This window comes from Salinihabitans flavidus, assembly GCF_900110425.1.
In the GTDB taxonomy this organism is placed as follows: Bacteria; Pseudomonadota; Alphaproteobacteria; order Rhodobacterales; family Rhodobacteraceae; genus Salinihabitans; species Salinihabitans flavidus.
The window spans coordinates 1-55,787 of the sequence record NZ_FODS01000012.1 but is presented as its reverse complement, the minus strand read 5'-3'; the positions used below and the strand labels follow the sequence as shown (position 1 = coordinate 55,787).

Genomic DNA, 55,787 nt, shown 5'->3' with positions numbered 1-55,787 from the left:
CTGGGCATTCTCATTCCGCCCTCGATCATGCTCATCGTCTATGCCGCTGCCTCGAACGTGTCGATCGTGCGCCTGTACGCGGCGGCCCTTTTTCCCGGGCTGACACTGGTGGGCCTTTACCTCGTCTATGTGATCGGCCGGTCGGTCCTGCAACCCTCGGTCGCCCCGCGCCCCACGAAGGAAGAGGTGCCGGACGTTCCCTTCATCAAGCTTCTGGTGATGATCCTGACCTCATTCCTGCCGCTGGCCTTCCTGATTTTTGCGGTGCTCGGCTCGATCCTGTTCGGTCTTGCGACGCCGACGGAGGCGGCCTCCATCGGGGCGCTTGGCGGGATATTCCTGGCCTTCATCTACCGCGCGATGACATGGCAGAGGCTGCGCGAAAGCGTCTATCTCACGGTGCGCACAACGGCGATGGTCTGCTGGCTGTTTGTCGGCTCCTACGTGTTCTCGGCGGTGTTCTCCTATCTCGGCGGGGAGCACCTGATTTCCGAGTTCGTGCAAGGCCTGAACCTGACGCCGCTTATGTTCCTGATCCTTGCGCAGCTTATCATCTTCGGGCTTGGCTGGCCGCTGGAATGGTCGGAAATCATCATCATCTTCGTGCCGATTTTCCTGCCTCTCTTGCAGTTCTTCAATGTCGATCCGCTGTTCTTCGGAATTCTGGTGGCACTGAACCTGCAAACCAGCTTTCTGACCCCGCCAATGGCCATGTCGGCCTATTATCTCAAGGGGATCGCGCCGCCCGAGATCAAGCTGACGCAGATCTTCGCGGGGGTGATGCCGTTCCTGTTCTGCGTTCTCGTGTCGATGGTCCTGATGTACTCCTTTCCGCAGATCGTGTTCTACCTGCCGGAGTTGATGTATGGGAACTAAGTCCGACCTTATCGCGCTGGATGCGCTGACACTTCGCGACGGGCTGGCGACGGGGGCGATCTCTGCCATCGATCTGACCGACGCCTGCCTTGATCGTATTGCCGAACGGGACGAGGCCGTGCGCGCGTGGGCATGGATCGACCCGGAGTTCGCGCGCGATCAGGCGCGGCGCCTTGATACATACCGCAAGTCCGGACGGCCGATCGGCCCGCTTCACGGAATGCCGGTCGGTCTCAAGGACATCATAGACACCGCCGGAATCCCGACAGAGAACGGGTGCCCGATCGACAAGGGGCGGGTGCCGGTTGAGGACGCCTTTGTTGTCGGGCGGCTCAAGCAGGCCGGTGCCGTCATCCTGGGCAAGACCGTCACGACAGAGCTTGCGTTCATGCAGGCCGGTGAGACACGCAACCCGCATGATCCGGCGCATACGCCGGGCGGGTCGTCCTCGGGCTCCGCCGCCGCAGTGGCGGACGGTCAGGTGCCGCTGGCGATAGGAACGCAGACCGGGGGGTCTGTGATCCGTCCGGCGTCGTTCTGCGGGGTGACGGGGTTCAAGGCGAGCTTCGGAGCCATTCCGCGACGCGGTGTCCTGATGCAATCGCCCACGCTCGACACGCTCGGCGTCTTCGCGCGCACGCCGCTGGACGCGGCGCTGATCGCCGATACGCTGTTCGGGTTCGATCCGGCGGACAAGGCCACGGCGCCAAGGCCCGCCCCCCATCTTCTTGAGGTTGCGCGCAATGAGCCTCCGATTACGCCGACCTTCGCATTGATCAAACCGCCGGGCTGGAAAGACGCGGACCCGCAGCTTCATGCCGCCTTTGCCGAGTTGGCCGGGGCGCTTGGAGATCAGGTGTTCGAGGCTGAATTGCCCTCCGCCTTCGATCAGGCGGCGGAGGTGCGGGCGCGAATCAATTTCGCGGAGATGGCGCGCTACTATTATCGCTATGCCCGCGATGGCATGGACCGGCTGGGCCCGCGCACGCGAGAGGCGCTTGAGACGGGGGCGGGGATTGTCGCGCGGGATTATCTTGCCGCGCTGGACTGGCCGGATGTGCTTTATGCCGGGCTGGAAGAGGTGCTTGAGCGATGCGATGCCATCTTGTGCCCCGCCGCGCCCGGCCCCGCGACCGAGGGGCTTGAGTTCACCGGGGATTCCATTTTCAACGGGGTGTGGACGCTATTGGGTACGCCGGCGGTCACGATCCCGGCCTTCACCGCCGAAAACGGCCTGCCGATGGGCCTGCAACTCGTCGGCGCGCGCGGGCAGGATGCGCGGCTCTTGCGCAATGCCCATTGGTTCACCCGCTGGCTCGACGAGGCCGGCGCCTGACGAAAGGTCAGTCAAATGAACAGGTTACTTGCCCTCTTCGCCTTCGTGATTCTGGGCGTCTTTCTTTATATCCTCGCCTCGGAGATCGGGGCGGTCGATCTTTGGGTGGTGGTGATCTTCACGGCCCTTCTGGCCGGATATGACTTTGTGACCTCTTCGGGAAAAAGGGACTGACCCATGACGGATCGTCCGGTGATCTGGATTCCGCGCCGCCTGTCGGACGCCACGCTGGAGCGGGCGCAACGCGATTACGAGGTGATCGTCAAGGACGACGACACCCCCGGCACGGCTGAGGAAATCGTCGAGATGAGCGCGCGGGCCGATGCGATCATACCGTGCCATTCGGAGCATCTGACCGCCGATGTGGTGGCCCGGCTGGACCCGCGTCTGAAGATCGTGGCGAACCATTCCGTGGGGGTAGATCACTGTGATCTCAAGGCCTTGGCGGACAAGGGGATCGTCGTGACGAACACGCCCGACGTTCTGTCGGATGCCACCGCGGAGATTGCCATGCTGCTGATGCTGGGCGCGGCGCGTCATGCGGTGCGCGGCGACCGGCTGGTGCGGACGGGGGCATGGGACAGCTGGTCGCCGTCCTTCATGGTGGGCAAGCAGGTCACCGGCGCGCGGCTTGGCATCATAGGCATGGGCCGCGTGGGGCGGGCCTTCGCGGAAAAGGCGCGGGGCTTCGGGATGGAGATTCACTATCACAACCGCAGCCGTCTTGCGCCCGGTGACGAGAAGGGCGCGACCTTTCATGAGAGCCTTGAGACGCTTCTTCCCGTCTCGGACTTCTTGTCGCTGCATTGCCCGGCAACGCCGGAAACCACTGATTTATTGAACGAATCCACGCTTTCGCGTTTGCCGGAAGGGGCGGTGGTGGTGAACACGGCCCGCGGGGCGCTGGTGGATGAGGATGCGCTGATCGCCGCCATAGAAAGCGGGCATATCATGGCCGCCGGGCTGGATTGCTTCAAGGTGGAGCCGGGCGGGAATCCGGCCTTTGCCGCGCATGAAAACGTCTTCATGCTGCCCCATATCGGCAGCGCGACGCGGGCGACGCGCGATGCGATGGGCTTTCGCGCGCTGGACAATCTCGATGCGTTCTTCGCCGGGCAGGAGCCGGGAGACCGCGTTGCCTGAGGACGCGCAGCAGCGAACGGTGGCAGGTCTTGCCCCGGCCTGTGCGAATCAGTCCAACCCATTGTTAACGCTCAAAAACCCATGTCGGTAAAACGTCGGTATTACGTCGGTATCGCGTCGGTCTCGATTTCCGAAATCGCACCGTTAACAGCGCGTTCTTTACGGATCGGCAAGATGTCTGAAGATCGGGTTAGCGTGCGATGCATCTGACCGGAGATGTCGACCGGGCGCGGTGGATCAGGCGGCGGGCGGCGTTGTCTCGCCGTCCTCGCCTTCGGCTTCGGTCTCCTTGTCGCCCTGCGGGTCTTCGGGCGTGGTCGGGTGAACCTCCTCCTCGGCCTGCCGGGCCGCCTCACGCTCGGAATCGCGCAGGAGCAGGCGTTCGACGCGCAGGTCGAGAAGGCGCGATTTCTCGGTCTGCATGGCGATTTCCTGCGACAGATCGCGGTAGAGCGACACCGCGATGAGCACCATCAGAAGCATGAACGGAAAGGCCGCGATGATCGACACGGTGCGCAGGCTTTCAAGACCGCCGGTCAGCAGCAGCACCACCACCATCAGAAGCTGAAGGCACCCCCACAGCAAACGCACGGCGCGGGTGGGGTTGAGCACCCCCTTGGAGGTGAACATGCCAAGCACGAAAGTCGCGGAATCGGCGGAGGTGATCAGGAACATGCAGACAAGCACGATCGCCACGACCGTCAGAAGCGTGCCGAACGGAAGCTGGTCGAGCATCACGTAGAGCCCGGCGGGCACCTCTTCGGCCACGGCGTCGGCGATTCCGGCGTTGCCGAAAATCTCGAAGTGGATCGCGGCGCCGCCGAAGGTGGCAAACCACAGCATGCTGAGCGCGACGGGCACCACCATCACGCCGGTGACGAATTCGCGGATCGTGCGTCCGCGCGAAATACGGGCGATGAAACTGCCGACGAAGGGCGCCCAGCTCAGCCCCCAGGCCCAGTAGAACATCGTCCATTGTTCGACCCACTGGCCGCTGGAATAGGGGGTGGTCACAAGGCTCATTTGCAACAGGTTGCCGAGATATTCGCCAAGCGTCTGCGTCATCACCCCGAAGATGAAGGAGGTGGGGCCGAACACCAGCACCACGAGCAGCAGAAAGCCCGCCAGCAACATGTTGGCATTGCTCAGCAGGCGCACCCCCTTGTCGAGCGGGGTCATGGCGGAGAGCATGAACAGCCCGCCGATCACCGCGATGATCACGAACTGCGCTGGAAAGCCGTAGGGCACATCGGTCAGGCGGGCCAGACCGCTGTTGATCTGAAGCGCGCCGAGCCCGAGCGTGGTGGCCACGCCGAACACGGTCGAGACCACGGTCAGGATGTCTATGGCCTTGCCCCAGCCGGTATCGACGCGATCACCGAGCAGGGGGCGAAACGTCTCGCTGATCAGGCCGAAACTCTGATGGCGGAAACGCACATAGGCGATGGCAAGGCCGACCAGCGCGAAGTTTGCCCATTGGTGCAGACCCCAGTGAAAGAAGGCATAGCGCATCCCGGTTTGCGCGGCCTGCGCTGTGCGCGGCAGCCCCGAGTCGAGGGGCGGCTCATTGAAATGCATGATCGGTTCGGCCACGCCCCAGAACACCAGACCGACCCCCATGCCGCCGGAAAAGATCATCGCCAGCCAGCTTGCGTAGGAGAACTCCGGCGGCTCATCCGGGGGGCCGAGCCGGATGTCGCCGGTTCTGGAAAACCCCAGAAAGAAGATGAACCCGACAAAGCCCGTGGTGACGAGCAGATACATCCAGCCGACATTTTCCGCGGTCGCGTGCAGGACGATTTGCGCCAGTTCCTCGACCCTTGCGGGGGCAATGGCGGCGGTGATCACGAAAACCGCGACGATGGCGACCGAAACGCGGAACACCGCGCCCACGTCGCCCAGAAGCGATGCTTTCCGATCGGTCGGTCGGTTTGACATGATCTCCTCGACAATCGGGGGCGGGTTGCGTTGACAGATCGCGCGATCCTTACGCCTGTTGGCGCGGAAGGTCAAAAGCGGCGTCGGGTGTTTTCACTGGATCACATTCGAATATGAGGATATCAGGTTCGGAACCGGCGGACTTGCCGGAAAATCCATGAGGAGGAGGGGGCATGATGACCCGAATGATCGCAATGCTCTGGTTGGTGCTGGCGCTGCCGGTGGCCGCCGTCGCGGAGGTGCTGGAGATCCAGCCGGTGACGGAGGATGTCTGGGCGCTTGTCGGTCCGGCTGTGCAGCGGGACGCCGAAAACCTTGGCAACAATGCCACCTTCGGCGTGGTGGTCACGTCCGAGGGGGTCGTGCTGATGGACCCCGGCGGGTCGTGGAATGGCGCGGCGATGATCGATGCGGCAATTCGGGAGATCACGGAGCGTCCCGTGACCCATGTCATCAATACCGGCGGTCAGGATCACCGCTGGCTTGGAAACGGATACTGGAAGGCGCAGGGCGCCACGGTGATCGCGTCGGAGGCGGCGGTGGCCGATCACAAGGCGCGCGCGTCGATGCAGATGGCGGCGCTGGCCAATTTCCTGGGCGAGGAGGGGCTTGACGGGACGGAGCCCGCCTTTGCCGATGTCACCTTTGAAGAGCGCCATACCCTTGACGTTGGCGGGATGCGGTTCGAGATCGTGCATCCGGGCCCGGCGCACACACCGGGCGACAGTTTTGTCTGGCTGGCGGCGCGCGACACGGTGTTCACGGGCGATATCGTCTATGTGGAGCGGATCCTCGGCGTGGGCGGGCAAAGCTCCATCTCCGGCTGGCCGGAGGCGTTCGAGGCGATGGCCGCGCTTGATCCCGCGCATGTCGTGCCGGGCCACGGTCCCGCCACGACGCTGGAGCGGGCCACGGCCGACACCTATGATTACCTCATGAACCTGCGCGAGAAGATCGGCGCGCTGATCGACGAGGGCGGCGGCATCATGGAGGCGCCGGAGGTGGACCAGTCGGCGTTCGACTATCTGGCGCAGTTCGAGAGTCTGGCCGGGCGCAATGCGCAGACGGCGTTCGAACAGATGGAATGGGAATAGGAAGCCGGCCGGTGCGACGGCCTGCGTCCTGCGGCGGCAGGTTTGGCTTTTCTGCAACAGGTGGGCGGGCCGTGACCACGCCGCGCCGGTTTCTATGAAAGCGCTATAAAACAAGGCGATTGGACGAGGTTTCCACCCCGCGCCGTGGTGCGTCGCGAGGCAAAAGGCCTGCCGTGAGGGGATCAATCTTCGGTTGCAAGGCGAATTTGCCGCGGCGGGGCTGGCGGCGGAGTCGGCGGTATTGTAGATAAATCCGGGGGGCAATTGACGAGGTGAGGCATGCGGCGTCTTTGGGGAGCCCTTCTTTCAGTATTCACGGGATGTGCGGTTGCCGTATCGGCCACGGCCGAGACGGGCAAGTGGTCGCAGATCGGCTATGGCCGGCTTGTCGTGAACGATGTCATCGGCGACGGGCAGGACCGCTGGCGCACCGGATCGGTGGCGTCGAGCCGGATCTTCGGCCGGGGCTGGGATGGGAGTCTGCCCACGACGGCGGGCGAGGTGCTGGAGTTCCGCTTTCTCGGCGAGATCATGGCGCCGTCGAACCTGTCCACGCCGTCCGCGACGGACCGCCCCTATGCTGGCAGCCTGTCGTTCGGCATGCATACCCATTTCCGCTCTCGCGGTCTTCAAGTCAGCCTTGGCGGCGATCTGAGCGTGGTCGGCCCGCAGACCCGCCTTGATGAATTGCAGAGCGGGTTGCACGATTTTTTCGGCTTCGTGGAGCCATCGGCGGCGGTGAAGGCGGGGCAGGTTGGCAATCAGGTGGTGCCGACGCTCAACTTCGAGATCGGGCGGGACGTGGCGCTGACGGGGGCGATGACCCTGCGGCCCTTCGTGGCCGGGCAGGCCGGGACGGAGACGCTGCTTCGGATCGGCGCCGATCTGACCATCGGCGCGGTGGGGCAGGGCGAGCTTCTGGTGCGCGATCCGGTGACCGGCCATCGCTATCGCACGATCAAGAACCCGGTGCCGGGGTTTTCATGGGTTGTGGGCGGTGATGTCGCCAAGGTGCACGACAGCATCTACCTTCCCGGCAGCGGGGGCTACACGCTCACCGATGCGCGCTCCCGGCTGCGCGCGGGGGTGCATTGGCAGGGCCGCGAGAACACCGTGTTCTATGGCCTGACGTGGTTGGGCGAGGAATTCAGCGCCCAGAGCGAGGGGCAACTCGTCGGTGCCGTGCGGGTGGATGTGAAATTCTGACACACTGCCGATGAAACCTGATCAATCGGGGTTCCCACATTCCTCTGCCTCTGTTACACATTTTTTCATAAAAAGAAGATCGAGGCAGGTATCGGGTAATGAGGACGGGCTTTTGTGGCACGTTTGTCATCTCCTGGTCGCAAACAGAAATAGACGGGCTGACCGCCGCACCCTTGCGGGCGCTTGAGGTTGGTGTGGTGTGGTCCTGGCACGGCGAAGCGGTGCGGGTTGATGGGCCGGCGGAACTTTTGCGGCTGGATTGTGCGGTTGGAGAGGCAAACCTAAGAAAAAGGGCGGCGCGCGTGGTGCGCCGGCTGGTCGGGGCGGCGCTGGATGACAGCCGCCGGATCGACGACAAGATTGGCGATGACCGGGCCGATGACGACTCCCCGCTGATGGACAGTTCCTTTGTCGTCACGGACGGGACACAGAGCTATACCGTGACGCTGATAGAGGTGCCGAACGCCAATCCGCTACTGATGTTTCTGGACGAAATGCCGCCGCAGACGCGCGATTTGTGGGTGGTGCATCACACGCTGGAGGCGCCGGATACCGCCGCCGCCGGCCCGGCGCAGGGCGGCGTGATCTGTTTCACCCCCGGCACGATGATCGCCACCCCGGCAGGGCCGTGCCCAGTGGAGAGCCTGCGCGAAGGCGACCGGGTGCAGACCAAGGACAACGGCGCCGAAGAGGTGATCTGGACCGGCAGCCGGCACATGACCGGCGCGCGGCTTTTCGCGATGCCGCACCTGCGCCCGATCCGCATCCGCGCCGCGGCGCTTGGAATTTCGCGCCCCGATCAGGAGCTGATCGTCTCTCCGGAGCATCGAATGGTGATCAAGGGACGCGCGGCGCGGGCGCTTTTCAACGCGCCGGAGGTGCTTGTGTCGGCGCGCGAGATGATCAACGGCGGCAGCATCGCGGTCGATCATGCGCTGCGCGAAGTGACTTATATACACCTGCTTCTGCCACGGCATGAAATTCTCTGGGCCAATGGCGTGGAGACCGAGAGCTTTCACCCGGCCAGCACGGCGCTCAGCACGCTGCGTGACGAGGACCGGGGCCGCCTTCTGACGCTGCTGCCGGATCTTGTGGAAGATCCGGGCCGGTATGGCGGATTTGCCCGGCGCAATCTGAGCACCTCGGAGGCGGCGATCCTTCAGCATGAGGCGGCGTGACCCGGCGGAGTGCGCGGTCCGCGCACGCGGTATGCGCTTTGACCTGCCGCGTGGCCGGTCAAAGCCGTTGGCGCCCGATGGCCGATGGGGCGCCCCGCAATAGGGCGTTGACTCTGCCACGTACCCCGGTATAAGCGCGGCTTCATTGGTGTTGGCGGCCCCCGCGAGGGGATGCCTGTCGCCCTTCGGGGAAAGGACAACGCCCTTCATAGTGGCCTTCGGGCCCCGCATAAGGAAGGAGACCAGCCGTGACCAAACGCACGTCTGCCAAGCACAAACTCGACCGCCGCATGGGCGAGAATATCTGGGGCCGCCCGAAGTCCCCGGTCAACCGCCGCGAATACGGCCCCGGCCAGCACGGCCAGCGCCGCAAGGGCAAGCTTTCCGATTTCGGTATTCAGCTTCGTGCGAAGCAGAAACTGAAGGGCTACTACGGCGATCTCACCGAAAAGCAGTTCCGCCGTATTTATGCCGAGGCGGAGCGGGTGAAGGGCGACACGGGTGAACATCTGATCGGCCTGCTGGAGCGTCGTCTGGACGCCGTGGTCTATCGCGCGAAGTTCGTGCCGACTGTCTTTGCCGCACGCCAGTTCGTGAACCACGGCCATGTGATGGTGAACGGCAAGCGCGTCAACATCCCCTCCTATCGTGTGAAGGAAGGCGATGTGATCGAAGTGCGCGAGAAGTCCAAGCAGCTTGCCGTCGTGATTGAGGCCGCACAGCTTCCCGAGCGTGACGTGCCCGATTACATCGACGCCGATCATTCCAAGATGTCCGCCACCTTCGTGCGCACGCCGTCGCTCGGCGATGTGCCCTATCCGGTGATGATGGAACCGAACCTCGTCGTGGAATTCTACGCGAAGAACTAAGTCTTCGCTGCAACAGTTCGAAGGCCGCGACGGGAGACCGCCGCGGCCTTTTTCGTTTGCACTGGCCTTTGACAGGGCGGAAGGCTAGGGCAGGGGCGGATCGGCCGGCCACCGAATGGGAGATATGACGTGAGCAAGATAACCCCGCAGCCCGGAATCATGGACATTGACCTTTACGAGGGCGGCCAGACCCATGTGGAGGGTGTGTCCGATGTCGTGAAGCTGTCGTCCAACGAGAACCCCTATGGCCCGAGCGAGGCCGCGCTGGAGGCGTATCGCCGCGCCGGGTATGATCTGCATCGCTATCCGTCGTCCGATCATGCCGGGTTGCGCAAGGCGATCGCCGACGTACACGGCCTGGATGCGGAGCGGATCGTGGTCGGGGCCGGATCGGACGAGATCATCGCCTTTCTCTGTCAGGCCTATGCCGGGCCGGGCGACGAGGTGATCCACACCGAGCACGGGTTCGCCATGTATCGCCTCAGCGCGCTCGCCGCCGGGGCGACGCCGGTGGAGGCGCCCGAGCAGCAGCGCGTGACGGATGTGGACGCCATTCTGGCCGCCTGCACCAAGCGCACGAAACTTGTCTTCGTGGCCAACCCGAACAATCCCACGGGCACGATGATCGGCGGCAACGAAGTGGCCCGGCTGGCCGCCGGGATATCCGAGCAGGCGATCCTCGTGCTGGACGGGGCCTATGCCGAATATGTCGAGGAGTATGACGGTGGCGCCGCGCTGGTCGAGGCCCGCGACAATGTGGTGATGACTCGCACGTTTTCGAAGCTCTACGGGCTTGGCGGGCTGCGCGTCGGCTGGGGGTATGGCCCCAAGGAGATCATGGATGTGCTCAACCGCGTGCGCGGCCCGTTCAATGTCGCCGGGCCGTCGCTTGCCGCCGCGGAGGCCGCGGTGCGCGATGTGGCCTATGCCGAGAAATGCCGCATCGACAACGCGCGGCACCGGATCTGGCTGTCCGAGGCGCTGGCCGGTCACGGGGTGCCCTGCGATATTTCGATGGCGAATTTCGTGCTGGCGCGCTTCGCCGACCGGGACGAGGCGGACGCCTGCGACCGCTATCTCAAGTCGCAGGGGCTGATCGCGCGGAAGGTGGCGGGCTACAATCTTCCCAATTGTTTGCGGATCACCGTGGGCGACGAGTCGGGCTGTCGGCGCGTGGCGCATGCGGTGGGCCAGTTCAAGGGAGGCGCGCGATGAGCCAGGTCTATGACCGCGTGGCGCTTATCGGGCTGGGGCTGATCGCGTCATCGATGTTCTGGGCGATCAAGCGCGCGGGGCTTGCCGGTGAGGTCACGGGATATGCCCGAAGCCGCGCCACACGCGACACCGCGCGTCGGATTGGCCTGTGCGACCGGGTATGCGAAAGCGCGGCAGAGGCCGCCGAGGGGGCCGATCTGGTGGTGCTTTGCGTGCCGGTGGGCGTGATGGGCGGTGTCGCCGAGGAGATCGCGCCGATGCTCAGGCCCGGCGCCACGCTGACCGACGTGGGATCGGTCAAGCGCAACGTGATCGAGCAGGTCGCGCCGCATGTGCCCGAAGGGGTGCATTTCATCCCCGCGCATCCGCTTGCCGGGACGGAACATTCGGGGCCGGAAAGCGGGTTCGCGGAACTGTTCGAAAACCGCTGGTGTCTTCTGGTGCCGGTTCATGGCAGCGATCCGGAAGCGGTGGCGCGGTTGCGCGCGTTCTGGGAGGGGATGGGCGCGCATGCCGAGGAAATGGACCCCGACCACCACGATCTGGTGCTGGCGGTGACATCCCACGCGCCGCATCTGATCGCCTACACGATGGTCGGGGTGGCCGACGATCTGCGCCGCGTCACCGACAGCGAAGTGATCAAGTATTCCGCCGCGGGGTTTCGCGATTTCACCCGGATCGCCGCCAGCGATCCAACCATGTGGCGCGATGTGTTCCTGACCAACAAGGACGCGACGCTGGAAATCCTCGGCCGGTTCACCGAGGAGCTTTTCGCCTTGCAGCGCGCGATACGGACCGGGGACGGAGAGCAACTTTTCGACTATTTCACCCGGACACGCGCGATCAGGCGTGGTATCATTGAGGCAGGACAGGATACGGACGCGCCCGATTTTGGACGGGGAGTGAAGAAATCTTGAGATTTGCGGCAGGTTTGGTCCTGATAGGTCTGGCGGGCGCGGCTCTCGCGCAGCCGCCCGACAGGTCATTGCGCCCACTTGCGAGGGAGGATGTGTTTCCCGTTGCCATGCCCGGTTTCGCGCCCGAGGCGTCGTTGCGCCCGGTGGCGCGTCCCTTTGCACAGCGCACGGCGTCCGTGACTGCGGTGGTGCCGTCACGGGGGGCCGGCGCATCAATGGCGGGCGGTGGCGGCGAGATGATCCGGCAGGTCTCGACCCGCGGGCAGGCCACGGCGCCACGGCCCACGCCGAGCACCCCGCGCAGCGCCGCGCTTTGCGGGGATGGTGACATCCGGGGCGCCAAGGTGGGCCCGGTCACGGCGAAGGTGCGCGGCTGCGGTATTGACGACGGCGTGAAGGTTCATTCCGTCTCCGGCGTGCTGCTGAGCCGGCCCGCGCTGATGGACTGCCGCACAGCCAAAACGCTCAAGCATTGGATCGAGGCCGGGCTCGATCCCGCCGTGGGACGGCGGGGCGGCGGTGTTGCCGGTCTTCGGGTGGCGGCGGATTATTCCTGCCGCACGCGCAATCACAAGAAGGGCGCGCGGATTTCCGAGCATGGCAAGGGACGTGCCATCGACATCTCCGGCATCCAGTTGCGTGACGGGACGGAGATTTCGGTCCTTGACGACTGGGGGCGGGGGCGCAAGGGCAGGATATTGCAAAAGGTGCATCGCGCCGCCTGCGGGCCGTTCGGCACGGTGCTTGGCCCCAATTCCGATCGCCATCATCGCGATCATTTCCATTTCGATACCGCGCGGTATCGCAGCGGGGCCTATTGCCGCTAGGCGCGGGCCCCGGGGCTCTGCCCCGGACCCCGGAGTATTTTTCACAAAGATGAAGGGGCGGGGGCGTCAGCGCAGCCTGAGCGTCGGGGCCTTTGCGATCGGCACCGGGCCGATGCGGATCTGCCCGCCCCGGAACGTCAGCGGAATGTCGAGCATCCGGCCATTGCCCGAGAGGCCGGACAACAGGTCAAGTCCCTGTTCCACCGTGTCCAGCACAGTTTCGGGCAGCCTGCCCGAGGTCCGCGCCAGCGCCACAATCTCGCGCCAGTTGCGCGCCCTGACCGTAATCCTGCCCGATGGCGTGCCCGCGCTGTCGATCTCAAGTTCCCCGGCGGCGTGGAGTTCCAGATCGCCCCATTTCACCTCGGCCAGCCGCAGGTTGATCCGGGTAGGCTGCGGCCGGGCAACGGTCAGGGCGCGGGCATCCCATGGGCGGTCGAAGGTGGCGGTGAGATCGGCGCGCAGCGTCGTGAACCGGTTCGGCAGCCCGGTGGCGGGCAGCGCGGCGGGGGCGAACCCTTCGGTGGTGACGGCGAGGCGATAGCTTTGGCCGGTCTCGTGCCGGATAGCGAGATTCACATTGTCCGCGCGCATGGTGCGGCCCGCATCGTCACTCAGGGCGGCCTCGGTGATCACAAGATTGGTGCGTTCGAGCGGGTCGTGCGCCCCGTCCCCCAGAACGAGGGAGGCACGCATGTCTTCGCTGCGCAACATGTGCTTGTCGCCGGGGCTGGCGATCACCTGCTCGTCCGGCCAGACCGCAATCAGGTGATCGGGCCGGTAGCTCAGCCGCAGAAGTTGAAAGAAGGGCATCTCCCACGCCAGCCCGGAGCCGGTATCGGCCAGCGACAGGTCGGAGAAAGACAGATCGAGCCGGTTGGGAAAGCCGCGCAGGGTGAGATCGTCATATTCGGCATGCCAGCCCTCGGCGCGCCGATCCTCGAACCAGGCGACGGTGTCGCGGCGCAGATCATGGGCCTGCACCGCCCAGAAGACCGACCACGCCAGCCCCAGGGCGATGATCGCGATGGCGAGTTTCTTCATCATGCTCCGGCCCCTTTCACGTCGCCGCACTTTGGTGTTTAACGGCGCCGTTCGACAAGCACCAGAGAGGCGTGCGACTATGACCATGTGGGTTTTCGGCTATGGCTCTTTGCTGTGGTATCCCGGTTTCGAATACGAAGAACGTGTGATCGCGCAGCTGGACGGCTGGCATCGCAGCTTCTGCATGAGCTCAATCCACCATCGCGGCACGGTGGAGACACCGGGGCTCGTGCTGGCGCTGGACGCGTCGGAGGGGGCGCATTGCCAGGGGCTCGCGCTGTCCGTGCGCGAGGGCTATGAGGCAGAGACGCTGGAGTATCTGCGCGCGCGCGAGCTGGTCTCCTCGGCCTACCTTGAAACCGCGCTGCCGGTCGATCTTGCCGACGGGCGCCGGGTGGAGGCCGTGACCTTCGTGATCGACCCGCACCATGTGCAATATTGCGGCGCGCTCGATCTCGAACGGCAGGCGCATATCATCGCCGGCGCCGTGGGCGGACGGGGTCCGAATACCGAGTATCTGCACAATACCGCCAGCCATCTGCGCGAATGGGGGATCGAGGATGCCGATCTTGACTGGCTGTCGGAGCGGGTGCGCGCATTGACGGCGGCCCCGGCGCCGGACATGGGTGTTTCCCGATAAAACCTTGGCACAGATGGAGCTTGTCAGTAGTGTGTGCGCAGAAAAACAAAGAGTCAGGAGCTGTCCAGATGGATCAGCCAGACCGCGAGGCCGAGCCGCATTTCTCGCATCCCATCCGACAGATCGTCATGATGCTGATCGTGCTGGGGCTGACGGGGGTGCTTGTCTATTTCGCGCTGCCTCGCGTCTTTCCGGTGTTCGAGGCCAACCCGTATCTTAACGGGTTCATCCTGTTTGTGTTCTTCGTCGGTGTGCTGGCCTGTTTCTGGCAGGTGTTCTCGCTCATCTCCTCGGTGCGCTGGCTCGAGGGGTTCGCGGCGCAGCGGCCGGGCATGGACATGGTCAAGCCGCCGCAGCTTCTGGCGCCGCTGGCCTCTCAGTTGCGCTCGCGCCGGGCGCGCGGGCAGATCAGTTCCACCGCGGCGCGGTCGCTGCTTGATTCCGTGGCCACACGCATCGACGAGGCGCGCGAGATCACGCGCTATATTGTCAATCTGCTCATCTTTCTTGGCCTGCTTGGCACCTTCTACGGTCTGGCGACCACGGTGCCGGCGGTGGTGGACACGATCCGCAACCTTGTCCCGGCCGAAGGCGAGGGCGCGGTGGATGTGTTTAACCGCCTGATGGGTGGGCTTGAAACGCAGCTTGGCGGTATGGGCGTGGCCTTTGCCTCATCGCTTCTGGGTCTTGCCGGTTCGCTTGTCGTGGGGCTGCTGGAGCTTTTCGCGGGCCACGGTCAGAACCGGTTCTACCGTGAGCTTGAGGAATGGCTCAGCACGATCACGCGGGTGAGTTTCGCCTCTGGCGACGGGGAAATGGGCGGAGAAGCCCAGGCCATGGCCGGGGTGCTCGACCATATGGGCGCGCAGATGGAGGCGCTTCAGACGATGTTCGCGCAGTCCGAGTCCGGCCGCGCGCAGGTGGACGAAAAACTCGGCAGCCTTGCGGACTCGCTGGAACGGCTGACCGACCGGATGGATATGGCGGCGCCGACCACCCATGCGCTCTTGCGGGTGGCCGATGGTCAGGAACGGCTTATTCAGGCGCTGGAGGAACAACCCCGCGAGGACGGGATGGATGCCGAAAGCCGGATGCGCCTGCGGTCCATCGACGTGCAGATGCTTCGGATCGTCGAAGAGATTTCCGCCGGACGGCAGGAAAGCATGGCCGAGTTGCGCACCGAGATTTCCTCGCTGATCCGCGCGATCCGCGCGGGCGCAAAGGAGGAGCCGCAGGTCAAGCCGGTGCGCCCTCTGGGGCGGGTGCGGCGCAAGGAAACGGGCGGCCCCGAAGGCACGGGGGGCTAGGTCATGGCCCTGTCGCGGCGCACTGGCCAACGGTTTCAGGCCTCGATCTGGCCGGGATTCGTGGATGCGATGACCGGGCTTTTGCTTGTGCTGATGTTCGTGCTGACCATCTTCATGCTGGTGCAGTTCGTGCTGAGCGAAACCGTTTCGGGGCAGGAAAGCGAACTTGATGCGCTGTCCGCCGAAGTGTTGGCTCTGTCCTCGGCGCTTGGCCTTGAACGCCAGAGAACCTCTGATTTGCGCGAGGAACTGGGCAGCTTGCGCAGCACGCTGTCGGAGACCGAGCAGGAGGTGGAGGAGCAAGCCGCGCTGATCTCTGCGCTCAGCGCGGAGCGCGAGCAACAGGATGCTGCCCTCGCCGATGCACAGTCCCGGATCGCCAGCTTCGAAGAGCAGGTCGCCTCGCTCATGGCGCAGCGCGATGAGGCGCGCGGCACCGTGGCCGAGCTTGAGAGCGAGCGGGAGGAGTTGGTGTCCGAGCAGGAGGCGCTCAACCTCGCGCTGGCGCAGGCCCGCGACGAGATCGACGCGCAATCGGAGGCCGCGCGGCTGGCCGCCGCCCGCCGCGAGGCGCTGGAGGCGCTGATCGCCGACCTGCGCGCCCGCAATGTCGAGGCGCGGGAGGAGATCGCGACGGGCCGGGAGGCGCGCGAGACCCTGAGCGCGCGGGTGGAGGATCTTCAAGAGCAGCTCAGCGAGGAGGAGGCCCTCAAGCTGGCCGAAGCCGCTGCCGCGGAGGCGTTGCGGGAGCGGTTGCAGAACGCCGATGCGGAGCTGACGGCGATGACCCTCGCGCTTGAAGAGCAGCGCCGCAAGGCCGAGGAAACGCTGACCATGCTGGCCGCCGCGCAGGAGGCGCGCGACGATCTGAGCCGCCGTCTTGCCGCCGCGCTCACCGACAGCGAAGAGCTTGAAACCGATCTGAACGCGGCGCTTGCCGCGCTGGAGGACAGCCGCGAGGCCCGCGAGCGCACCGAGGAGGAGCTTGCCGCGGTGCTTCTCGATCTGGAGCAGAGCGAGGCCGAACGGCAACGCACCGCCACCGAGCTTGCCGAAACGCTTCTGGCGCTTGAAACGGAGCGCACGCAGTCGCAGGAGACGCAATCCGCGCTTGAGCAGACGCAGGAGAGTGAGGCCGAGCTTCGCGCCCGGCTGGATGCGGCCTTGGCCGAGAAACTACAGGCCGAGAACGAGAGCGCGGCGCTTGAGAGCGAGCGCGCCGACCTTGAGGAAGAGTTGCGTCAGGCGCTGGCCGAGCGTCTGGCCGCGCGGCGCCGGGCCGAGGCGGCGGAGAGCGAAAGCGCCGAACTGTCGAGCGAACGCGCCGATCTGAATGAAGAATTGCAGCAGGCGCTGGCGGCCCGACTTGCCGCAGAGCGCCGGGCGGAGGCGGCCGAATCCGAAGCGGAAACCCTTGCGCAGGACAAGGCCGCGCTGGAGGATGAACTGGCCGCCGCGCTGGCCGCACGCCTTGCCGCGCAGGAGCAGTTGAGCGACCGCGAGGAAATCGAGCGCCAGCTGGCCGAGGCGTTGGCCGAAAAACGCGCCGCCGAGCGCCAGGCCGAGGAGGCGATGACCGAGGCGGAGCAGCGCGAGGCGCTTCTGTCCACGGCCAATGCGGCGCTTGAGAGCCAGAAGGCGCAATCGGCGGATGCGCAGCGCCGGGTCGCCGCACTCAATCAGCAGGTGGCCGCGTTGCGCCGCCAGCTTTCGCAGTTGCAGGCCATTCTGGATGACAGCCGCGCGCGGGACGAAGCGGCGCAGGTCCGGCTGGAAAGCATGGGGGCCGACCTCAACGCGGCGCTGGCCCGTGCCGCCGCGGAGGAACGCAAGCGCCGCGAGCTTGAGGAAGCCGAGCGTCGCAGGCTTGAGGAAGAGGCGCGGCGCCTGGCTTCGGAGGCCGAACGGTTGGAACGCTATCGCTCTGAATTCTTTGGAAGAATGCGCGAGATTCTGGGCGATCAGGAAGGCGTGCGCATCGTCGGCGACCGCTTTGTCTTCTCGTCCGAAGTGCTTTTCCCGCCGGGGCAGGCGGAATTGTCCGATGCGGGACGTGCCGAGATCGCGAAGGTGGCGCGCATCCTGCGGGCCGTCATCGATGAAATTCCCTCGGAGATCGACTGGATCATCCGGGTGGACGGGCATACCGACGATGTGCCGCTGCTGGAAAGCGCCCGGTTCGAGGATAACTGGGAATTGAGTCAGGCGCGGGCGCTGTCGGTCGTGCGTCTGATGGTGGATGAACTGGGTATTCCGCCCGGCCGGCTGTCGGCCAACGGGTTCGGGGAATATCAGCCGGTCGATCCCGCCGACACACCCGAGGCGCGGGCCCGCAACCGGCGGATCGAGTTGAAGCTGACCGAACGCTAGGCGCGCGGCGCGGGCCGGGTTACCCAAGGCTTGACGCGGCGCGCGCAGAGCGGTGGAGGATCGTGCGAATCAAAGGTTAACCCTCTGATTTCGATGCGAAAACCTGTTTCGGTATTATGTCGGTATCACGTCGGTATCGCGTCGGTGACGTTTCCGATAAATGTGACTACGCCCGCCGTGTGAACACAGCGGGCGTTGCATTTGAGGTATTCGGTCGGTCATGACCGTTCGGGGCCGGGATCAGGCCCGCTTGATCAGCCGTATCAGGAACAGCAGTATCACCGCGCCGATCGTGGCATGGATGATCGCCCCTATGATGCCGGAGCCGATGCTCAGGCCCAGTTGCGGCAGAATGAACCCGGCAAGGAACGCGCCCACGATCCCGACCACGATGTTGCCAAGAAGGCCAAAGCCGAAGCCTTTCACGATCAGACCAGCGAGCCAGCCGGCCACTGCCCCGACAACCAATATTACAATCAGACTTTCAAGTGCCATTTTGGGTCTTTCCCCTCCTGAATAGAATTTACTGTCAACTCGGCCACTGGCTGGCCCAAACCGCGCATCGCATGCGACTCCTGTCCTGTGAAGCGAGAGGTCATTGCCAAGGACCCTCGGCGTTTGCTCCCCCTCGTGGTCGCACCGATACCCGTTTACCCTAACATCTTATTTTATCGCATATCTTCGGCAGTATTGATAGCGTCATCACTCGCTGTGCCGAGCATGCAGCACGTGAGGCCAATTCTGTGATATCGCCGCATCGGGATGACAGAACGCCGTTCTATGGGAGTGTGAACTTCGCCTCTGCCCGGTCCAGCACCGTGCCCTCGCGTTTGAGGGTGACGGTTCCGGTATACGTGCCCGAAGGCAGGGTTTGATGCAGACGGGTGCCGGCGGCGCGGAAATACTGCGCCTGCGTCTTGTCGAGTGTCAGGCCGTGATCGAAGATCCGCTCGCGCGGCCCGTCGATGACGAGCGTCATCTCATCGCCCGCGCGGCTGCCGAAGCCGAAGCCGAAGAGAACCAGCGCGGGGGCATCGGCGCGGATCTTTTCCGTTCCCGCAGCGCCGGATTTGACATCCTCATACTCCGGGACCGCCGTGGCGAAGCCTGCGCGGATCAGTCCGCCGGGGACATACTCAATCGGCTCCTGCCATAGGCTGCTGTCCGTGGTCGTGCCGCATTGGGTGGGCGTCGCGGCGGTGAACGGGTCAACAACCTCTCCGTCGCGGCGCAGGCTCAGGTGCAAGTGGGGAAATTCCGTTCGGCCCGAAAGCCCGACCTCCCCCAGTGTATCACCGGCCTCCACCTGCGCGCCGCGGCGCACGGTCAGGCTCTCGCGTTTCATGTGACAGTACTGGGTTTCCCATCCGTCCTCATGCGCGATCACCACGCCATTGCCGCAATCGCGCCCTTCGATCTGCGGCGCGGTTTCGGGGGAATAGCCAGTGTCGGCCATACCGTCGCGCAGCGCTGTGACCGTGCCCGGCGCGGCAGCCAGAACGCGCACGCCGGCTTCCATCGCGCGGAGCGAGGGCAGGGCGAAGTCGGTGCCATTGTGCCCGTCATAGCTGAGCGGGCCGCAGGTGTAATCGGCGTAGCCGGGGCCCGCGTCGTGATCGACAAGGTTCTGGATATGGCAATCGGCGCCCGGATCGCAGTCGATCGGCAGGGCGAGCACGGGAGTGTCGGCCGCCGCTGGGGCGGCGACCGACAGGAGGCACAGCAGCGCCAGCGCGGCGCGCATCACTCTGCCGTCAGCAGCGGCGGCTTGTTGCCCGACAGGCGCAGCTTGTCGGGGCCTTCCAGCTTGAGCTGAAGCTCGCCATCCTTGACGGTGACCTTGACGATGCCACCCTTGGTCAGCTTGCCGAACAGAAGTTCCTCGGCCAGCGGCTTCTTGATGTTCTCCTGGATGACCCGCCCGAGCGGGCGTGCCCCCATGGTTTCATCGTAGCCCCGTTCAGCCAGCCATTCCGCGGCGGGTTTGGTCAGCTCGATGGTGACATTGCGATCCATGAGCTGCGCCTCAAGCTGAAGCACGAACTTCTCCACCACCTGCATGATGACCTCTTTCGGCAGCGGCGCGAAGGAGATCACAGCATCGAGCCGGTTGCGGAATTCCGGCGTGAAGGTGCGTTCGATGGCGGCGGTATCCTCGCCCTCGCGGCGGTCGCGCCCAAAGCCGATGGCGGCCTTGGCCAGTTCCGTCGCCCCGGCGTTGGAGGTCATGATCAGGATGACATTCCGGAAATCCACCTGCCGGCCGTTGTGGTCGGTCAGCATGCCGTGATCCATCACCTGCAACAGGATGTTGAAGACATCGGGGTGCGCCTTTTCGATCTCGTCGAGCAGAAGCACGCAATGCGGGTGCTGATCGACGCCGTCGGTCAGCAGGCCACCCTGATCGAATCCGACATAGCCCGGCGGCGCGCCGATCAGGCGGGAGACGGCGTGTTTCTCCATGTATTCGGACATGTCGAAGCGCAGAAGCTCCACCCCGAGCGAATCGGCGAGCTGCTTGGCCACCTCCGTCTTGCCGACGCCGGTCGGCCCGGCGAAGAGGTAGTTGCCGATGGGTTTCTCCGGCTCGCGCAGTCCGGCGCGTGACAGCTTGATCGCGCTCGACAGCGCCTCGATCGCCGTGTCCTGACCGAAGACGACGCGCTTGAGCGTCTTTTCCAGATCCTTGAGCACCTCGGCGTCGTCCTTGCTGACGTTCTTGGGCGGAATCCGCGCCATCTTGGCGACCACGGCCTCGATCTCCTTGGTGCCGATGGACTTGCGCCGCTTGGAGGCGGCGACAAGATGCTGCGCGGCCCCGGCCTCGTCGATAACATCGATTGCCTTGTCGGGCAGCTTGCGGTCATTGATGTAGCGCGAGGACAGCTCCACCGCCGTCTTGATCGCGTCGGCGGTGTATTTCACGCTGTGGTGCTGTTCGAAATACTCCTTGAGACCCTTCAGGATCTTGATGGTGTCGGCCACCGTGGGTTCGGTCACGTCGATTTTCTGGAACCGGCGGGACAGCGCGCGATCCTTCTCGAAGTGCTGGCGGAATTCCTTGTAGGTGGTCGAGCCCATGCAGCGCAGTTTGCCGCCCTGAAGCGCGGGTTTGAGCAGGTTGGAGGCGTCCATCGCCCCGCCCGATGTCGCGCCGGCGCCGATCACGGTGTGGATCTCGTCGATGAAGAGCACCGCGTCGGGATGGTCCTCAAGCTCCGTCATCACGGCCTTGAGCCGTTCCTCGAAATCGCCGCGATAACGGGTGCCGGCCAGAAGCGCGCCCATGTCGAGCGAGAAAATCGTGGTCTTGGACAGAACCTCGGGCGTCTGGCCCTTGACGATCTTGCGGGCCAGCCCCTCGGCGATGGCGGTCTTGCCCACGCCGGGATCGCCCACCAGAAGCGGGTTGTTCTTGCGGCGGCGGCACAGCACCTGAATGCAGCGTTCCACCTCGGACTCGCGGCCGATAAGCGGGTCGACATCGCCGGCCCGCGACTTGGCGTTCAGATCCACGCAGTACTTGGCCAGCGCGCTTTCCTTTTTCTCGCCCTCGACGGTGGCGCCCGCGTCCTGTTCGGCCTCGGTCGCGCCGGAAATGGGGCGGCTTTCGCCAAAGGCGGGATCTTTGGCCACGCCATGGGCGATGTAATTCACCGCGTCATAACGCGTCATGTCCTGTTCCTGAAGGAAATAGGCGGCGTTGGATTCACGCTCGGCGAAGATCGCCACAAGGACATTGGCGCCGGTGACTTCGGTGCGGCCCGACGATTGCACATGGATCGCGGCGCGCTGAATCACGCGCTGGAAGGCGGCGGTGGGCACCGCCTCGGAGCCCTCGATGTCGGTGACCAGATTGCTCAGGTCGTCATTGATGAATTCCATCAGCGTGCCGCGCAGGTCGTCCACGTCCACGCTGCACGCCTGCATCACGCGCAGCGCGTCGGGCTCGTCCAGCAGGGCGAGCAGAAGATGTTCCAAGGTGGCGAATTCGTGGCGGTGCGCATTGGCCTGCGCAAGGGCCGCGTGAATTGCCTGTTCTAGCGTTGTCGAGAATGAAGGCACTGCTCGTGCTCCTTCTGATCTGGGTTGCGGGGGAGGCGAGACCCCGACACAACCATGGCCTCTGTGTGTTAAAGTTTGGTCGATCTGCGCCCATCTTCAAGGACTTTCTTGAAAAATAGGCTCAGATTTGACCGCAACCGGGATCAACAGGCCGTGTGCCGGGCGCCGCGATCAATCAGAAGTTGTCTTTACGGCGCCGCACCTCCGCGAAGACCTGTGCCGGGTCGGCGCCCTCCATCCCTATGGTTCGCTGAATCGCCGAGTCGTGACCCCGCAGGAAGGGGTTGGTGGCCAGTTCCTCGGACAGGGTGGAGGGCACGGTCGGCCGGTTCGCATCCCGCGCGGCCTGCACCTTCTCGACACGCTCTTTCAGGGCCGGGTTCTCGGGGTCCACGGTCAGCGCGAACCGCCCGTTGTTGAGCGTGTACTCATGGCCCGAACAGATCACCGTCTCGGGCGGCAGCGCGGCCAGTTTGGACAGGCTGTCCCACATCATCTCGGGTGTGCCCTCGAACACCCGTCCGCAGCCGAGCGCCATCAGGCTGTCGGCGGTGAAGGCGGCGCCGGTTTGGGGGAAATAGAAGGCGATATGCCCCACCGTGTGCCCCGAGACATCCAACACCTGCGCCGTCTCGCCGCCGATGGTGATGGTGTCGCCCTCCGACAGTTCCACGTCCAGAGGTGGCAGGCGGGCGCGGTCGGCCCGGGCGCCGACCACCTTGGCCGGATGCTCCGCCAGTAGCTCGGAGAGACCCTCGACGTGGTCGCCGTGGTGGTGGGTGAGCAGCACATGCGAGAGCGTCCAGCCCCGCTCTTTCAGGGCGGCGCTGATCGGGGCGGCCTCGGGCACATCGACCACGGCGGTCTCTCCGCTGGCCGCATCGTGAATCAGGAAGGCATAGTTGTCGGTCCGGCAGGGCAGGGTCACGATTTCAAGCGGCATGGCAGGCTCCTTTGCGATGCGGGGTCGGCGGCGCGCGGTTCGCCCCGCGCGCCGGTTCCCCATAGTTTGGCACGCAAGCGATCCATGGTTCAATCGTCGGAAAAATTGGTTATGCTGAAACAGGTTGGGGCGAGCGACTGGGCCGGTGCCATGCATCTTGACGTAAAGGATCTGCGAAACTTCTATTATCGCAGCGCGCTCGGCCGCGCGGCGCAGAAGGCGGTGCGCGATCAGCTTCTTTTGTTGTGGCCCGACACGGCGGGGCAGACGGTCGCGGGTTTCGGCTTCGCGGTGCCGCTCCTGCGGCCCTATCTGGCGGATTCGCGCCGCCTGGTCGGCCTGATGCCCGCGCCGCAGGGGGTGATGGCATGGCCGGCGGGACTGCCGAATGTGTCGGTGCTTTGCGAGGAGACCGCCTGGCCGATCGAGACTGGCCATATCGACCGCCTCGTGGTGATGCACGGGCTGGAGACCAGCGAACGGCCGAGCGACCTGCTGGTGGAGGCGTATCGCGCGCTCGGACCGGGGGGGCGGGCGATCTTCGTGGTGCCGCACCGCTCGGGCCTGTGGTCGCGCAGTGACCGGACACCCTTCGGCTATGGCCGTCCCTATTCCACCGGCCAGCTTGAAACCCAGCTCCGGGCGCATGGCTTCAGCCCCGAACGCCACCGCACGACACTGTATCAGCCGCCGTCGAACAAGCGGTTCTGGCGCAAGACCGGCGCGATGTGGGAAGGGTTGGGAAACATCGTCTCGCCGGTGCTGGCGGGCGGGGTTCTGATGGTCGAGGCGTCCAAGCGCGTCCACGCGCCAAACGGGCCAAGGCTGCGCGAGACGGTGCGCCGGCCGCTTGGCGTTCTGTCCCCCAAACCCGAACAGGCGCCGACCTAAGGCCCCGCTGAAAAGGTCCGCTGCGGACCTTTGCGATGAAGGAATCGCACGAACGCGGCATTCGGGGCGCAGAAAATGTCGCCCCCGGGACAGCCAAAGGGTCGCACCTTGCGCAAACCCTTGAAAACAAGGGGCTTGGGGCAATCACGTATTATTTCGAACAATGTTGCTAGCTCCGCAAGCCTCTGCTACACCCACGCCGGATTTGACTGCTTCGCGGAAGCGTTGACATGAAACGCCCCCGGAAGGTGTGTGCCGCTGCGCATCTGAAACCGGGGCCAGATATCGGAAGGGTGGACGTGTCCGAACCAGCTTCGATTTCCTCTGGTATAGCCGAACGCTATGCCATGGCGATCTTCGAGATTGCCCAAGAGAACAAGAGCCTCGACAAACTGGAAGCCGGCGTCGATGACCTGAGCGCCGCCCTGAGCGAGAGCGAGGATCTGCGCGACCTGCTCCATTCGCCGATCTACCGCCGCGACGATCAGCGCGCCGCGATCCTCGCCGTGGCCAAGAAGATGGGGCTGGATGCTGTTCTGATCAACGCTCTTGGCCTGATGGCCGAGAAACGCCGTCTCTTCGTGCTGCCGCAGCTTGTCACGCGCCTGCGTGCGCTGATTGCCGAGCACAAGGGCGAAGTGACCGCAGACGTGGTATCGGCCAAGGCGCTGACCAAGACGCAGACCGAGAAGCTTGCCAAGACCCTCAAGGAGCGAATCGGCAAGGATATCAAGATCAATGCGACCGTTGATGATGCTCTCATCGGCGGTCTTGTCGTTAAAGTGGGCTCGAAGATGATCGACACCTCGATCCGCTCCAGGCTCGACTCCCTCCAGAATGCAATGAAAGAGGTCGGATAAATGGGTATCCAAGCAGCCGAAATCTCTGCGATCCTTAAGGACCAGATCAAGAACTTCGGGCAGGACGCCGAAGTTGCAGAAGTGGGCCGCGTGCTCTCCGTCGGGGACGGTATTGCGCGTGTGCATGGCCTCGACAGTGTGCAGGCTGGCGAGATGGTCGAATTTCCGGGCGGCATCATGGGGATGGCGCTCAACCTTGAGGCCGACAACGTCGGCGTGGTGATCTTCGGCTCCGACCGGGACATCAAGGAAGGCGATGTCGTCAAGCGCACCAACTCCATCGTGGACGTGCCAGCGGGCGACGCGCTTCTGGGCCGTGTCGTGGACGGTCTGGGCAATCCGATTGATGGCAAGGGCCCCATCGAAACCGATACCCGCCTTGTCGCCGATGTGAAGGCGCCGGGCATCATCCCGCGTAAATCGGTGCATGAACCGATGGCCACCGGCCTGAAATCGGTGGACGCGATGATCCCGATCGGCCGCGGCCAGCGCGAGTTGATCATTGGCGACCGTCAGACCGGCAAGACCGCCGTGGCGATGGACACCATCCTCAACCAGAAGGTCTACAACGACGCCGCAGGCGACGATGAGGGCAAGAAGCTCTATTGCGTCTATGTCGCCATCGGACAGAAGCGGTCCACCGTGGCGCAGCTTGTCAAGAAGCTCGAGGAAACCGGCGCGATCGAATACTCCATCGTCGTGGCCGCCACCGCGTCGGACCCCGCGCCGATGCAGTATCTCGCGCCCTATACCGCCACCGCGATGGCCGAGTTCTTCCGCGACAACGGCCGCCACGCGCTCATCGTTTATGATGACCTGTCCAAACAGGCCGTGGCCTATCGCCAGATGTCGCTTCTGCTGCGCCGCCCGCCGGGCCGCGAAGCCTATCCGGGCGACGTGTTCTATCTCCACTCCCGCCTGCTGGAGCGGTCGGCCAAGCTCAACGAGGACAACGGATCGGGTTCGCTCACCGCGCTGCCGATCATCGAAACGCAGGGCGGCGACGTGTCGGCCTTCATTCCGACCAACGTGATCTCGATCACCGACGGGCAGATCTTCCTTGAAACCGAATTGTTCTATCAGGGTATCCGCCCGGCCGTGAACACCGGCCTGTCGGTGTCTCGTGTGGGCTCTTCGGCGCAGACCAACGCGATGAAGTCGGTCGCCGGTCCGGTGAAACTGGAACTGGCGCAGTATCGTGAAATGGCCGCCTTTGCGCAGTTCGGCTCTGATCTCGACGCCTCCACGCAGCAATTGCTGAACCGGGGCGCGCGCCTGACCGAACTGATGAAGCAGCCGCAGTATTCGCCGCTGACCAACTCGGAAATCGTCTGTGTCATCTTCGCCGGCACCAACGGCTACCTCGACAAGATTTCGGTCGGTGATGTGGGCCGTTTCGAGCAGGGCTTGCTCAAGCACCTGCGCAGCAAGCACAAGGATCTGCTCGACTGGATCACCACCGAGGACCCGAAGATCAAGGGTGATGCCGAGGACAAACTGAAGGCTGCAATCGACGAATATGCCGCCGATTTCGCGTAAGGGGGTCAGACAATGCCGAGTCTGAAGGACCTTAAAACAAGGATCGGGAGTGTCAAAAGCACTCGCAAGATCACCAAGGCCATGCAAATGGTTGCCGCGGCGAAACTTCGCCGCGCGCAGGAGGCCGCCGAGATGGCGCGACCCTATACCGAACGGTTCAACGCCGTTCTGTCGGGGCTGGCGGCATCGGTCGGGGGCTCCGACACAGCGCCGAAGCTGCTTGCCGGAACGGGAAGCGATCAGGTCCACCTTCTGGTGGTGATGACCGCCGAACGCGGGCTGTGCGGCGGGTTCAATGGAAATATCGCCAAGCTGGCCCGCAGCCACGCCAACGACCTGAAGGCCAAGGGCAAGACCGTGAAGATCCTGACCGTGGGCAAGAAGGGCCGCGAACAGCTCAAGCGTGACCTTGGCGAGCATTTCGTGGGCCATGTCGATCTGAGCGATGTCAAGCGCGTCGGATATGAGAACGCGCAGGAGATCGCGGGCAATCTATTGGGGCGTTTCGACGACGAGGAATTCGACGTCGCGACGATTTTCTACAGTCGCTTCGAGTCGGTGATCAGTCAGATTCCAACCGCGCAGCAGATCATCCCGGCGACCTACGACGAAGACGCCGACAGCGCCGACATGCTCTATGATTACGAACCCAGCGAAGAGGAGATCCTCGCCGATCTTCTGCCGCGTGGCGTCGCCACGCAGATCTACGCGGCCCTGCTGGAGAACGCGGCCAGCGAACAGGGCGCACGCATGTCCGCGATGGACAACGCCACCCGCAACGCTGGCGAGATGATCGACAGGCTGACGATCGAATACAACCGCACCCGTCAGGCCGTGATCACCAATGAGCTGATTGAAATCATATCGGGCGCCGAGGCGCTTTAAGAACACCGGAGACGAAACATGGCAAACGCAATAGGCAAAATCACTCAGGTGATCGGCGCTGTCGTTGACGTGCAGTTCGATGATGACCTGCCGGCGATCCTGAACGCCCTGACCACCGACAACAACGGCAGACGGCTTGTCCTTGAGGTGGCGCAGCACCTTGGCGAGAACACCGTGCGCACCATCGCGATGGACGCGACAGAGGGTCTCGTGCGTGGGCAGGACGTGACAGACACCGGAGAGCCGATCATGGTTCCCGTTGGCAATGCCACTCTGGGCCGCATTCTCAATGTGATCGGTGAGCCGGTTGACGAGCAGGGCCCGATCGAGGCCGACGAAAAACGCGCCATCCACCAGCCCGCGCCCGACTTCTCGGAGCAATCCACCGAGTCGGAAATCCTCGTGACCGGCATCAAGGTCGTTGATCTGCTGGCCCCTTACGCGAAGGGCGGCAAGATCGGCCTGTTCGGCGGCGCCGGTGTGGGCAAGACGGTTCTAATCCAGGAGCTGATCAACAACATTGCCAAGGTGCACTCGGGCCTTTCGGTCTTTGCCGGTGTCGGCGAACGGACCCGCGAGGGCAACGATCTTTACCACGAGATGATCGAATCCGGCGTTCTGACCCCCGACAACCTGTCCGATTCCAAGATCGCGCTGGTTTACGGCCAGATGAACGAGCCTCCGGGGGCGCGTGCCCGCGTGGCGCTGACCGGCCTGACACTGGCCGAGCAGTTCCGCGACTCCACCGGCGCCGACGTTCTGTTCTTCGTCGACAACATCTTCCGCTTCACGCAGGCGGGCTCCGAGATGTCGGCGCTTCTGGGCCGCATCCCCTCTGCCGTGGGCTATCAGCCGACGCTGGCCACCGACATGGGCGCCATGCAGGAGAGGATCACCTCGACCAAGAACGGCTCGATCACCTCGATCCAGGCCGTGTATGTGCCTGCGGACGACCTGACCGACCCCGCGCCGGCCACCACCTTCGCGCACCTCGACGCGACCACCGTGCTTAACCGGGCGATTTCCGAGCTGGGCATTTACCCGGCCGTGGACCCGCTCGACTCCACCTCGCGCCTGATGGACCCGCTGATCGTCGGGGAAGAGCACTACAACGTGGCCCGCGACGTGCAGGGGATCCTGCAACGCTACAAGTCGCTTCAGGATATCATCGCCATTCTCGGCATGGACGAGCTGAGCGAAGAGGACAAGCTGACCGTGTCCCGTGCCCGGAAGATCCAGCGTTTCCTGTCGCAGCCCTTCGACGTGGCCAAGGTGTTCACCGGGTCCGACGGCATTCAGGTGCCGATCGAAGAGACGATCCGCTCGTTCAAGGCGGTCGTGGCGGGGGAATACGATCACCTTCCCGAAGGGGCCTTCTACATGGTCGGCGGCATCGACGACGTGGTCGCCAAGGCCGAGAAAATGGCCGCGGACGCGGCCTGAGCATGGCTGTGCCCCCGGTTCACCGGGGGCGCCCTAACAGGAGCCCCAAATGGCAGACACGATGCAATTCGACCTGGTAAGCCCCGAACGGAGCCTCGCCAGCATGCAGGTCACCGCGGTGCAGATCCCCGGGGCCGATGGCGACCTGACCGCCATGCCGGGCCACAGCCCGGTGCTGACCACATTGCGCCCCGGCGTGGTGAAGGTGCAGTCCCCCGAGGGGGAGCGGGATTATATTGTCACCCGAGGCTTCGCGGAAATCTCCGCCGACTCGATCTCGGTGATCGCGGAGAACGCGCATATCGGCTCTGAGGTTCGCAAATCCGATCTTGAGGATGTTCTGGCCTCCGCCCGCAGCACCGCCGCCGAGGCCGTGGGCGAGGAGAAGGACGCCGCCGAGAAATTCGTGGCCGATCTGGTGGAACTCATGGACCGGATGGACTGACCCCGCCGATTCCGTTCAATCCGAAAAGGCCTCGCCCCCGTCGGCGGGGCCTTTTCGATTCAGGGCCAGATCACGAAGACATAGGCGCAATACCCCGCGAGCAGCGCCACCCCTTCCCATCGCGCGATCCTCAGCCCGGTGGCCGCGAATATCACCAGAAGCAGGGTCACGCCGACCATCAGCAGGTTGTCGAACCTCACGATGGCATCAGGCACCCGGGTGGGCGCGATAAGGGCCGTCGTGCCGCCAATGCCGAGGATGTTGTAGATGTTGGAGCCCACGATATTGCCGAAGGCCACATCGCTCTGACGCTTCACGGCGGCGACCACCGATGTGACCAGCTCGGGCATCGAGGTGCCGATGGCAACGATGGTCAGGCCGATCACCGTTTCTGGAATGCCGAAGATCTGCGCGATGCCGACGGCCCCTTTCACGAGGAAAGACCCGCCCAGAATGACAAGAACCAAGCCCCCCACCGCCAGTAGAACCGGCAGGAGAAGGCCCCTTGCGGGCTGGCGTCCCGGCGTGACGCCGGGGTCAGTCGCTTCAAGCGCCGCCCCCTTGTCATAGACGGCACCATGGTCGGAAGAGGTGCGCTCCTGCCGGAGTGCAAGATAGATGTAGCAGGCCAGCGCAAGGACAAAGACCGCCCCGAGCATGCGGCCCATCGGCATCACGAAGGCCACCGCAGCAAAGACAGTGGCGACCGCCAGCATCACCATCGCATCGCGCCGCAGGGCCGATGAGGCGATTGCGATGGGAAAGAGGATCGACGAGACCCCGACAATGAGCAGGATGTTGGCGATGTTGGAGCCGACAATATTGCCATAGGCGATCCCCGCGGACCCGGCCAGCGCCGCCTGAACAGAGGTGACAAGCTCGGGCATGGACGTGCCGAACCCCACGAGCGTGAGGCCGATGACAAGCGGCGAGACGCCAAGGCGCTCGGCCACCTGCACCGCGCCGCGAACCAGAAGATCCCCACCCAGGATCAACAATACCAAGCCCCCCAGAAGGGGCAGCCACAGGTCCGGCATGGGTCTGTTCCTTTGCGCGCAATGCTGCGAGATGACTATGACGCGGCCCCGCCGCAGTCGTATCTGCGAACGTGGCGTGTACGGCGCCCTATTTCAATCCTGCGGCTGAGAAAAAGGGCAGGGACGCTGCCGCAGTTTGCCGTTGCCGCAGAACGTCGCTGGGGGCATAGTTCGGCGGTCCACCGCATCGAATGGACAGGATGGACGAGACCTTCCAATCGCGCTAGGGTTGATCGGCTCCGCCTGTTTCGTCGGGGCCGTGTTTGGGGTATCGCTCAGTTTCTGTTCAATAAACCGGCCCGACGACGAGAGGGGGCGCGCATGAAGAAACTGCAAAGTCACCTGATCGGCGTGGAACGCGGCGATGTCGCGCTGTTTTCCGATTTCGACAGCGACGGCGAGATGTGGACGGGCACCGGCCCGCGCGAGCGGCGCAAGAAGTTGCGCTTTTCAGAACCGTTCCGCGACGTGCCGAGTGTGCATGTCACCCTGTCGCTCTGGGACATGGACAGCGGCGCCAATATCCGCGCGGAGGTCACGTCGGAAAAGGTGACGAAACACGGCTTCGATCTGGTGTTCCGCACATGGGCGGACACGCGGGTGGCCCGTGTGCGCATGTCCTGGATGGCAATCGGTGAGTTGCCGGGTGAGGATGACTGGGAACTTTACTGACCCCTACGCCTTGAGCAGACCCTCATACCCCGGCTCAAGCGTTTCGGTCTCGAACAGCGACGACACGCTCGTGCCGTTCCAGATGTTCAGGATCGCCTGCGCGAAGAGCGGCGCGGTGGGCAGAACCCGGATGTTGGGGGTCGCCTTGACCGCCTCTGTCGGCTCGATGGAATCGGTGATGACGAGCGATTTCATCACCGATTGGCCGATCCGGTCCACCGCCGGGCCCGACAGGACGCCGTGCGAGATGTAGGCGTGAACCTCGGTCGCGCCGTATTCCATGAGCAGATCGGCCGCCTTGCATAGCGTGCCTGCCGTATCGCAAATGTCATCGACGATAATGCATTTCTTGCCCTCGACATTGCCGATCACCGTCATGTCGGCCACTTCGCCCGGCTTCTCGCGGCGCTTGTCCACGATCGACAGCGGGGCGTTGATCCGCTTGGCCAGTTCGCGCGCGCGAGCCACGCCGCCCACATCGGGCGAGACCACCATGATGTCATCGCTCGCGCCCTCGAACTGCGTCAGGACATCCAGCGCGAAGATCGGCGAGGCATAGAGGTTGTCCACCGGAATATCGAAAAACCCCTGAATCTGCGCCGCGTGCAGGTCAAGCGTCAGAACCCGCTCGATCCCCGCTTCGACAATCATGTTCGCCACCAGCTTGGCGGAGATCGGCGTGCGCGCCTTGGACCGGCGGTCCTGCCGGGCATAGCCGAAATAGGGAATCACCGCCGTGATGCGCTTGGCCGAGGACCGGCGCAACGCGTCCGACATGATCAGAAGCTCCATAAGGTTGTCGTTGGCCGGGTTTGACGTGGGCTGAATGATGAACATGTCCTCGCCGCGCACGTTCTCATAGACCTCGACGAACACCTCCTGATCGTTGAAACGCTCCACCCGTGCATCGACGAGGCCCACGTGGATGCCGCGATGCATGGACATGCGGCGGGCGATGGCCTGAGCCAACGGTCGGTTGGCGGTGCCGGTGATGAGTTTCGGTTCCAGAATGGTGGGCATTTCAGGGGTTCCCGCTTTGACGACAATGACAGATTCGTGACGTTGCACCCCGCTTAGCATGCGCCTACCCTCAGGCAAACCTATGCGAGAGGAGAGGCTGACCGAATGGCGCATATAGATTATTTTTTCTCCACCATCTCCCCCTACACCTATCTCGCCGGGCGTCAGCTTGAGGAGATCGCCGCGCGCCACGGCGCGACGATCACCTACAAGCCGCTCGACATCATTTCGCTTTTCGCCCGCACGGGCGGCACCCCGCCCGCCGAACGCCATCCGGTGCGGCAGGATTACCGCGCGCAGGATCTGCCGCGCCGGGCGCGGATTCTCAACATGCCGCTCAATCTCAAGCCCGCGCATTTCCCGACCAATGCGGCGCCGTCCTCCTATGCGCTGATTTCGGCGCAGGCGGAGGGCGGCGGCGATGTGGGGGCGTTGGCCCATGCCTTCACCCGCGCTGTCTGGGCCGAGGAGAAGGACATCGCCGACGATACGGTGATCCACGCGTGCCTGAGCGGCGCGGGCTTCGATCCCGCACTGGCCGATCGCGGGCTTCTGGCCGGCGCGGAGGCCTATATCGCCAACCTTGAAGAGGCGGTGGAAAAGGGGGCCTTCGGCTCTCCCTTCTACATCACCGACGACGGGCAGAAGTTCTGGGGGCAGGACCGGCTTGCCGATCTTGACTGGTATCTGTCGGGGGCCGCCTGACATGGGCGACGGCATTTTCGAGGCCAGCTTCGGCTCCGGCCCCCGGCAAGCGCTGGCGCTGCACTGCTCGCTGGCCCATTCCGGCGCATGGCGCGGCGTGGCGGAGTGTCTGGGCGACGAGATGACGCTGCGTTGTATCGACCTTCCGGGGCACGGGCGCAGCGCGCCGTGCCCGCCCGAAGAGTTCCCGGACCGCGCCTATGCCGCCGCGCTCGCGCGGCTTGACGGGCCGGTGGATCTGATCGGGCACAGTTTCGGCGCGGTGCTGGCACTGCGGCTGGCGCTGGAGCGGCCCGACCGCGTGCGCAGCCTGCTGTTGTTCGAGCCGGTCCTGATGGCCGCCGCCGCCGATGATCCCGATCTCCTGGCAACGAATGGCGCGCTCATGGAAGAGGTGGCGCGCCATGCGCGGGCGGGCGATCCGGAGATGGGGGCGCGGCTGTTCATGCGGGTCTGGGGCGATGGCACGCCCTGGGACACTCTGCCCGAGGAACTGACGGGGCGTTTTACCGGCGGCATGGGCTATGTCCTCGCCGCGCAGGCGGTGCTGAGCGACGACATATGGTCGCTGCTGGTGCCCGGCCGGCTTGAGGGGTTGCGCCTGCCCGCGCTGATGGCCGACGGGGAAATGTCCCCCGGGCTGATGCCCGAAGTGATGGACCGGCTGGCCGCGCGTATCCCCTGCGCGCGGCGCGAAACGCTGCCGGGGGCCGGGCACATGGGGCCGATCACCCACGCCGCCGAATTCGCCGCCGCGATCCGCCGCACATTGGCACCGGCGGAGGCGGGTTAGTGTGCAGCCCCTGAGATGAGGCGCCCGCCCGCCGGACCTCAGCCACGCAGCACATCCAGAAAGCGGTCGATCTCCGCGTGAGAGATCGACCAGTCGCACACCAGCCGCGCCGTCAGGGGCGCGTCGGGGTCGTCGCCGTCCAGATCGCCATCCCAGATGTTATACTGCGCGCCCGCCTCATGCAGCCTGCGATGCAGGGCACGCGCAAAGGTGCAGAAGATGATGTTCGCCTGCGGCTCGAACGCGATCCCGACCCCGGAGATATCGCGCAGCCCCTCGGCCAGCCGGGCGCAGTTGGCATTGGCCCGCGCCCCCGACCGGCGCCACAGATCGCCGTCGAGATAACCCATCATCTGCGCCGCGAGATAGCGGTGCTTGGAAAACAGATGCGCCCCGCGCTTGCGCCGCAACTCGAACTCCCACGCATGGGCCGGATCGAAGAGGATCACCGCCTCCACCCCGAGGCAGCCGTTCTTCGTCGCCCCGAAGCTGAGCGCATCGACCCCGCGCTTCCACGTCATCTCCGCCGGGCTGCACCCCAGCGTGGCCAGCGCATTGGCAAAGCGCGCGCCATCCATGTGAAGTGGCAGCCCGTGCGCCTGCGTCACTGCGCCGATCGCCTCTATCTCTGCAAGGCTGTAAACGGTGCCCCGTTCGGTCGCCTGGGTGATCGACACCGGCCCACGCTGCGGCCCGTGCACGCCGCGCGTCTGCTCGGCCGCGATGGCCCGCGACAGCGCCTCGGCGCCGATCCGGTCCTCGCCCTCCACCAGCGTCAGCTTCGCCCCGCCGGAATAGAACTCCGGCGCGTTGCACTCATCCTCCTGGATATGGGCATGGGGGGCGCAGAAGACCGTCTGCCACGGCTGCCCAAGCACCGACAGCGCCAGCGCATTGGCCGCCGTGCCCGTCGCCACGAGGTAGACCGCCGCCCTTGGCGCCTCGAACACCTCGCGCAGCCGCGCCTGCACCGCCGCGGTGAGCGTATCGCCACCATAGGGCGTGGCAAACCCCTCGTTCGCGCGGCCAAGCGCCGCCATCACCTCGGGGTGGGCCGGTCCGGTATTGTCAGAGGCAAAGAACATCACTCGGGCTCCTCAATGATATAGTCATCCCAGTCATCCATGTCGGTCTCGAACTCGGGCACCGTGCGCCCGCGCATCGACACGCCCGCCGCATGCACCGTTTCGGCTGTGCCCGAGATCAGCGGGTGCCAGTCATACAGCGGCCGTCCCTCCCACAGCAGGCGATAGGCGCAGGTGCGCGGCATCCAGTAGGCATGCTCGTCGATATTCTCTGGGGTCAGCACGATGCACTCGGGCACGAACTGGTGGCGGATCTCGTATTGTCCGCAGCGGCAGGTCTCATCGTCGAACAGACGGCACGCCACGCAGGTCAGATCGACCTGCCCGGTGTCTTCATCCTCAAGTTTGTTGAGACAGCATTTCCCGCAGCCGTCGCACAGCGCCTCCCACTCTGCGCGGGACATCTCGCGCAGCGACTTGCGCTCCCAGAACCGGGGGGACAGCCCGTCGCGCCGGATCGGATCGTCGGTCATGAATTGGCCAGTATGGTCCTGCTGCGGTCGCAATCGGCCCCCATTTGCGCGACGAGTCCATCGACGCTTTGGAATGTCATTTCCGGGCGCAGGAACTCCACCAGCCCGACCGACAGCGTGGCCCCATAGAGATCGCCGGAAAAATCGAACAGATAGGTTTCAAGATTGGCGGTATTCTTTCCGAACATGGGCCGCACCCCAAGGCTCGCCGCGCCGCGATAGCTGCCGGCGTGCGGTCCGTCGAGCACATCGGCCAACACCGCGTAAACCCCGAATTTCGGCGGGTGCAGCCCCTCGATCGAGATATTCGCCGTGGGAAAGCCAAGCTCCCGGCCGCGCTTCTCTCCGCCCAGAACGGCGCCCTCGATCCGGTGCCAGTGGCCCAGCATCCGCGCCGCGTCGCGCGGCCGCCCCTCGCTCAGCGCCCTGCGGATGGAGGTGGAGGAGACCTGCGCCTCCGCCCCGCCCAGAAGCGGTGCGACGGTCACGCCGAAGCCGAACGCCTCACCGAACCGGCGCAGATCCTCGGCGGTGCCGGTCCGCCCCTTGCCGAAACAGAAATCCGAGCCCACGACCACATGCGACAGCCCCAGCCCCTCGGCCAGAACCTCGCGCGCGAAATCCTCGGGCGTAAGGGAGGCCATCGCCGCATCGAACGGCAGTTCATACAGCAGATCGACGCCGAGTTTCTCAAGCCGGTGCGCCCGCGCCTTCGGCCCCGTCAGGCGAAAGGGCGGGGCCTCGGGGGCGAAGAATTCGCGCGGGTGCGGCTCGAAGGTGACAATGCCAAGCGGGGCCTCCGGCGCGGCTTTGCGCGCCAGGTCGATGACCGACTGATGCCCGCGATGGACGCCATCGAAATTTCCGATGGCGGCGCTGGCGCCCCGGTCGTCGCCCCTGACTGTCCTGAAATCACGCAAGATCCGCATGGCACCGGGTTAGCCGCCCGCGCGCGGGCATGCAAGCGTATGCGGAGCGCCTGCTTGTGCTGCCGGCGCAAAAAACGCGGTTCGTCTTGCCTCATGTGAGTTTCGGGGCGTGTCCGTGCTCAAACGGTCCCACTTCGCCCGGGTCGCTTGCGGCCCGGACATGGCCCGCCCACCCGTGCGGGCCATGCCACTTCGTCCGCGCGAGGTGATCCCGCTCAGGCGCAATCCTCTTTAAGAAAAAGCCGGCATCCGTGTGCGCGGATGCCGGTCAAGGGGCTCAGGAAGAAACCAGAGGGGAAATCAGTCGAACTTGCGGCTCGGGGCAAGCACCGTGGCCTCGCCGATCACCACTTTCTTGCCGTCCACCGCGCAATGACAATCGAGCGTCACCCGGCGCTTGGAATGGTCGATGCCGGTCACTTTGACCTCGGCGTAAACCATGTCGCCCGGCCGCACGGGGGCGAGGAACTTCAGCGTCTGGCCCATGTAGACGGTGCCATGCCCCGGAAGCTGCTCTCCGATCACGGCGGAGATCAGCCCGGCGGTCAACATCCCGTGCGCGATGCGCCCTTCGAAAATCGTGTCCTGCGCGTAATCGTCGTCAAGATGCACCGGGTTCCGGTCGGTGGAGACCTGCGCGAACATCTCGATATCGGCATCGGTGACCACTTTGCGCAAATGGCGCGACATGCCCATCTCGATATCCTCGATGCAGATCGTTCCGCGCGGCAGGTTGTCCAACATTCGACCCTCCGGGTTGCAATGGGATTGTAATTATCGGGCGTCTTTATGCCCTGTTTCGCAACTTTATTGCTTTGCGAGTGCAGAAAGTCAAGCCCGTCCCCAAGGGCTGTCACCGCAGGTGGCCGATGGCGTAACGCGGGGCGACCTGTTCGGCGTCCAGATAGCCTTGCAAGGCGTCGGGGTTCGGTTGCCCGTCGGTTCCGGTCTCTTTCGCGGCCAGCCCGCCGCTGATGAACAGCGAATCGATATCCTCGCCCATCGCGCCGCGAATGTCGGTCTGCGCGCCATCGCCGATGGCGAGAATATCCTGCGCGGACATGCCGTGGCCAAGCGCGGCAAGCCGACGCCGCGCGAGATCGTAGATTGGCGGATGCGGTTTACCGAAATAAAGGCTTGTCCCCCCCATCTCGTTATACAGCTGCGCCAGCGCCCCGGCACACCATTCGCGGCGCGTGCCCCGGTCCACGACGATATCGGGATTGGCGCAGAGCAGCTTCAGCCCCTTCTGCTTGGCATAGAGGAAATCGGAACGGTTCACCGCCGGGTCGGCCATCGGATCGAACGGACCGCAGCAGACGATCCCCTCGGCCTCGGGCAAGGGCACGCGGGTGATCTCGACCGGCTCGTCGACAAGGGCGAGCGGCTCGAAGAAATCGGCGTCCCGCTCCCATTCGCCCATGAACCAGACCTTCTGGCCCACCGCCCCCTGAAACATCGCGGCGCGCGCGCTGTCGCCCGACGACGCGATGGTGTCATAGGCATCGTCCGGCACGCCGAACTGACCGAGCTGATCGGCCACCCCCGCGCGCGGTTTGGGCGAATTGGTCAGAAGCACCACGACCCCGCCGCCCGCGCGATACTCCTGCAAGGCCGTGACCGCGTCGGGATAGGCGGTCACGCCATCGTGCACGCAGCCCCACAGATCGACGAAAAGCGCGCCGTAGCGGTTGGAAATCTCGGACAGGGCGGTGATGATCCGGGTCATGGTCGCGGCCTTTCGCATTGGGGATCGACTGGCCGCAGATATGCCAAAGCCCGCGCGCCGGGGCCAGCGAAAAGCCCGCCGTCCGCGCGTTGCATGGCCAAGGCCCGCAACGCGCGCCCCGTGAACGATGCGGAATTTGCCGCGATGTCGGGCCACGATACCGACGCGATACCGACGTTATACCGACGTGATACCGAAACGGGTTTTTCTGTGATTTCAGGGCGTTAACGTGTGATTCGGCGGAGTTCCCCCAATGCCGTGATTTTCGCCTCTCCGGGCGCCGCCGCTCCTGCTCCCTATTGCAGGCGATCGCCGGTCTGACTACGCTATGCGCTCAGCACAGCGAGGGAGACGCCAATGCAGATGAGTGATGAACGTGAAATCGCCGCCCCCCGGTCCGAGGTCTGGGCGGCGCTTCTGAGCGCCGAGGCGCTTCAGGCCGCCGTTCCGGGCGCGAAAGAGGTCACGGGCTCTCCCGAAGAGGGGTTCGAAGCGACCGTGGTGCAGAAGGTCGGCCCGGTGAAGGCCACCTTCAAGGGGCAGGTCACCCTGACGGACATGGTCGAGGGCGAGAGCCTGATCCTGACCGGCGAGGGCAAGGGCGGCGCGGCCGGTTTTGCCAAGGGTGAGGCCAACGTGCGCCTGTCGGACAGCGAGAACGGCACGCTTCTGAGTTACGATGTGGAGGCGAAGGTGGGCGGCAAGCTGGCCCAGCTTGGCAGCCGGATCATTGACGGCTTCGCCAAGAAGATGGCCGATCAGTTCTTCAGCAACCTGCAATCGGCCCTTGAAGGCCCGGCCGAGGAGGCGGAGGAAGAGGACACCCCTGATGATGCGGAGGGCAAGAAATCCGGCTGGCTTGGCCGTCTCAGGGGCAGCTAGGCGGGTGCATCGGCGCACATTGCGGTCTGCCAAATCGCACCTGTGCGCGGGGTTCCACTCTGCTAGTTTCTTTCCCGCAAGAAGACAGGCGCGAGGCGACAGATGACAGCCATTGTCGAGATCCGTGGGCTGCGGAAAACATACGATGACGGGTTCGAGGCCCTCAAGGGCATTGACCTGTCGATCGAGCAGGGCGAGATTCTGGCGCTGCTCGGTCCGAATGGTGCGGGTAAAACAACCCTGATTTCAAGCATTTGCGGCATCACCGTGCCCACCGGAGGAACGGTGAGCGTCGGCGGGCATGACGTGGTCCGCGATTATCGTGGCGCACGGGCGATGATCGGTCTTGTGCCGCAGGAGATTACGCTCGAACCGTTCGAAAAGGTGATCAGAACGGTACGCTTCTCGCGCGGGCTGTTCGGCAAGGCGCCCGACGAGGCCCACGTGGAAAAGGTGCTGCGCACGCTGTCTCTCTGGGACAAGCGCAATGCGCGTGTCATCGAACTTTCGGGTGGAATGAAGCGCCGGGTGCTGATCGCCAAGGCGCTGAGCCATGAGCCGCGGGTGCTCTTCCTCGATGAGCCGACGGCCGGCGTCGACGTGGAGTTGCGCAAGGACATGTGGGCCACGGTGGCCGATCTCAAGGCGGCGGGTGTGACCATCATCCTGACCACGCATTACATCGAGGAGGCCGAGGCCATCGCCGACCGGATCGGCGTGATCAACGACGGGCAGCTTCTGCTGGTGGAGGAGAAGGCGGCGCTGATGCAAAGGCTTGGCCGGAAAGACCTTCGGATCGAATTGCAGCATCCGATCGACGCGGTGCCCGAGATGCTGTCGCACTATGGGCTGGTGCTGGAGGACGGGGGCATGGCGCTCACCTACACCTATGACACGCAGGGCGAGCGCACGGGCATTACCCAGCTTCTGAGCGATCTGTCGGGTGCAGGGCTGGTCCTGCGCGACATCCAGACCCGCCAGAGCAGCCTTGAGGAAATCTTCGTCGGGCTGGTGAAGGAGGGCACGGCATGAACTGGACGGCAATTCTGGCGATCTACAAGTTCGAGATGTCGCGCTTTTTCCGCACGCTGCTTCAGAGCTTCATCTCGCCGGTGATCTCTACCTCGCTTTATTTCGTGGTGTTCGGCGCCGCTATCGGCAGCCGTATCGATCAGGTGGAAGGCGTGAGCTACGGCGCCTTCATCGTGCCGGGGCTGATCATGCTCGCGGTCATGACGCAGAGCATTACAAACGCCAGTTTCGGCATCTATTTCCCGAAATTCATCGGCACCATCTACGAAGTGCTTTCGGCCCCTATCAGTTTTCTTGAGGTGGTGATGGGCTACGTCGGCGCGGCGGCGACCAAGGCGCTTTTCATCGGGGCGGTGATCCTGTTCACCTCGTCGCTTTTCGTCGAGCTGGAGATCCAGCACCCGATTGCGATGGTCGGGTTCATGGTGCTGACCTGCCTGAGCTTCGCGCTTCTGGGGTTCATCATCGGGATCTGGGCGAAGAATTTCGAGCAGCTTCAGCTGGTGCCGCTGCTGATCGTCACGCCGCTGGTCTTTCTGGGCGGTTCATTCTATTCGATTTCCATGCTGCCGCCGGTGTGGCAGACGATTACGCTGTTCAATCCCGTGGTGTATCTGATTTCCGGTTTTCGCTGGGCTTTCTTCGGGATGGCGGATGTGCCGATCGGGCTGTCGCTTCTGGCAATCGGCGGTTTCACGGCGCTTTGCCTCGTGGTGATCTGGTGGATTTTCAAGACCGGCTGGCGTATCCGAAGCTGAAGGCTGCGCCCCGCGTGCGATAACGCCGGGGAATGTGCGCGAGCGGGCTTGTTTGTTACCGATGCGCATTCTACATCCCAAGGTATGAAACGCTGGATACCGTTTGTGAAATCGCCGCACGTGGTGGCTGTGCTGCGCCTCTCTGGGATGATTGCCGCAGCGCCGCGCGGACAACTCAGCGATCAGGTGCTTGCGCCGCTTCTGGAAAAGGCATTCAAACGCGGCAAGCCCGCGGCTGTCGCGCTTGAGATCAATTCTCCCGGCGGTTCTCCGGTGCAAAGCGCGCTGATCGGGGCGCGAATCCGGCGGCTGGCTGAGGAAAATGAGATTCCGGTCTACGCTTTTGTTGAGGACGTCGCCGCATCCGGGGGATACTGGCTCGCGGCCGCGGCCGATGAGATCTATGCCGATGACAACTCTATCGTGGGGTCCATCGGGGTCATCTCCGCCGGGTTCGGGGCCGACGTATTTCTCACGCGCCACGGGTTTGAGCGCCGGGTGCATACAGCGGGCAAGTCGAAATCCCTTCTCGATCCGTTCCGTCCGGAAAAGCCCGAGGATGTGGCTCGGCTGCGGCATCTGCTCGACCAGATACACGGCAACTTCATCTCTCATGTGGAAGAGAGGCGGGGCGGTAAACTCGACAAGGAAACAGACCTGTTTACCGGCGATGTGTGGATCGGAAAAGAAGCGCAGGACAAGGGGCTGATCGATGGGATCGGCCATATCGCCCCGGTTCTGAAGGACAAATTCGGTGACGATGTGAAATTCCGCCGCTACGGCATCCGCCGCCCGTTCTGGCAACGGTTCGGGGTGCAATTCGCGCAGGACGCTCTTGCCGGAGTCGAGGAACGTGCGCAGTTCGCACGCTTCGGGCTCTGAGGTGATTGTCAAGATTGTCATCCTCTTCCTTGTCGGCATGGGGGTCATGGCTATGTTTGGGAAGTTGCGATTTCCGGGGCAGAAGCGGTTGCAAGCCATGAAATGTTCGCGCTGCGGACGTTACCGGATCGGCAAGGGGCCTTGCCCCTGCGGAAACGACAAGGGGTAACCTATGGAGTGGCTTCTTGCCGGGCTGGGGCTGACGATCCTTCTGCTGGCCGGGGATGCTCTGGTGCGCGGAGCGGTCAATGTCTCGCTTCGCCTTGGTGTGCCCGCCCTGATCGTGAGCCTGACCATTGTTGCCTTTGGCACATCGGCGCCGGAGCTTCTGATCGCCATCAGCGCGGCATTGCTTGATGCGCCGGGGATCGCGCTTGGCAATGTCGTCGGGTCGAATACGGCGAATATCCTTCTGGTGCTGGGCCTGCCGGCGATGCTGGTGGCGCTTCACACAAGCGACCACGACACAAAGTCGAATTTCCTGCACATGATCTCGGCCAGTGTGCTGTTCATCGCTTTGGCCATGTTCGGCACGTTCACATGGATCAGCGCATTGATCCTTCTGGCCGGGCTGGCGCTGATGTTGTTTCACTCGGCACATGCTGCGCATAGTCATCGGCAGGATGCCAAGGCCGATGTCGTTGAAGTCGACCCCGAAAACCTTGAAGGCGCTGACCCGGATATGCCGTGGTGGAAGATCTGGGTGTTTCTGGTTCTTGGGTTGGTCGGGTTGCCGCTGGGGGCTGACATTCTGGTGGACAGCGCACGAGTGATCGCCAACCGGTTCGGCGTGTCGGAAACGGTCATCGGACTGACGCTGGTGGCTGTGGGCACATCTCTTCCGGAACTGGCGACAACCACGATGGCAGCGCTGCGGCGTCAGGCGGATGTGGCGATCGGCAATGTGATCGGGTCTAACATGTTCAACCTGCTTGCCATCATCGGGGTTGCCGCGCTCATCACGCCGATCCAGGTCGAGGATACATTCCTGAGGCTCGATCTCTGGGTGATGCTCGGTTCCTCTCTGCTATTGATCCCGTTCATTTTTTTCGGCTGGAACATCACGCGGATCTGGGGCGTGGTCTTGACCTCGCTCTATGTGCTTTATGTCGTCTTTCTAGTGAGCTGAGGAGGCAAGGGCGATGACAGCGGCACTCGTAACCGGCGCGGGCAAAAGGTTGGGCCGCGCGATGGCACTCTACCTTGCGGGGCGGGGATATGATGTGGCGGTGCACTATGCCACTTCCCGCGCGGCCGCAGAGGGCGTGGCCGCAGAGATACGGACGATGGGCCGGAGCGCGGCGGTGTTGCAGGCCGATCTGACGCAAGAGGATGAGGCGCAGGCGCTTTTCCCGGCGGCAGTGGCGGCGCTGGATCAGCCCGTGACCTGCCTGATCAACAACGCCTCGATCTTCGAGTATGACACGATCCGAACCGCGACTCGTCAAAGTTGGGACCGGCATCTGGAAAGCAATCTTCGCGCACCTTTCGTTCTTATCCAGGCGATGGCGGCGCAGGGGTTTCGGGCGGCAGTTGATGCCAATGGAGAGCCGCTGGCAGCCGGGCTCGTGGTCAATATGCTCGATCAGAGGGTGCGCAAGCTGACCCCGGAGTTTTCCACCTATACCATTGCGAAGATGGGGCTTTGGGCGTTGACGCAAACCGCCGCGCAGGGGCTTGCCCCGGATATCCGGGTCAATGCCATCGGTCCCGGCCCGACGTTGATCGGGGCGCGGCAGAGTGAAGCGCATTTCGCCGCGCAGCGGGCTAACACGGTGCTGCGGCGCGGGGCATCAGAGCCCGAGATCTGCGCCGCACTTGGGTATTTCCTCGATGCGCCGGGGGTGACGGGGCAACTGCTTTGCGTGGATGGCGGGCAGCACCTGGGATGGAAGACACCGGACGTGCGCGGCGAGAATTAGAGGGGGCCCTTAAAGTTTTGCACCATGCGCAAATGGGGTCACAAAAGCGTTACAAAAACTTTAATGATTTCAATGTTTTGTCAGGCGATAATGAAAATTCTGTACAATATCAATGCCTTGAGAAATTGCCTAATTTTTAGGCACCACAGGGAAGCCGGTCAAATACAAGGGAAAATCCGCGCGGTCTTAAAGATATCTCCAGACTTATCCACACATTCCGTGGAGATGTTTTCTATTGCCAGCCGGTAGATAAGATTGCAGCGGTCGGCAAAGAATCATATCTGGCGGCATGATGAACACAACGAATGACACTATCGGTCATGAGCGTATCCAAGGCTATCTGAAAACGCTTGATGGCTCTCCGGGTGTGTACCGAATGCTCGATGCACAGGCACGCGTGCTTTATGTGGGCAAGGCGCGCAACCTTCGGGCGCGGGTGTCAAATTATGCGCGGCCTTCGGGGCATTCGGGCCGGATCGCCCGAATGATCTCTGAAACCGCGTCGATGATGTTTCTGACCACCAAGACAGAGACAGAGGCGCTTCTGCTTGAGCAGAACCTGATCAAGCAACTCAAGCCGAAATACAATGTGCTCCTGCGCGACGACAAAAGCTTTCCCAATATCCTTGTCAGCCGGGAACATGATTTCCCTCAGGTCAAGAAACACCGAGGCGCGAAGAAGGAGAAGGGCAGCTACTACGGACCTTTCGCCAGCGCCGGATCGGTGAACCGAACGCTGAGCCAGCTTCAGAAGGTATTTCTTCTGCGCAACTGCTCTGACGCGATGTTCGAAAGCCGCACGCGGCCCTGTCTGCTTTATCAGATCCGGCGGTGTTCGGGCCCTTGTGTCGGCAAGATCAGCAAGGCCGACTATGCCGAAAGCGTGCGCGACGCGGAGCGGTTCCTGTCTGGCCGGTCGACCCAGATTCAGGAGACGCTGGCCAAGCAGATGCAACAGGCGTCGGACGCGATGGAGTTCGAGCGCGCCGCCGCCCTGCGGGACCGCATCCGCGCCCTGACCAACGTGCAGACGGCACAGGGCATCAATCCGCGCGGCGTGACCGAGGCGGATGTCATCGCGCTTCATCTGGACGGCGGGCAGGCTTGTGTGCAGGTGTTCTTTATCCGTGCGGGGCAGAACTGGGGCAACCGTGATTTCTATCCGCGCGTGGGGGCGGAGATCGAGGCCGCCGAAGTGCTCGAAGCGTTCATCGGCCAGTTTTACGACAACAAGGAGCCGCCCCGTCACCTCATCTTGTCGCATGCGATCGAGAATACCGACCTGATGGAGGCGGCGCTGTCGGAAAAGGCCGGGCGCAAGGTGGCGCTTATCGTTCCGCAACGTGGTGAGAAGGCGGAACTGGTGGCCGGGGCGGCGCGCAATGCGCGCGAGTCGCTGGCGCGGAAGATGGCCGAGACCGCAACGCAGGCCAAATTGTTGCGCGGACTGGCGGAAGCCTTTGCACTCGATGCGCCGCCGGAGCGGATCGAGGTCTATGACAACAGCCATATTCAAGGTGAATACGCGGTCGGCGCCATGATTGTCGCCGGACCTGACGGGCTCATGAAAAACAGCTACCGGAAATTCAATATCAAGGGCGACACGCTGACACCCGGCGATGACTTCGGCATGATGAAAGAGGTGCTGACCCGACGTTTCAAACGACTTCTGAAGGAAGACCCGGACCGACAGGAGGGGCAATGGCCCGATCTTCTGCTGATTGATGGTGGTGCCGGACAGGTGAGCGCCGTGGCCGGGATCATGCGTGATCTGGGGGTGGAGGACATCCCGATGGTCGGCGTCGCCAAGGGGGAGGACCGCGACCAAGGCAAGGAAGTGTTCCACCGCCCCGGCGCCCGGCCCTTTGCCCTCAAACACAATGATCCGGTGCTCTACTTCATACAACGGCTGCGCGACGAGGCGCACCGCTTTGCCATTGGCACGCACCGGGCGAAGCGGGCAAAGGCGGTGGGGGCCACACCGCTGGACGACGTGCCGGGCGTCGGGGCAACGCGCAAACGCGCACTGCTGTCGCATTTCGGCTCTGCCAAGGCGGTGAGTCGCGCTAACCTTGCCGACCTGAAGGCCGTGGATGGGATTTCAGACGCGATGGCCGAAACGATCTATGACTTCTTTCACGAACGCGGCTGAGCGCTTTGGCGCGCTGAATTGCGAAGCGTTCCGTGTGATCTGGCTGGATGGCATTCTGGTACACTTCGGACGGGTGTCGTGGCGAGAACGACGCTTTTCTCCGTTTGTCAGACAGGCTAAGCAGGGGGCGCCGCTTAGCACAAGGACACGTCATGACCTGGAACATTCCCAACATCCTGTCGGTTCTGCGTCTTGTCGCGGCCCCGCTGATCGCGGTGATGTTTCTATATTTCACAAGACCTTACGCGGACTGGTTTGCGCTTATGCTGTTTCTGCTGGCTGCGGTCACGGATTGGTTCGACGGCTATCTTGCCCGGCTGTGGAAGCAGGAAACGAAGCTTGGCGCGATGATCGACCCGATCGCGGACAAGGCGATGGTGGTGATCGCGCTTATGGTGATCGTGGGCTATTCGTCGATGTCACCCTGGCTTGTGTTGCCGACAACCGTGATCCTGTTCCGCGAGGTTTTCGTCAGCGGTCTGCGGGAGTTTCTGGGCGATGTGGCGGGCACGCTGAAGGTGACGCGGCTGGCGAAATGGAAGACTGCGACGCAGATGATCGCGATTGCCGTGCTGTTCGGGCAGGGCGTGTTCGAGCATTACCTCGGCATGTCGGTTTATGGTATGGATCAGGCCCTCGTCGACCAGATCATGCGCGGCGAGGTCGAGGATTTGCACGGACTGCGGTGGAAATACGAAGGCATGGTCTGGACCGGAAACATCGGGCTTGTGCTTTTGTGGATTGCCGCCGCGCTGACATTCGTCACCGGGGCGGAATACTGCCGCAAGGCATGGCCGCATTTGAAGGACTGAGAGATGGAAGTGCTCTATTTCGCATGGGTGCGTGAACGCATCGGCCTGCCGAAAGAGCGGGTGGAGACCACGGCCGAAACGGTCGCGGAACTGGTGGAAGAGCTGCGTGCGCGAGAGGAGCGCTATGCGCTGGCGTTCTCGGATCTTTCGGCGCTGCGCGTGGCCGTGGATCAGGAGTTGACCGACTTCGATGCGCCGCTGTCGGGAGTGCGGGAAGTGGCGTTTTTCCCTCCCATGACAGGGGGTTGAGCGATGCGGATCGTGGTGCAGGCGACGCCGTTCGATCTTGGCGCGGAGGCGGCGGGTTTTGCTGGTGGCAAGCCGGGAATGGGCGCCATCGTGACCTTCACCGGCGTTGTGCGCGACAATGCAAACGGAACGCTTGAGCGCATGGGGATCGAGCATTATCCGGGCATGACCGAAAAGGCGATCACGCAGATTGCCGAACAGGCAAAGGCGCGCTGGTCTCTGGGCGATGTTCTCGTGATCCACCGGCATGGCGAATTGCGGCCGGGCGAGATGATCATGATGGTCGCCACCGCATCGCGCCACCGCAAGGATGCTTTCGAGGCGGCGGAGTTCCTCATGGATTATCTCAAGTCCCGCGCCCCGTTCTGGAAGCAGGAAATCACCCGCCACGGCGCCGAATGGGTGGCGGCGCGGGAAGAGGATGAGGACGCTTTGGGCCGCTGGACGCCGAATCAGGGTTAACCGGCTGATTTCACGGAAAATCCCGTTTCGGTATTACGTCGGTATAACGTCGGTATTGCGTCGGTGCCGTTTTCGGGATCGATCCCCTCGCAGGCGTCCTTAACAGGGCGGACGTTGCGTGGCGTGGTCTGCGGCGAGGACATGGTCCGCCGAACGGCTCTGCGCTTCGGCGGACCATGAAGGTGTGCGACACCTTTGTGATGTCAGGGCTGGCCGCGTGGGCCCCCTCACTGAACGTTCAGCCGGCGGACTGGTTGTCCAGCAGGAAACTGACCTTCGCATTCACCCGGTAGCTGGTGATCCGGCCATTCTCGACTGCGGCGTTCATTTCCTTGATGTAAACAGACTTGACGTTTCGCACCGAAGCCGACGCTTGCGTCACGGCGTTCTGGGCCGCGTCGTCAAAGCTCTTGTCGGATTCTGCGAGGACTTCGATAACTTTCAGCATCGACATGGTCATCTCCTTTCCTGGAATGCTCCACGGTGGCCCATCAGAAGTCGGGCCAGAGGTGAAGATGAACTCTCCTGAACTATGAACCGTGGTGATACCGTTCAATTCAAGCTTCTGTGAGGGCATGGACGCGGCCCTTGCCGCCAGATTTCCCACTCCAAGGGGTACCGGAATGAACCTTCCAGTCTCATGACGGGTTGACCTGTATCAAGGCGACACACCATCATATGCATTAGCCAGTGGCTTGCGGCACTTGACGAAGACGCGTTGAGATCACGTGTGCGCGGCCCCTCGTTTACAAGGCCGAATGTGGGGAAGGCTTCACGCTCACCGCCGGGGCCGAGTCGAACGACAAGATTGCGCCGTCTTTCAGGACATGGACGAAAAGGGAAACCCAGACATGGTCAAATCGCCATCGAAATCCAGCCCGGCGAAAGGCGCGCGCGCCAAGGGTCAGAAGTCGTCCGCGCCCGTGGCAGACATCAGCCCGCAGCCCCGCATGACCCCACCCACGGGCCCGCATCGGCAACCGGATCGCGCGTGCGGCCTTTGCGCGGATGAGCGGGGGCGTTTCGTCCCATGCCTTCACCGAAGCATGGAGCGATTGGGCGCAGCATCTGAGCCGGTCGCCCGGACGGCAACTGGAGCTCGCCGAACGGGCGCAGCGCAATGTCATGCGCCTGATGATGGCGGCGTCGGGGTCCGGTGCCGACACCGAATCCTCTTTTAAACCCAAAAGCTATGACCATCGTTTTCAGCATCCCGGCTGGCAGAAGATGCCCTTTGCGCTCTGGCAACAGAGCTTTCTCGCGGTGCAGGATTGGTGGGACTATGCTACCGACCCGCTGCGGGGCATGCGCCAAGCGGATGCGGACAGAACCCGGTTCATGGCCCGGCAGCTTCTGGATACCGTCGCGCCGTCGAATTTTCCCTGGCTCAACCCTGAGATCATCGAGGAAACGACCCGGCGCGGAGGGCGGAACCTGACCGATGGGGCCGCGAACTTCACCTCCGATTTCGTCAAGACGGTCACGCAGGTTCACCAACCGGCGCCGGAAGGCTTCGAGATCGGCAAGGATCTGGCCTGCACCCCGGGCGAGGTGGTATTCCGGAACGATATTTTCGAGTTGATTCAATACGCTCCGCAAACCGAGACGGTGCAGGCCGAGCCCATCCTGATCATCCCGGCGTGGATCATGAAATACTATATTCTCGATCTGTCGCCGCATAATTCGTTGGTCAATTACCTTGTCGGGCAAGGCTTCACAGTCTTCATGATCTCGTGGTGCAACCCGACGGTCGATCAGGCCGAACTGTCGCTGGAGGATTACCGCAAGCGCGGTGTCCTGGCCGCGCTTGACGCCGTCAGCGCCATTGTCCCCGAGCAAAAGATCCATGCCGTCGGCTATTGCCTTGGGGGGACCATGCTGTCGATCACGGCGGCCACGATGGCGCGCGACGGGGATGAACGGCTGGCGTCTGTATCGCTCATGGCGGCGCAGATCGATTTCGCCGAAGCGGGCGAACTGCTGCTGTTTCTCGATGAAAGCCAGGTCGCGTTTCTGGAGGATATGATGTGGGAGCAGGGCTATCTCGACCGTCCGCAGATGGCGCGCACCTTTGCCACGATCCGGGCCGAAGATCTGGTCTACTCCCGCGCCGTGCGGCGCTATTTTCTGGGCAAGGAGAATCTGCCGAGCGATATCGGCGTGTGGAACTCGGACACCACGCGGATGCCGGCGCGGATGCATTCGGAATACCTGCGCGCGCTGTTTCTGGAGAACCGGCTGAGTGCCGGGCGGTTCGCGGTGGAGGGGCGGGTGATCGCGCTCAAGGACATCACCGCGCCCATGTTCGTCGTGGCCACCGAGACCGACCACATTGCGCCCTGGCGGTCGGTTTATAAGACGCGGCTTTTCACCCATGGCGATCTGGATTTCGTTCTGACAAAGGGCGGGCATAACGGCGGGATCGTGAGCGAGCCGGGCCATCCCCGGCGGCATTACCGCATATCGCACCGCCCGGCCGAGGCGCTTTATATCGGGCCGGACGACTGGTTTGAGCAGCAGGACCCGAAGCCCGGATCGTGGTGGCCGGAATGGGCGGAATGGCTGGCCGCGAGAAGCAGTGGCGCAGGGCCGGTGCCGGGGATGGGGGCGCCGGAGGCGGGGTATGCCCCGCTTGTCGAAGCGCCCGGAACCTACGTGTTTCAGACCTGACCGGGGCGTTCGGGCCGAATCGGGGTTAATGCGCTGAAATCGTGGGAAAACCCGTTTCGGTATCACGTCGGTAAAACGTCGGTATCGCGTCGGTGGCGAATTCGCGGCGCTCGCACCTGCGGGCACTATTAAGCGTGCGGGCGTTGCGTTTTCGGGTAAAAGAGGGCCGATCCGGCACCAAACGCCGGACGCGGGTCAGTCGGGCACGTTGTCCACGCCGCAGCTTCCCCACGGATGGCAGCGGGCGATGCGGCGCATTGCGAGCCAGCCGCCCTTGATCCCGCCATGCTTTTCCAGCGCCTCCAGCGCATAGGCGCTACAGGTCGGGTGATAGCGGCAGTTGAACCCCACCCACGGCGAGAAGATCAGCCGGTAGGCGCGGACGGGAAGCGCGAGGATGCGGGCCAGAAGGGTCATGCGCGATCCGAATGCAGTTTCGACAGCGCATATATAAGGTCGGCTTGCAGATCTTCGAAAGGGCGGGTGGTCGTGGCCCCGGCGCGACCGATCAGCACATAGTCCCAGCCGCCCCGCCCGTGACGGGGCAACACGAGCCGCGCGACCTCGCGCAGGCGGCGCTTGGCGCGGTTGCGGGCCACGGCGTTGCCGACCTTTTTCGAGCAGGTGAAGCCGACGCGGATCGCGTCCTGAGGGGCGGGCTCATCCGGGGCGCGGCGGCGGGCCTGCACCATCATGCCCTTGGTGCCCTGCTTGCGGGCGCGGGCGGCGGCGAGAAATTCCGGCCGGCTCTTGAGACCGAGCACGCAAACGGACACCGCCGGGGGCCTGTCACCCTGAGTGGCGGTATCGCCATTCACGGGGGCCTCCGGCGGTGTCATGTCCGTATCGGTGCCGATGGCGCGGGTTACGCGCTCAGCGACTTGCGGCCACGGGCGCGGCGGGCGTTCAGGATCTTCCGGCCGGCCTTGGTGGCCATGCGCGAGCGGAATCCATGCCGGCGCTTGCGAACAAGGTTCGAGGGTTGAAAGGTGCGTTTCATCGCGCTGTCTCCGGTCTGTGGGCGGCGGCGGTCAGGGCGCCGGACCCGAAATCTTTTCGAAGCCCGGTCTATAGGGGGGCTGCGCGGATAAGTCAAACGGCCTTGCGGGGAATGACGACAAAAATCCGCGCGAGGATCACGGATTGCCCGCCCCCGGTCAAGCGCCCGTGAGGGGCCTGTTGTTTTGCGCCCGCCTGCCGCATCTTGGCCCGGACAGGACAGCACAGGGGCGGCGATGACCGAGATGAACAAGACACCGAAATCCGGTATGGCGCGGCTTGTGCCGATCGCGGTCATTGCCATGGCGGCCGTTCTGGGCGCAGTGCTTTTGCGCGATGTGATCAGCTTCGAGGCGCTGCGCGAGAATCGAGAGGCGTTGCTGGCGTTTCGCAACGCGCATTACGCGGTGACGGCGGCGGGGTTCATGGCGCTTTATGTCGGTATCGTGGCGTTCTCGCTGCCCGGTGCGACGGTGGCGACGCTCACGGGGGGGTTCCTCTTCGGCATCTTTCCCGGCACAGTCTTCAACGTGGGGGCGGCGACCATCGGAGCGGTGCTGATCTTTCTTGCCGCGCGCTGGGGGCTGGGAGAGCGGCTTGCCGCGCGGATGGATGCGAGCGAGGGCATGATCAAGCGGATCAAAGCGGGGATCGACGCCAACCAGTGGCCGATGCTGTTCCTGATCCGGCTGGTGCCGGCGGTGCCGTTTTTCGTCGCCAATCTCGTGCCGGCGCTGGTGGGTGTGCGATTGTCACGCTTTGCGACCTCCACCTTCCTTGGCATCATTCCGGGGGGGCTGGTTTACACCTCGGTCGGTGCGGGGCTGGGCGAGGTCTTCGAACGCGGGGAGACGCCGGACCTTGGAATCATATTCGAGCCGCATATCCTGCTGCCGATTCTGGGGTTGTGCGCGCTGGCGCTTCTGCCAGTGGTGATCCGGGCCATCACTGGCCGCAAGGGGGTATGAGATGGACTATGTGAAGACGGATCTTCTTGTGATCGGGGCCGGATCGGGCGGGCTTTCGGTGGCGTCGGGCGCGGCGCAGATGGGCGCCGATGTCACCTTGCTGGAAGGCGGGCGCATGGGGGGCGATTGTCTCAACTACGGATGCGTGCCGTCCAAGTCGCTTCTGGCGGCGGGCAAGGCGGCGCAGGCGCATCGCGGCGGTGCGGCCTTCGGCGTCACGCCGGGTGCGCCGGAGGTGGATTTCGCCGCCGCGCAGCGCCACGTGGCCGATGTGATCGACCAGATTGCACCGCATGATTCGGTGGAGCGGTTCGAGGCGCTGGGTGTGCGGGTGATCCAGGAGTATGGCCACTTCGTCTCTCCGTCGGAGGTGGAGGCGGGCAACTGCCTGATTTCGGCCCGGCGGATCGTGATCGCCACCGGATCCTCGCCGCTGGTGCCGCCGATTCCGGGCCTGATCGAGGTGCCCTATCTGACCAACGAGACGGTGTTCGACCTGCGCGAGCGGCCCGGTCATCTTCTGATCATCGGCGGCGGGCCAATCGGGATAGAGTTGGCGCAGGCGCACCGGCGCCTTGGCTGCGAGGTGACGGTGATCGAGGGCGCGCGTGCGCTCGGTCAGGACGACACGGAGATGGCGGGCATCGTGCTTGACGCGCTGCGCGAGGAGGGCGTGCAGATCGAAGAGCACGCGATGGCCGCGCAGGTGCGTCAGCGCGATGGTGCGGTGGAGGTCGAGGTGACCGATGGCCGGGTTTTCGAAGGTTCGCATCTGCTGATCGCTGTGGGGCGCAAGGCCAACGTGGAGCGGCTCAACCTTGAGGCCGCCGGGATCGAGGCGACGGGCGCGGGCGTCGCGGTCAATGCCTCTTTGCGCAGTTCGAACCGGCGGGTGTACGCGATTGGCGATGCGGCAGGGGGTATGCAGTTCACCCATGTGGCTGGGTATCACGCGGGGCTTGTGATCCGTTCGGCGCTTTTCGGGCTGCCGGTGAAGGCCAGAACATCGCATCTGCCGCGCGCCACCTACAGCGATCCGGAACTGGCGCAGATCGGCCTGACGGAGCAGGAGGCGCGCGATCGCCACGGCGTCACACTCAAGGTCATGCGCGTTCCCTATGCCGAGAACGACCGCGCGCGGGCGGAGCGGCAGACCGAGGGAATGATCAAGCTGATGGTGGTGGAGGGGCGCCCGGTGGGGGTGTCCATCGTCGGCCAGCAGGCCGGGGAGTTGATCGCGCTTTGGTCGATGGTGATGGCGCACGGCCTGCGGCTGTCGGCGGTCGCGGGAATGGTCGCGCCCTATCCGACATATGCCGAGCTGAACAAACGGGTCGCGGGGGCGTTTTTCTCGCCAAGACTGTTTGAAAGCCCTACGGTCAAGCGTGTGGTGCGGCTGGTGCAACGCTGGCTGCCGTAACCGGACCGGGGGAAGAGGGCGCGCATGCTCAATACGCTTTCAGGGCGATTCCTGATCCTGACGATCATCTTCGTGATGCTGGCGGAGATTCTGATCTTCGTGCCGTCGGTGGCGCGGTTCCGGGAGGATTTCCTTCTGTCGCGGCTGGAGCGGGCGCAGATCGCGTCGCTGGTGTTGCTGGCCGATGACATGATCGACGCCGAGCTGGAGACGGAGTTGCTGCGCAATGCCGAGGTGCTCAACGTCGTGCTGCGGCGCGACGAGGCGCGCCAGCTCATGCTGTCGTCGCCCATTCCGGCCCCGATCCATGCGACCCACGACCTGCGCGACGCGTCCGCGTTCGAGTTGATCCGCGATGCGATGATGGTGTTGTTCGACACGCAGACGCGGGTGATCCGGGTCATCGGCGCGCCGGTGCGCGAGGCGGGCATCCTGATCGAGGTGACAATGCAGACCGACGGGCTGCGGCGGGCGATGCTGGACTATGGTCTCAATATCCTGCTGCTGTCGGCGGTGATCTCGGTCTTTACCGCCGTGCTGCTGTTCTTGGCGGTGCGGGCGATTCTGGTGCGCCCGATCAAGCGGGTCGTTGGCGCGATGCAGACCTATGCCGCCGCCCCTGAGGATACGCGGCGGATCATACGCCCCAGCGCGGGGGTGCGGGAATTGCGCGAGGCGGAGGACGCGCTGCAATCCATGCAGTCGGAGCTGACGGCATTGCTTCGCCAGAAGGACCGGCTGGCGCAGCTTGGCGCGGCGGTCGCGAAGGTGAGCCACGATCTGCGCAATATCCTGACCTCGGCGCAGCTTTTCACCGACCGGATCGAGACGAGCGAGGATCCGACGGTCAAGCGGATGGCGCCCAAGCTCGTCAACTCTATCACGCGGGCGGTGCATATCTGCGAAAGCACGCTGGCCTTTGGCAAGGCCGAGGAGCCGCCGCCGCGCCTGTCGCGGTTCCCGCTGATGGATATCGTATCCGACGTGATCGAGAGCGAGAGGCTGTCGGTGGGGGAGTATGACCTGAGCTTTTCCGAGGATATTCCCGCGGGGCTGATCGTCCGCGCCGATTCCGAGCAGCTTTACCGCGTGATCGCCAATCTTGTGCGCAACGCCCGGCAGGCGATCATGAGTTCCGGGCAGCCGGGCGAAATCTCTGTCGGCGCGCGCGAGGATGACGCGGCGTGGATCCTGACAGTCTCGGACACCGGGCCGGGCCTGCCGCCGCGGGCGCGCGAGCACCTGTTCGAGCCGTTTCAGGGCGGCGCGCGCAAGGGCGGGATGGGCCTTGGTCTTGCGATCTCGGCGGAGCTGCTGCGCGGACATGGCGGATCGCTGGATCTCAAGCGGACGGGGCCGGAGGGAACGGTGTTCGAGATCTGCCTGCCCAAGAGCGACGTGGCGACGAGTTGAGCGGTTGCGGGCTTGCGCCCGCCGCCGCTGGTCGCCACTGTGCAAGCCGGGCAATCGGGCAGGTGAGGGGCATATGACCACGCGGATCGTCGCAACCTATCACGGGGTGGAGGTGCCCGAGGCGCCGCATCTCGGCCCCACCATGATCCGCAACCTTGAACAGGGGCGCTATGAACGGCGCGAGGTTCTGGCCGCGCTGGAGGTGATCGGGGCGCACGACCGCGTGGTGGAGATGGGCGCGGGCGCCGGCATCGTTGGGGCGGTTGCGGCGTTCAATCGCAAACCCGAGGCGATGGTCGCCTTCGAGGCCAATCACCGGCTTTTGCCGCATATCGAGTCGCTTTACCGGCACAACGGGATCGAGGGGGCGATCGCGCTTCACAATGAGATCGTCCTGTCGGAGCCGGACGCCCCGCAGGAGGCGGAGTTCTTCATCCGGGGCAATTTCCTTGGCTCGGGAATGCAGATCACCAAGGGCCTTGCGCGGGCCGAAAAGGTGCGCGTGCCGGTGCGCCGCTGGGAGGCGTTGCGCGCACAAACGCGGCCCAGCGTGCTGCTGATGGACATCGAGGGGGCGGAGCTCGATTTCTTTCGCCACGCGGATCTGACGGGGGTGCGCGCAGTGATCGTGGAACTGCACCGCAACATCTACGGGCGGCCCGGTATGAAGGAGAACCGCCACCTTCTGAGGGCGCAGGGCTTTGTCATTCACGAAGAGCTTTCGCGGGGTGGGGTGTTCGTCTTCGAGCGTCCGGAGGCGGGTTGAGATTTCTGCCGATAAGGTCTTGCAAACACCGGCCCCAGGATTTAGGACACGCCTCATCGCGCTCTGGTAGCTCAGCTGGATAGAGTACTTGACTACGAATCAAGGGGTCGGGGGTTCGAATCCTCCCCAGAGCGCCATTTCCCGGATGTTCGACGTCAGATGACTTTGACCTTTACGTCATCAACTGACCCAAACCTTGGATCGTTTTCTGCCTGCCCCAGTGATCGTCACCCGCAAGGGCGTTGAGCGCAAGCCGGTCGGACGGCTGTAACCTAGAGCACGATGACACGCCCAAAGGGCGGGGCAGAGGCCAAGCGGTCGTCCGTGCAAAACGCAGCGAATGGCTGGATTGAACCGTTGGCGGCCATTTCTCCCAAGGCGCGCCTCGACGGGCCGCGGTGCGGCGAGCAGACGTTTGTGGGCCAGTGCTTTATCCCTGCCAAATCCGGACGACCTCAAATCTTTGCACGAACCGTCGCCAAATCGCCGTGCCGGGGGGCGGCCCGGCGATGCGCGGCGGCCTTCGGCCTTGATCCCGCGCGGGAGTAAAAAAGTGACTGTCCGCTCCGGTTCGCGCTGCCGGCATTGGCCTAGGTGTCACATCCCGCGTGATTATACGGTCGTTTCTTGAAGATTTCTGGTTTCTGGCGATGCCAGTCCTTGAGCGCGTCGATGGGCGTTCGGCCCTTGAGCACTGATTGCGGGAGCTGGCCATTATAGAGCCGGACATAGCGAAGGATGGTCTGTTCCAGGTCTTCTCCGCTGCGGAACCGGTGGCTCTGCAGGACATCTTCGATCCGGCCGTTGAAGCGCTCCACCATTCCGTTGGTCTGTGGCCGCATCGGTGGGGCAAGGCGGTGCTCGATACCGAGATCGGCGCAGAGCCGGTCGAACTCGTGGTTTCCAGTGGCGGCGCGTTTTCGCAG

Annotated in this window: 56 protein-coding genes and 1 tRNA gene (1 of these 57 running past the window's edge); 39 read left to right on the top strand and 18 right to left on the bottom strand. The window is 64.0% G+C overall.

Going from position 1 to position 55,787, the window contains the following annotated elements; translation table 11 throughout:
- The 4 genes in view from BMW66_RS11005 to BMW66_RS10995 are tightly spaced (at most 15 nt apart) and all read left to right on the top strand, a layout consistent with a single transcriptional unit that may run on beyond the window.
- A protein-coding gene (locus tag BMW66_RS11005) for a TRAP transporter large permease (RefSeq protein WP_093118415.1) crosses the window boundary here: on the top strand, nt 1-876 show its 3' portion. 543 nt of this gene lie to the left of the window's left edge; the window shows 876 of its 1,419 coding nt (coding positions 544-1,419); its start codon lies beyond the left edge, outside the window; the stop codon is at nt 874-876.
- Complete coding sequence (locus BMW66_RS11000) at nt 866-2,212, top strand: amidase (RefSeq protein ID WP_093118413.1); 1,347 nt, start codon at nt 866-868, stop codon at nt 2,210-2,212. The genes BMW66_RS11005 and BMW66_RS11000 overlap by 11 nt, the downstream gene beginning before the upstream one ends.
- 15 nt (nt 2,213-2,227) lie before the next feature.
- Nucleotides 2,228-2,386, top strand: a complete 159-nt coding sequence (locus BMW66_RS20325) for a hypothetical protein (RefSeq protein WP_175483217.1) — start codon at nt 2,228-2,230, stop codon at nt 2,384-2,386.
- A 3-nt stretch (nt 2,387-2,389) separates the two neighbouring features.
- Nucleotides 2,390-3,355, top strand: a complete 966-nt coding sequence (locus BMW66_RS10995) for a 2-hydroxyacid dehydrogenase (protein ID WP_093118411.1) — start codon at nt 2,390-2,392, stop codon at nt 3,353-3,355.
- A gap of 237 nt (nt 3,356-3,592) precedes the next feature.
- On the opposite strand, the gene BMW66_RS10990 is transcribed toward BMW66_RS10995, so the two are convergent.
- Nucleotides 3,593-5,293, bottom strand: coding sequence for a BCCT family transporter (locus BMW66_RS10990; RefSeq protein WP_093118513.1), 1,701 nt, complete (start codon nt 5,291-5,293; stop codon nt 3,593-3,595).
- Nucleotides 5,294-5,466: 173 nt separating this feature from the next.
- Here BMW66_RS10990 and BMW66_RS10985 point away from each other — a divergent pair, with 173 nt between their 5' ends.
- The 7 genes from BMW66_RS10985 (at nt 5,467) to BMW66_RS10955 (ending at nt 12,599) form a co-directional block, all read left to right on the top strand.
- A complete protein-coding gene (locus BMW66_RS10985; RefSeq protein WP_093118409.1) occupies nt 5,467-6,387 on the top strand; it encodes an MBL fold metallo-hydrolase in 921 nt (306 codons plus the stop codon).
- A 279-nt stretch (nt 6,388-6,666) separates the two neighbouring features.
- A complete protein-coding gene (locus BMW66_RS10980; RefSeq protein WP_093118407.1) occupies nt 6,667-7,593 on the top strand; it encodes a lipid A-modifier LpxR family protein in 927 nt (308 codons plus the stop codon).
- Between the two features lie 98 nt (nt 7,594-7,691).
- The gene (locus BMW66_RS10975) at nt 7,692-8,771 is read left to right on the top strand and encodes a Hint domain-containing protein (RefSeq protein WP_093118405.1); all 1,080 of its coding nucleotides are present in this window, start codon (nt 7,692-7,694) and stop codon (nt 8,769-8,771) included.
- A gap of 248 nt (nt 8,772-9,019) precedes the next feature.
- On the top strand, nt 9,020-9,640 hold the full coding sequence (gene rpsD / locus BMW66_RS10970; protein WP_093118403.1) for a 30S ribosomal protein S4: 621 nt from the start codon (nt 9,020-9,022) through the stop codon (nt 9,638-9,640).
- A 129-nt stretch (nt 9,641-9,769) separates the two neighbouring features.
- Complete coding sequence (gene hisC, locus BMW66_RS10965) at nt 9,770-10,855, top strand: histidinol-phosphate transaminase (protein WP_093118401.1); 1,086 nt, start codon at nt 9,770-9,772, stop codon at nt 10,853-10,855.
- Nucleotides 10,852-11,772 carry a prephenate/arogenate dehydrogenase family protein gene (locus BMW66_RS10960; RefSeq protein WP_093118399.1) on the top strand — a complete coding sequence of 307 codons (921 nt, stop codon included), beginning with the start codon at nt 10,852-10,854 and terminating at the stop codon, nt 11,770-11,772. Before hisC ends, BMW66_RS10960 begins: the two co-directional genes overlap by 4 nt.
- Nucleotides 11,773-11,879: 107 nt before the next feature.
- Nucleotides 11,880-12,599 (top strand): extensin-like domain-containing protein, encoded by a 720-nt coding sequence (locus BMW66_RS10955; protein ID WP_245729455.1) that lies wholly within the window; start codon nt 11,880-11,882, stop codon nt 12,597-12,599.
- 66 nt (nt 12,600-12,665) lie between these two features.
- Here BMW66_RS10955 and BMW66_RS10950 read toward each other — a convergent pair whose 3' ends face one another.
- A complete protein-coding gene (locus BMW66_RS10950; RefSeq protein WP_175483216.1) occupies nt 12,666-13,646 on the bottom strand; it encodes a DUF2125 domain-containing protein in 981 nt (326 codons plus the stop codon).
- A 76-nt stretch (nt 13,647-13,722) separates the two neighbouring features.
- Here BMW66_RS10950 and BMW66_RS10945 point away from each other — a divergent pair, with 76 nt between their 5' ends.
- The 3 genes from BMW66_RS10945 to BMW66_RS10935 all read left to right on the top strand — a co-directional run bounded on the left by BMW66_RS10945 (nt 13,723) and on the right by BMW66_RS10935 (nt 17,960).
- A complete protein-coding gene (locus tag BMW66_RS10945) occupies nt 13,723-14,283 on the top strand; it encodes a gamma-glutamylcyclotransferase (protein WP_093118511.1) in 561 nt (186 codons plus the stop codon).
- Nucleotides 14,284-14,351: 68 nt separating this feature from the next.
- Entirely contained in the window at nt 14,352-15,590 is a 1,239-nt protein-coding gene (locus BMW66_RS10940) for a biopolymer transporter ExbB (protein WP_093118393.1), read from the top strand.
- A gap of 3 nt (nt 15,591-15,593) precedes the next feature.
- Nucleotides 15,594-17,960 (top strand): peptidoglycan -binding protein, encoded by a 2,367-nt coding sequence (locus tag BMW66_RS10935; protein WP_093118391.1) that lies wholly within the window; start codon nt 15,594-15,596, stop codon nt 17,958-17,960.
- A gap of 240 nt (nt 17,961-18,200) precedes the next feature.
- On the opposite strand, the gene BMW66_RS10930 is transcribed toward BMW66_RS10935, so the two are convergent.
- The 4 genes from BMW66_RS10930 to gloB form a co-directional block, all read right to left on the bottom strand.
- Nucleotides 18,201-18,455, bottom strand: a complete 255-nt coding sequence (locus tag BMW66_RS10930; protein ID WP_093118389.1) for a GlsB/YeaQ/YmgE family stress response membrane protein — start codon at nt 18,453-18,455, stop codon at nt 18,201-18,203.
- A 283-nt stretch (nt 18,456-18,738) separates the two neighbouring features.
- On the bottom strand, nt 18,739-19,704 hold the full coding sequence (locus tag BMW66_RS10925) for a M23 family metallopeptidase (RefSeq protein ID WP_093118387.1): 966 nt from the start codon (nt 19,702-19,704) through the stop codon (nt 18,739-18,741).
- Nucleotides 19,704-22,025, bottom strand: coding sequence for an ATP-dependent Clp protease ATP-binding subunit ClpA (clpA, locus tag BMW66_RS10920; protein ID WP_093118385.1), 2,322 nt, complete (start codon nt 22,023-22,025; stop codon nt 19,704-19,706). The genes BMW66_RS10925 and clpA overlap by 1 nt, the downstream gene beginning before the upstream one ends.
- A gap of 175 nt (nt 22,026-22,200) precedes the next feature.
- The gene (gene gloB, locus BMW66_RS10915; RefSeq protein ID WP_093118383.1) at nt 22,201-22,968 is read right to left on the bottom strand and encodes a hydroxyacylglutathione hydrolase; all 768 of its coding nucleotides are present in this window, start codon (nt 22,966-22,968) and stop codon (nt 22,201-22,203) included.
- Between the two features lie 150 nt (nt 22,969-23,118).
- Here gloB and BMW66_RS10910 point away from each other — a divergent pair, with 150 nt between their 5' ends.
- The 6 genes from BMW66_RS10910 to BMW66_RS10885 all read left to right on the top strand — a co-directional run bounded on the left by BMW66_RS10910 (nt 23,119) and on the right by BMW66_RS10885 (nt 29,031).
- Nucleotides 23,119-23,859 (top strand): class I SAM-dependent methyltransferase, encoded by a 741-nt coding sequence (locus BMW66_RS10910; RefSeq protein ID WP_093118508.1) that lies wholly within the window; start codon nt 23,119-23,121, stop codon nt 23,857-23,859.
- Between the two features lie 299 nt (nt 23,860-24,158).
- Complete coding sequence (locus BMW66_RS10905; protein WP_093118506.1) at nt 24,159-24,719, top strand: F0F1 ATP synthase subunit delta; 561 nt, start codon at nt 24,159-24,161, stop codon at nt 24,717-24,719.
- A complete protein-coding gene (gene atpA / locus BMW66_RS10900; protein WP_093118381.1) occupies nt 24,720-26,258 on the top strand; it encodes a F0F1 ATP synthase subunit alpha in 1,539 nt (512 codons plus the stop codon). It begins immediately after the preceding gene.
- Between the two features lie 12 nt (nt 26,259-26,270).
- Nucleotides 26,271-27,143, top strand: a complete 873-nt coding sequence (locus tag BMW66_RS10895) for a F0F1 ATP synthase subunit gamma (protein ID WP_093118379.1) — start codon at nt 26,271-26,273, stop codon at nt 27,141-27,143.
- Nucleotides 27,144-27,161: 18 nt separating this feature from the next.
- Entirely contained in the window at nt 27,162-28,586 is a 1,425-nt protein-coding gene (gene atpD / locus BMW66_RS10890) for a F0F1 ATP synthase subunit beta (RefSeq protein WP_093118377.1), read from the top strand.
- Between the two features lie 49 nt (nt 28,587-28,635).
- Entirely contained in the window at nt 28,636-29,031 is a 396-nt protein-coding gene (locus tag BMW66_RS10885; protein ID WP_093118375.1) for a F0F1 ATP synthase subunit epsilon, read from the top strand.
- 59 nt (nt 29,032-29,090) lie between these two features.
- Here BMW66_RS10885 and BMW66_RS10880 read toward each other — a convergent pair whose 3' ends face one another.
- A complete protein-coding gene (locus BMW66_RS10880) occupies nt 29,091-30,068 on the bottom strand; it encodes a calcium/sodium antiporter (protein ID WP_093118373.1) in 978 nt (325 codons plus the stop codon).
- A 321-nt stretch (nt 30,069-30,389) separates the two neighbouring features.
- On the opposite strand from BMW66_RS10880, the gene BMW66_RS10875 reads away from it, so the two are divergent.
- On the top strand, nt 30,390-30,740 hold the full coding sequence (locus tag BMW66_RS10875) for an H-type lectin domain-containing protein (protein WP_093118371.1): 351 nt from the start codon (nt 30,390-30,392) through the stop codon (nt 30,738-30,740).
- A gap of 3 nt (nt 30,741-30,743) precedes the next feature.
- On the opposite strand, the gene BMW66_RS10870 is transcribed toward BMW66_RS10875, so the two are convergent.
- Nucleotides 30,744-31,760, bottom strand: coding sequence for a ribose-phosphate pyrophosphokinase (locus BMW66_RS10870; RefSeq protein WP_093118369.1), 1,017 nt, complete (start codon nt 31,758-31,760; stop codon nt 30,744-30,746).
- A gap of 105 nt (nt 31,761-31,865) precedes the next feature.
- Here BMW66_RS10870 and BMW66_RS10865 point away from each other — a divergent pair, with 105 nt between their 5' ends.
- Together BMW66_RS10865 and BMW66_RS10860 are read left to right on the top strand one after the other, a co-directional pair.
- The gene (locus BMW66_RS10865; RefSeq protein ID WP_093118367.1) at nt 31,866-32,465 is read left to right on the top strand and encodes a 2-hydroxychromene-2-carboxylate isomerase; all 600 of its coding nucleotides are present in this window, start codon (nt 31,866-31,868) and stop codon (nt 32,463-32,465) included.
- A 1-nt stretch (nt 32,466) separates the two neighbouring features.
- On the top strand, nt 32,467-33,258 hold the full coding sequence (locus tag BMW66_RS10860; RefSeq protein ID WP_093118365.1) for an alpha/beta fold hydrolase: 792 nt from the start codon (nt 32,467-32,469) through the stop codon (nt 33,256-33,258).
- Between the two features lie 38 nt (nt 33,259-33,296).
- On the opposite strand, the gene BMW66_RS10855 is transcribed toward BMW66_RS10860, so the two are convergent.
- The 5 genes from BMW66_RS10855 to BMW66_RS10835 all read right to left on the bottom strand — a co-directional run bounded on the left by BMW66_RS10855 (nt 33,297) and on the right by BMW66_RS10835 (nt 37,474).
- Entirely contained in the window at nt 33,297-34,343 is a 1,047-nt protein-coding gene (locus tag BMW66_RS10855) for a threonine aldolase family protein (protein ID WP_093118363.1), read from the bottom strand.
- Nucleotides 34,343-34,816, bottom strand: a complete 474-nt coding sequence (locus BMW66_RS10850; RefSeq protein WP_093118361.1) for a YcgN family cysteine cluster protein — start codon at nt 34,814-34,816, stop codon at nt 34,343-34,345. The genes BMW66_RS10855 and BMW66_RS10850 overlap by 1 nt, the downstream gene beginning before the upstream one ends.
- Entirely contained in the window at nt 34,813-35,745 is a 933-nt protein-coding gene (locus BMW66_RS10845) for a bifunctional riboflavin kinase/FAD synthetase (protein WP_093118359.1), read from the bottom strand. Before BMW66_RS10845 ends, BMW66_RS10850 begins: the two co-directional genes overlap by 4 nt.
- Nucleotides 35,746-36,045: 300 nt before the next feature.
- Nucleotides 36,046-36,489 (bottom strand): MaoC family dehydratase, encoded by a 444-nt coding sequence (locus tag BMW66_RS10840; protein WP_093118357.1) that lies wholly within the window; start codon nt 36,487-36,489, stop codon nt 36,046-36,048.
- Nucleotides 36,490-36,598: 109 nt separating this feature from the next.
- Nucleotides 36,599-37,474 (bottom strand): HAD family hydrolase, encoded by an 876-nt coding sequence (locus BMW66_RS10835; protein ID WP_093118355.1) that lies wholly within the window; start codon nt 37,472-37,474, stop codon nt 36,599-36,601.
- Between the two features lie 357 nt (nt 37,475-37,831).
- Here BMW66_RS10835 and BMW66_RS10830 point away from each other — a divergent pair, with 357 nt between their 5' ends.
- The 10 genes from BMW66_RS10830 (at nt 37,832) to BMW66_RS10785 (ending at nt 46,625) form a co-directional block, all read left to right on the top strand.
- Nucleotides 37,832-38,356, top strand: a complete 525-nt coding sequence (locus tag BMW66_RS10830) for an SRPBCC family protein (protein WP_093118353.1) — start codon at nt 37,832-37,834, stop codon at nt 38,354-38,356.
- A gap of 102 nt (nt 38,357-38,458) precedes the next feature.
- Complete coding sequence (locus BMW66_RS10825) at nt 38,459-39,388, top strand: ABC transporter ATP-binding protein (RefSeq protein WP_093118351.1); 930 nt, start codon at nt 38,459-38,461, stop codon at nt 39,386-39,388.
- Nucleotides 39,385-40,146: an ABC transporter permease gene (locus BMW66_RS10820; RefSeq protein ID WP_093118349.1), complete on the top strand. Its 762-nt coding sequence runs from the start codon at nt 39,385-39,387 to the stop codon at nt 40,144-40,146. The genes BMW66_RS10825 and BMW66_RS10820 overlap by 4 nt, the downstream gene beginning before the upstream one ends.
- Before the next feature lie 84 nt (nt 40,147-40,230).
- Complete coding sequence (locus tag BMW66_RS10815) at nt 40,231-41,028, top strand: S49 family peptidase (protein WP_093118347.1); 798 nt, start codon at nt 40,231-40,233, stop codon at nt 41,026-41,028.
- A 172-nt stretch (nt 41,029-41,200) separates the two neighbouring features.
- The gene (locus BMW66_RS10810; RefSeq protein ID WP_093118345.1) at nt 41,201-42,157 is read left to right on the top strand and encodes a calcium/sodium antiporter; all 957 of its coding nucleotides are present in this window, start codon (nt 41,201-41,203) and stop codon (nt 42,155-42,157) included.
- Nucleotides 42,158-42,170: 13 nt separating this feature from the next.
- Nucleotides 42,171-42,950, top strand: a complete 780-nt coding sequence (locus tag BMW66_RS10805) for an SDR family oxidoreductase (protein WP_093118343.1) — start codon at nt 42,171-42,173, stop codon at nt 42,948-42,950.
- 292 nt (nt 42,951-43,242) lie between these two features.
- On the top strand, nt 43,243-45,102 hold the full coding sequence (uvrC, locus tag BMW66_RS10800) for an excinuclease ABC subunit UvrC (protein WP_425441323.1): 1,860 nt from the start codon (nt 43,243-43,245) through the stop codon (nt 45,100-45,102).
- Between the two features lie 152 nt (nt 45,103-45,254).
- Nucleotides 45,255-45,914, top strand: a complete 660-nt coding sequence (pgsA, locus tag BMW66_RS10795) for a CDP-diacylglycerol--glycerol-3-phosphate 3-phosphatidyltransferase (protein ID WP_093118339.1) — start codon at nt 45,255-45,257, stop codon at nt 45,912-45,914.
- Between the two features lie 3 nt (nt 45,915-45,917).
- Entirely contained in the window at nt 45,918-46,163 is a 246-nt protein-coding gene (moaD, locus tag BMW66_RS10790; RefSeq protein ID WP_093118337.1) for a molybdopterin converting factor subunit 1, read from the top strand.
- 3 nt (nt 46,164-46,166) lie between these two features.
- Nucleotides 46,167-46,625 carry a molybdenum cofactor biosynthesis protein MoaE gene (locus BMW66_RS10785; RefSeq protein WP_093118335.1) on the top strand — a complete coding sequence of 153 codons (459 nt, stop codon included), beginning with the start codon at nt 46,167-46,169 and terminating at the stop codon, nt 46,623-46,625.
- A 238-nt stretch (nt 46,626-46,863) separates the two neighbouring features.
- Here the strand turns inward: BMW66_RS10785 and BMW66_RS20495 are convergent, their stop codons facing one another.
- Nucleotides 46,864-47,202, bottom strand: coding sequence for a dodecin family protein (locus tag BMW66_RS20495; RefSeq protein WP_217639304.1), 339 nt, complete (start codon nt 47,200-47,202; stop codon nt 46,864-46,866).
- Between the two features lie 395 nt (nt 47,203-47,597).
- On the opposite strand from BMW66_RS20495, the gene BMW66_RS10775 reads away from it, so the two are divergent.
- Nucleotides 47,598-49,295: a PHA/PHB synthase family protein gene (locus tag BMW66_RS10775; protein WP_342741866.1), complete on the top strand. Its 1,698-nt coding sequence runs from the start codon at nt 47,598-47,600 to the stop codon at nt 49,293-49,295.
- A 195-nt stretch (nt 49,296-49,490) separates the two neighbouring features.
- Here the strand turns inward: BMW66_RS10775 and yidD are convergent, their stop codons facing one another.
- The 3 genes from yidD to rpmH are packed head-to-tail and all read right to left on the bottom strand — an operon-like array spanning nt 49,491 to nt 50,295.
- Nucleotides 49,491-49,712, bottom strand: coding sequence for a membrane protein insertion efficiency factor YidD (gene yidD, locus BMW66_RS10770; RefSeq protein WP_093118331.1), 222 nt, complete (start codon nt 49,710-49,712; stop codon nt 49,491-49,493).
- Nucleotides 49,709-50,134 (bottom strand): ribonuclease P protein component, encoded by a 426-nt coding sequence (gene rnpA, locus BMW66_RS10765; protein WP_093118329.1) that lies wholly within the window; start codon nt 50,132-50,134, stop codon nt 49,709-49,711. The genes yidD and rnpA overlap by 4 nt, the downstream gene beginning before the upstream one ends.
- Nucleotides 50,135-50,160: 26 nt before the next feature.
- On the bottom strand, nt 50,161-50,295 hold the full coding sequence (rpmH, locus tag BMW66_RS10760) for a 50S ribosomal protein L34 (RefSeq protein WP_072775959.1): 135 nt from the start codon (nt 50,293-50,295) through the stop codon (nt 50,161-50,163).
- Nucleotides 50,296-50,530: 235 nt separating this feature from the next.
- Here rpmH and BMW66_RS10755 point away from each other — a divergent pair, with 235 nt between their 5' ends.
- The 5 genes from BMW66_RS10755 (at nt 50,531) to BMW66_RS10735 (ending at nt 54,998) form a co-directional block, all read left to right on the top strand.
- Nucleotides 50,531-51,262: a TVP38/TMEM64 family protein gene (locus BMW66_RS10755; protein WP_093118327.1), complete on the top strand. Its 732-nt coding sequence runs from the start codon at nt 50,531-50,533 to the stop codon at nt 51,260-51,262.
- A 1-nt stretch (nt 51,263) separates the two neighbouring features.
- Nucleotides 51,264-52,682 (top strand): dihydrolipoyl dehydrogenase family protein, encoded by a 1,419-nt coding sequence (locus tag BMW66_RS10750; protein WP_093118325.1) that lies wholly within the window; start codon nt 51,264-51,266, stop codon nt 52,680-52,682.
- Nucleotides 52,683-52,706: 24 nt separating this feature from the next.
- Nucleotides 52,707-54,095, top strand: a complete 1,389-nt coding sequence (locus tag BMW66_RS10745; protein ID WP_093118323.1) for a sensor histidine kinase — start codon at nt 52,707-52,709, stop codon at nt 54,093-54,095.
- A gap of 73 nt (nt 54,096-54,168) precedes the next feature.
- Entirely contained in the window at nt 54,169-54,861 is a 693-nt protein-coding gene (locus BMW66_RS10740; RefSeq protein WP_175483215.1) for an FkbM family methyltransferase, read from the top strand.
- 60 nt (nt 54,862-54,921) lie between these two features.
- A tRNA-Arg gene (locus tag BMW66_RS10735) sits at nt 54,922-54,998 on the top strand.
- Nucleotides 54,999-55,451: 453 nt separating this feature from the next.
- Here BMW66_RS10735 and BMW66_RS10730 read toward each other — a convergent pair.
- Nucleotides 55,452-55,787 (bottom strand): integrase core domain-containing protein (locus BMW66_RS10730; protein ID WP_139196153.1); only part of this gene is annotated, 336 nt, incomplete at its 5' end.

Coding starts and splice junctions, on each gene's coding strand:
- BMW66_RS11000 (WP_093118413.1), top strand. CDS start 866: ATGGGAACTAAGTCCGACCTTATCGCGCTGGATGCGCTGACACTTCGC.
- BMW66_RS20325 (WP_175483217.1), top strand. CDS start 2,228: ATGAACAGGTTACTTGCCCTCTTCGCCTTCGTGATTCTGGGCGTCTTT.
- BMW66_RS10995 (WP_093118411.1), top strand. CDS start 2,390: ATGACGGATCGTCCGGTGATCTGGATTCCGCGCCGCCTGTCGGACGCC.
- BMW66_RS10990 (WP_093118513.1), bottom strand. CDS start 5,293: ATGTCAAACCGACCGACCGATCGGAAAGCATCGCTTCTGGGCGACGTG.
- BMW66_RS10985 (WP_093118409.1), top strand. CDS start 5,467: ATGATGACCCGAATGATCGCAATGCTCTGGTTGGTGCTGGCGCTGCCG.
- BMW66_RS10980 (WP_093118407.1), top strand. CDS start 6,667: ATGCGGCGTCTTTGGGGAGCCCTTCTTTCAGTATTCACGGGATGTGCG.
- BMW66_RS10975 (WP_093118405.1), top strand. CDS start 7,692: ATGAGGACGGGCTTTTGTGGCACGTTTGTCATCTCCTGGTCGCAAACA.
- BMW66_RS10960 (WP_093118399.1), top strand. CDS start 10,852: ATGAGCCAGGTCTATGACCGCGTGGCGCTTATCGGGCTGGGGCTGATC.
- BMW66_RS10955 (WP_245729455.1), top strand. CDS start 11,880: ATGCCCGGTTTCGCGCCCGAGGCGTCGTTGCGCCCGGTGGCGCGTCCC.
- BMW66_RS10950 (WP_175483216.1), bottom strand. CDS start 13,646: ATGATGAAGAAACTCGCCATCGCGATCATCGCCCTGGGGCTGGCGTGG.
- BMW66_RS10945 (WP_093118511.1), top strand. CDS start 13,723: ATGACCATGTGGGTTTTCGGCTATGGCTCTTTGCTGTGGTATCCCGGT.
- BMW66_RS10940 (WP_093118393.1), top strand. CDS start 14,352: ATGGATCAGCCAGACCGCGAGGCCGAGCCGCATTTCTCGCATCCCATC.
- BMW66_RS10935 (WP_093118391.1), top strand. CDS start 15,594: ATGGCCCTGTCGCGGCGCACTGGCCAACGGTTTCAGGCCTCGATCTGG.
- BMW66_RS10930 (WP_093118389.1), bottom strand. CDS start 18,455: ATGGCACTTGAAAGTCTGATTGTAATATTGGTTGTCGGGGCAGTGGCC.
- BMW66_RS10925 (WP_093118387.1), bottom strand. CDS start 19,704: ATGCGCGCCGCGCTGGCGCTGCTGTGCCTCCTGTCGGTCGCCGCCCCA.
- gloB (WP_093118383.1), bottom strand. CDS start 22,968: ATGCCGCTTGAAATCGTGACCCTGCCCTGCCGGACCGACAACTATGCC.
- BMW66_RS10910 (WP_093118508.1), top strand. CDS start 23,119: ATGCATCTTGACGTAAAGGATCTGCGAAACTTCTATTATCGCAGCGCG.
- atpA (WP_093118381.1), top strand. CDS start 24,720: ATGGGTATCCAAGCAGCCGAAATCTCTGCGATCCTTAAGGACCAGATC.
- BMW66_RS10895 (WP_093118379.1), top strand. CDS start 26,271: ATGCCGAGTCTGAAGGACCTTAAAACAAGGATCGGGAGTGTCAAAAGC.
- atpD (WP_093118377.1), top strand. CDS start 27,162: ATGGCAAACGCAATAGGCAAAATCACTCAGGTGATCGGCGCTGTCGTT.
- BMW66_RS10885 (WP_093118375.1), top strand. CDS start 28,636: ATGGCAGACACGATGCAATTCGACCTGGTAAGCCCCGAACGGAGCCTC.
- BMW66_RS10880 (WP_093118373.1), bottom strand. CDS start 30,068: ATGCCGGACCTGTGGCTGCCCCTTCTGGGGGGCTTGGTATTGTTGATC.
- BMW66_RS10875 (WP_093118371.1), top strand. CDS start 30,390: ATGAAGAAACTGCAAAGTCACCTGATCGGCGTGGAACGCGGCGATGTC.
- BMW66_RS10870 (WP_093118369.1), bottom strand. CDS start 31,760: ATGCCCACCATTCTGGAACCGAAACTCATCACCGGCACCGCCAACCGA.
- BMW66_RS10865 (WP_093118367.1), top strand. CDS start 31,866: ATGGCGCATATAGATTATTTTTTCTCCACCATCTCCCCCTACACCTAT.
- BMW66_RS10860 (WP_093118365.1), top strand. CDS start 32,467: ATGGGCGACGGCATTTTCGAGGCCAGCTTCGGCTCCGGCCCCCGGCAA.
- BMW66_RS10855 (WP_093118363.1), bottom strand. CDS start 34,343: ATGTTCTTTGCCTCTGACAATACCGGACCGGCCCACCCCGAGGTGATG.
- BMW66_RS10850 (WP_093118361.1), bottom strand. CDS start 34,816: ATGACCGACGATCCGATCCGGCGCGACGGGCTGTCCCCCCGGTTCTGG.
- BMW66_RS10845 (WP_093118359.1), bottom strand. CDS start 35,745: ATGCGGATCTTGCGTGATTTCAGGACAGTCAGGGGCGACGACCGGGGC.
- BMW66_RS10840 (WP_093118357.1), bottom strand. CDS start 36,489: ATGTTGGACAACCTGCCGCGCGGAACGATCTGCATCGAGGATATCGAG.
- BMW66_RS10835 (WP_093118355.1), bottom strand. CDS start 37,474: ATGACCCGGATCATCACCGCCCTGTCCGAGATTTCCAACCGCTACGGC.
- BMW66_RS10830 (WP_093118353.1), top strand. CDS start 37,832: ATGCAGATGAGTGATGAACGTGAAATCGCCGCCCCCCGGTCCGAGGTC.
- BMW66_RS10825 (WP_093118351.1), top strand. CDS start 38,459: ATGACAGCCATTGTCGAGATCCGTGGGCTGCGGAAAACATACGATGAC.
- BMW66_RS10820 (WP_093118349.1), top strand. CDS start 39,385: ATGAACTGGACGGCAATTCTGGCGATCTACAAGTTCGAGATGTCGCGC.
- BMW66_RS10815 (WP_093118347.1), top strand. CDS start 40,231: ATGAAACGCTGGATACCGTTTGTGAAATCGCCGCACGTGGTGGCTGTG.
- BMW66_RS10810 (WP_093118345.1), top strand. CDS start 41,201: ATGGAGTGGCTTCTTGCCGGGCTGGGGCTGACGATCCTTCTGCTGGCC.
- BMW66_RS10805 (WP_093118343.1), top strand. CDS start 42,171: ATGACAGCGGCACTCGTAACCGGCGCGGGCAAAAGGTTGGGCCGCGCG.
- uvrC (WP_425441323.1), top strand. CDS start 43,243: ATGAACACAACGAATGACACTATCGGTCATGAGCGTATCCAAGGCTAT.
- pgsA (WP_093118339.1), top strand. CDS start 45,255: ATGACCTGGAACATTCCCAACATCCTGTCGGTTCTGCGTCTTGTCGCG.
- moaD (WP_093118337.1), top strand. CDS start 45,918: ATGGAAGTGCTCTATTTCGCATGGGTGCGTGAACGCATCGGCCTGCCG.
- BMW66_RS10785 (WP_093118335.1), top strand. CDS start 46,167: ATGCGGATCGTGGTGCAGGCGACGCCGTTCGATCTTGGCGCGGAGGCG.
- BMW66_RS20495 (WP_217639304.1), bottom strand. CDS start 47,202: ATGCCCTCACAGAAGCTTGAATTGAACGGTATCACCACGGTTCATAGT.
- yidD (WP_093118331.1), bottom strand. CDS start 49,712: ATGACCCTTCTGGCCCGCATCCTCGCGCTTCCCGTCCGCGCCTACCGG.
- rnpA (WP_093118329.1), bottom strand. CDS start 50,134: ATGACACCGCCGGAGGCCCCCGTGAATGGCGATACCGCCACTCAGGGT.
- rpmH (WP_072775959.1), bottom strand. CDS start 50,295: ATGAAACGCACCTTTCAACCCTCGAACCTTGTTCGCAAGCGCCGGCAT.
- BMW66_RS10755 (WP_093118327.1), top strand. CDS start 50,531: ATGACCGAGATGAACAAGACACCGAAATCCGGTATGGCGCGGCTTGTG.
- BMW66_RS10750 (WP_093118325.1), top strand. CDS start 51,264: ATGGACTATGTGAAGACGGATCTTCTTGTGATCGGGGCCGGATCGGGC.
- BMW66_RS10745 (WP_093118323.1), top strand. CDS start 52,707: ATGCTCAATACGCTTTCAGGGCGATTCCTGATCCTGACGATCATCTTC.
- BMW66_RS10740 (WP_175483215.1), top strand. CDS start 54,169: ATGACCACGCGGATCGTCGCAACCTATCACGGGGTGGAGGTGCCCGAG.